General features: G+C 71.7%; 58 protein-coding genes (2 of these 58 only partly in view). 27 read left to right on the forward strand and 31 right to left on the reverse strand.

Features of this window, described 5'->3' with window-relative positions:
• Window position 1, reverse strand: a 1-nt sliver of a protein-coding gene (locus QRX60_RS40180; RefSeq protein WP_286003800.1) for a LacI family DNA-binding transcriptional regulator. 995 nt of this gene lie to the left of the window's left edge; only 1 of the gene's 996 nt is visible here; only part of the start codon is in view: it crosses the left edge, with 1 base visible at window position 1; its stop codon lies beyond the left edge, outside the window.
• Between the two features lie 251 nt (window positions 2–252).
• On the opposite strand from QRX60_RS40180, the gene QRX60_RS40185 reads away from it, so the two are divergent.
• From QRX60_RS40185 to QRX60_RS40210, 6 genes are all read left to right on the forward strand, one after another.
• The gene (locus QRX60_RS40185; RefSeq protein WP_285996691.1) at window positions 253–1,554 is read left to right on the forward strand and encodes an ABC transporter substrate-binding protein; all 1,302 of its coding nucleotides are present in this window, start codon (window positions 253–255) and stop codon (window positions 1,552–1,554) included.
• A gap of 4 nt (window positions 1,555–1,558) precedes the next feature.
• Window positions 1,559–2,551: a carbohydrate ABC transporter permease gene (locus QRX60_RS40190; protein WP_285996692.1), complete on the forward strand. Its 993-nt coding sequence runs from the start codon at window positions 1,559–1,561 to the stop codon at window positions 2,549–2,551.
• Window positions 2,548–3,405, forward strand: a complete 858-nt coding sequence (locus tag QRX60_RS40195) for a carbohydrate ABC transporter permease (protein ID WP_285996693.1) — start codon at window positions 2,548–2,550, stop codon at window positions 3,403–3,405. Before QRX60_RS40190 ends, QRX60_RS40195 begins: the two co-directional genes overlap by 4 nt.
• A 2-nt stretch (window positions 3,406–3,407) precedes the next feature.
• The gene (locus QRX60_RS40200) at window positions 3,408–4,829 is read left to right on the forward strand and encodes a GH1 family beta-glucosidase (protein ID WP_285996694.1); all 1,422 of its coding nucleotides are present in this window, start codon (window positions 3,408–3,410) and stop codon (window positions 4,827–4,829) included.
• 252 nt (window positions 4,830–5,081) lie between these two features.
• Window positions 5,082–6,848, forward strand: coding sequence for an IlvD/Edd family dehydratase (locus QRX60_RS40205; RefSeq protein ID WP_285996695.1), 1,767 nt, complete (start codon window positions 5,082–5,084; stop codon window positions 6,846–6,848).
• Window positions 6,849–6,921: 73 nt separating this feature from the next.
• Window positions 6,922–7,230: a DUF3040 domain-containing protein gene (locus QRX60_RS40210; RefSeq protein WP_285996696.1), complete on the forward strand. Its 309-nt coding sequence runs from the start codon at window positions 6,922–6,924 to the stop codon at window positions 7,228–7,230.
• Between the two features lie 41 nt (window positions 7,231–7,271).
• Here QRX60_RS40210 and QRX60_RS40215 read toward each other — a convergent pair whose 3' ends face one another.
• Window positions 7,272–8,399, reverse strand: a complete 1,128-nt coding sequence (locus QRX60_RS40215; protein WP_285996697.1) for an NAD(P)-dependent malic enzyme — start codon at window positions 8,397–8,399, stop codon at window positions 7,272–7,274.
• Between the two features lie 75 nt (window positions 8,400–8,474).
• Between QRX60_RS40215 and QRX60_RS40220 the strand changes: the two genes are divergently transcribed.
• The gene (locus QRX60_RS40220) at window positions 8,475–9,107 is read left to right on the forward strand and encodes a UdgX family uracil-DNA binding protein (protein ID WP_285996698.1); all 633 of its coding nucleotides are present in this window, start codon (window positions 8,475–8,477) and stop codon (window positions 9,105–9,107) included.
• Here the strand turns inward: QRX60_RS40220 and ligD (QRX60_RS40225) are convergent.
• The 4 genes from ligD (QRX60_RS40225) to QRX60_RS40240 form a co-directional block, all read right to left on the reverse strand.
• Window positions 9,100–9,969, reverse strand: coding sequence for a non-homologous end-joining DNA ligase (ligD, locus tag QRX60_RS40225; protein ID WP_285996699.1), 870 nt, complete (start codon window positions 9,967–9,969; stop codon window positions 9,100–9,102). The genes QRX60_RS40220 and ligD (QRX60_RS40225) overlap by 8 nt on opposite strands.
• A complete protein-coding gene (gene ligD / locus QRX60_RS40230) occupies window positions 9,966–10,910 on the reverse strand; it encodes a non-homologous end-joining DNA ligase (RefSeq protein WP_285996700.1) in 945 nt (314 codons plus the stop codon). The genes ligD (QRX60_RS40225) and ligD (QRX60_RS40230) overlap by 4 nt, the downstream gene beginning before the upstream one ends.
• Complete coding sequence (ku, locus tag QRX60_RS40235; protein WP_285996701.1) at window positions 10,907–11,833, reverse strand: non-homologous end joining protein Ku; 927 nt, start codon at window positions 11,831–11,833, stop codon at window positions 10,907–10,909. The genes ligD (QRX60_RS40230) and ku overlap by 4 nt, the downstream gene beginning before the upstream one ends.
• 144 nt (window positions 11,834–11,977) lie before the next feature.
• Window positions 11,978–12,175 carry a hypothetical protein gene (locus QRX60_RS40240; RefSeq protein WP_285996702.1) on the reverse strand — a complete coding sequence of 66 codons (198 nt, stop codon included), beginning with the start codon at window positions 12,173–12,175 and terminating at the stop codon, window positions 11,978–11,980.
• Window positions 12,176–12,364: 189 nt separating this feature from the next.
• On the opposite strand from QRX60_RS40240, the gene QRX60_RS40245 reads away from it, so the two are divergent.
• Complete coding sequence (locus QRX60_RS40245) at window positions 12,365–12,562, forward strand: hypothetical protein (protein ID WP_285996703.1); 198 nt, start codon at window positions 12,365–12,367, stop codon at window positions 12,560–12,562.
• A 50-nt stretch (window positions 12,563–12,612) separates the two neighbouring features.
• Here the strand turns inward: QRX60_RS40245 and QRX60_RS40250 are convergent, their stop codons facing one another.
• A complete protein-coding gene (locus tag QRX60_RS40250; protein WP_285996704.1) occupies window positions 12,613–13,344 on the reverse strand; it encodes an ANTAR domain-containing response regulator in 732 nt (243 codons plus the stop codon).
• A gap of 328 nt (window positions 13,345–13,672) precedes the next feature.
• On the opposite strand from QRX60_RS40250, the gene QRX60_RS40255 reads away from it, so the two are divergent.
• Window positions 13,673–14,008, forward strand: coding sequence for an STAS domain-containing protein (locus tag QRX60_RS40255; protein WP_285996705.1), 336 nt, complete (start codon window positions 13,673–13,675; stop codon window positions 14,006–14,008).
• 25 nt (window positions 14,009–14,033) lie between these two features.
• Here the strand turns inward: QRX60_RS40255 and ctaD are convergent, their stop codons facing one another.
• The gene (gene ctaD / locus QRX60_RS40260) at window positions 14,034–15,800 is read right to left on the reverse strand and encodes an aa3-type cytochrome oxidase subunit I (protein WP_285996706.1); all 1,767 of its coding nucleotides are present in this window, start codon (window positions 15,798–15,800) and stop codon (window positions 14,034–14,036) included.
• Between the two features lie 82 nt (window positions 15,801–15,882).
• On the reverse strand, window positions 15,883–16,845 hold the full coding sequence (locus QRX60_RS40265; protein WP_285996707.1) for a TIGR03557 family F420-dependent LLM class oxidoreductase: 963 nt from the start codon (window positions 16,843–16,845) through the stop codon (window positions 15,883–15,885).
• A 153-nt stretch (window positions 16,846–16,998) separates the two neighbouring features.
• Here QRX60_RS40265 and QRX60_RS40270 point away from each other — a divergent pair, with 153 nt between their 5' ends.
• The 3 genes from QRX60_RS40270 (at window position 16,999) to QRX60_RS40280 (ending at window position 18,628) form a co-directional block, all read left to right on the forward strand.
• The gene (locus tag QRX60_RS40270) at window positions 16,999–17,328 is read left to right on the forward strand and encodes a plasmid stabilization protein (RefSeq protein ID WP_285996708.1); all 330 of its coding nucleotides are present in this window, start codon (window positions 16,999–17,001) and stop codon (window positions 17,326–17,328) included.
• Between the two features lie 62 nt (window positions 17,329–17,390).
• A complete protein-coding gene (locus QRX60_RS40275; RefSeq protein WP_285996709.1) occupies window positions 17,391–17,840 on the forward strand; it encodes an ATP-binding protein in 450 nt (149 codons plus the stop codon).
• Window positions 17,837–18,628: a SigB/SigF/SigG family RNA polymerase sigma factor gene (locus tag QRX60_RS40280; protein ID WP_285996710.1), complete on the forward strand. Its 792-nt coding sequence runs from the start codon at window positions 17,837–17,839 to the stop codon at window positions 18,626–18,628. The genes QRX60_RS40275 and QRX60_RS40280 overlap by 4 nt, the downstream gene beginning before the upstream one ends.
• 98 nt (window positions 18,629–18,726) lie before the next feature.
• Here QRX60_RS40280 and QRX60_RS40285 read toward each other — a convergent pair whose 3' ends face one another.
• A complete protein-coding gene (locus tag QRX60_RS40285) occupies window positions 18,727–20,244 on the reverse strand; it encodes a CYTH and CHAD domain-containing protein (protein ID WP_285996711.1) in 1,518 nt (505 codons plus the stop codon).
• Between the two features lie 123 nt (window positions 20,245–20,367).
• Here QRX60_RS40285 and QRX60_RS40290 point away from each other — a divergent pair, with 123 nt between their 5' ends.
• Entirely contained in the window at window positions 20,368–20,913 is a 546-nt protein-coding gene (locus tag QRX60_RS40290; protein ID WP_285996712.1) for a hemerythrin domain-containing protein, read from the forward strand.
• Window positions 20,914–20,946: 33 nt separating this feature from the next.
• Window positions 20,947–21,747, forward strand: a complete 801-nt coding sequence (locus tag QRX60_RS40295; protein ID WP_285996713.1) for a GAF and ANTAR domain-containing protein — start codon at window positions 20,947–20,949, stop codon at window positions 21,745–21,747.
• A gap of 63 nt (window positions 21,748–21,810) precedes the next feature.
• Here QRX60_RS40295 and QRX60_RS40300 read toward each other — a convergent pair whose 3' ends face one another.
• The 3 genes from QRX60_RS40300 to QRX60_RS40310 all read right to left on the reverse strand — a co-directional run bounded on the left by QRX60_RS40300 (window position 21,811) and on the right by QRX60_RS40310 (window position 23,723).
• Window positions 21,811–22,278, reverse strand: coding sequence for a hypothetical protein (locus QRX60_RS40300; RefSeq protein ID WP_285996714.1), 468 nt, complete (start codon window positions 22,276–22,278; stop codon window positions 21,811–21,813).
• 69 nt (window positions 22,279–22,347) lie between these two features.
• Complete coding sequence (locus QRX60_RS40305) at window positions 22,348–23,181, reverse strand: aldo/keto reductase (RefSeq protein WP_285996715.1); 834 nt, start codon at window positions 23,179–23,181, stop codon at window positions 22,348–22,350.
• 80 nt (window positions 23,182–23,261) lie between these two features.
• Window positions 23,262–23,723: an SRPBCC family protein gene (locus tag QRX60_RS40310; RefSeq protein WP_285996716.1), complete on the reverse strand. Its 462-nt coding sequence runs from the start codon at window positions 23,721–23,723 to the stop codon at window positions 23,262–23,264.
• 117 nt (window positions 23,724–23,840) lie between these two features.
• On the opposite strand from QRX60_RS40310, the gene QRX60_RS40315 reads away from it, so the two are divergent.
• From QRX60_RS40315 to QRX60_RS40325, 3 genes are read left to right on the forward strand one after another with little or no spacing between them, the layout of a single operon-like run.
• Window positions 23,841–24,254, forward strand: coding sequence for a phage holin family protein (locus tag QRX60_RS40315; protein ID WP_285996717.1), 414 nt, complete (start codon window positions 23,841–23,843; stop codon window positions 24,252–24,254).
• Window positions 24,251–24,559, forward strand: coding sequence for a DUF3618 domain-containing protein (locus QRX60_RS40320; protein WP_285996718.1), 309 nt, complete (start codon window positions 24,251–24,253; stop codon window positions 24,557–24,559). Before QRX60_RS40315 ends, QRX60_RS40320 begins: the two co-directional genes overlap by 4 nt.
• Window positions 24,556–24,819 carry a DUF4235 domain-containing protein gene (locus QRX60_RS40325; protein ID WP_285996719.1) on the forward strand — a complete coding sequence of 88 codons (264 nt, stop codon included), beginning with the start codon at window positions 24,556–24,558 and terminating at the stop codon, window positions 24,817–24,819. Before QRX60_RS40320 ends, QRX60_RS40325 begins: the two co-directional genes overlap by 4 nt.
• Before the next feature lie 33 nt (window positions 24,820–24,852).
• Here the strand turns inward: QRX60_RS40325 and QRX60_RS40330 are convergent, their stop codons facing one another.
• Window positions 24,853–25,224, reverse strand: a complete 372-nt coding sequence (locus tag QRX60_RS40330; protein WP_285996720.1) for an STAS domain-containing protein — start codon at window positions 25,222–25,224, stop codon at window positions 24,853–24,855.
• A 169-nt stretch (window positions 25,225–25,393) separates the two neighbouring features.
• On the opposite strand from QRX60_RS40330, the gene QRX60_RS40335 reads away from it, so the two are divergent.
• Both QRX60_RS40335 and QRX60_RS40340 read left to right on the forward strand, forming a co-directional pair.
• The gene (locus tag QRX60_RS40335; RefSeq protein ID WP_285996721.1) at window positions 25,394–26,683 is read left to right on the forward strand and encodes an NAD(P)/FAD-dependent oxidoreductase; all 1,290 of its coding nucleotides are present in this window, start codon (window positions 25,394–25,396) and stop codon (window positions 26,681–26,683) included.
• Between the two features lie 12 nt (window positions 26,684–26,695).
• Window positions 26,696–27,250: a hypothetical protein gene (locus QRX60_RS40340; RefSeq protein ID WP_285996722.1), complete on the forward strand. Its 555-nt coding sequence runs from the start codon at window positions 26,696–26,698 to the stop codon at window positions 27,248–27,250.
• A gap of 39 nt (window positions 27,251–27,289) precedes the next feature.
• Here QRX60_RS40340 and QRX60_RS40345 read toward each other — a convergent pair whose 3' ends face one another.
• Complete coding sequence (locus QRX60_RS40345; protein ID WP_285996723.1) at window positions 27,290–27,481, reverse strand: DUF2630 family protein; 192 nt, start codon at window positions 27,479–27,481, stop codon at window positions 27,290–27,292.
• Window positions 27,482–27,537: 56 nt separating this feature from the next.
• Here QRX60_RS40345 and QRX60_RS40350 point away from each other — a divergent pair, with 56 nt between their 5' ends.
• Window positions 27,538–28,533 carry a serine hydrolase domain-containing protein gene (locus QRX60_RS40350; protein ID WP_285996724.1) on the forward strand — a complete coding sequence of 332 codons (996 nt, stop codon included), beginning with the start codon at window positions 27,538–27,540 and terminating at the stop codon, window positions 28,531–28,533.
• An 87-nt stretch (window positions 28,534–28,620) separates the two neighbouring features.
• Here QRX60_RS40350 and QRX60_RS40355 read toward each other — a convergent pair whose 3' ends face one another.
• Window positions 28,621–29,496, reverse strand: coding sequence for a LysR family transcriptional regulator (locus tag QRX60_RS40355; RefSeq protein WP_285996725.1), 876 nt, complete (start codon window positions 29,494–29,496; stop codon window positions 28,621–28,623).
• Between the two features lie 82 nt (window positions 29,497–29,578).
• Here QRX60_RS40355 and QRX60_RS40360 point away from each other — a divergent pair, with 82 nt between their 5' ends.
• From QRX60_RS40360 to QRX60_RS40370, 3 genes are all read left to right on the forward strand, one after another.
• On the forward strand, window positions 29,579–30,877 hold the full coding sequence (locus tag QRX60_RS40360) for a type III PLP-dependent enzyme domain-containing protein (RefSeq protein WP_285996726.1): 1,299 nt from the start codon (window positions 29,579–29,581) through the stop codon (window positions 30,875–30,877).
• Between the two features lie 124 nt (window positions 30,878–31,001).
• The gene (locus QRX60_RS40365; protein WP_285996727.1) at window positions 31,002–32,453 is read left to right on the forward strand and encodes an ArnT family glycosyltransferase; all 1,452 of its coding nucleotides are present in this window, start codon (window positions 31,002–31,004) and stop codon (window positions 32,451–32,453) included.
• A 49-nt stretch (window positions 32,454–32,502) separates the two neighbouring features.
• Window positions 32,503–33,687: a 4-hydroxybenzoate 3-monooxygenase gene (locus tag QRX60_RS40370; protein WP_285996728.1), complete on the forward strand. Its 1,185-nt coding sequence runs from the start codon at window positions 32,503–32,505 to the stop codon at window positions 33,685–33,687.
• 11 nt (window positions 33,688–33,698) lie between these two features.
• Here the strand turns inward: QRX60_RS40370 and QRX60_RS40375 are convergent, their stop codons facing one another.
• Window positions 33,699–36,050: an alpha-L-fucosidase gene (locus QRX60_RS40375; protein ID WP_285996729.1), complete on the reverse strand. Its 2,352-nt coding sequence runs from the start codon at window positions 36,048–36,050 to the stop codon at window positions 33,699–33,701.
• Between the two features lie 238 nt (window positions 36,051–36,288).
• Between QRX60_RS40375 and QRX60_RS40380 the strand changes: the two genes are divergently transcribed.
• Window positions 36,289–36,555, forward strand: coding sequence for a hypothetical protein (locus tag QRX60_RS40380; RefSeq protein ID WP_285996730.1), 267 nt, complete (start codon window positions 36,289–36,291; stop codon window positions 36,553–36,555).
• A 389-nt stretch (window positions 36,556–36,944) separates the two neighbouring features.
• Window positions 36,945–38,165, forward strand: a complete 1,221-nt coding sequence (locus tag QRX60_RS40385; RefSeq protein WP_285996731.1) for an SGNH/GDSL hydrolase family protein — start codon at window positions 36,945–36,947, stop codon at window positions 38,163–38,165.
• On the opposite strand, the gene QRX60_RS40390 is transcribed toward QRX60_RS40385, so the two are convergent.
• The 8 genes from QRX60_RS40390 to QRX60_RS40425 all read right to left on the reverse strand — a co-directional run bounded on the left by QRX60_RS40390 (window position 38,123) and on the right by QRX60_RS40425 (window position 44,376).
• Window positions 38,123–38,398 (reverse strand): hypothetical protein, encoded by a 276-nt coding sequence (locus QRX60_RS40390; RefSeq protein ID WP_408630172.1) that lies wholly within the window; start codon window positions 38,396–38,398, stop codon window positions 38,123–38,125. The two genes, QRX60_RS40385 and QRX60_RS40390, sit on opposite strands and share 43 nt — an antisense overlap.
• 47 nt (window positions 38,399–38,445) lie before the next feature.
• On the reverse strand, window positions 38,446–38,982 hold the full coding sequence (locus QRX60_RS40395; RefSeq protein WP_285996732.1) for a GNAT family N-acetyltransferase: 537 nt from the start codon (window positions 38,980–38,982) through the stop codon (window positions 38,446–38,448).
• A gap of 113 nt (window positions 38,983–39,095) precedes the next feature.
• Window positions 39,096–39,641: a YbaB/EbfC family nucleoid-associated protein gene (locus tag QRX60_RS40400; protein ID WP_285996733.1), complete on the reverse strand. Its 546-nt coding sequence runs from the start codon at window positions 39,639–39,641 to the stop codon at window positions 39,096–39,098.
• Entirely contained in the window at window positions 39,638–39,982 is a 345-nt protein-coding gene (locus tag QRX60_RS40405) for a type VII secretion target (RefSeq protein ID WP_285996734.1), read from the reverse strand. Before QRX60_RS40405 ends, QRX60_RS40400 begins: the two co-directional genes overlap by 4 nt.
• A gap of 4 nt (window positions 39,983–39,986) precedes the next feature.
• The gene (locus tag QRX60_RS40410; RefSeq protein ID WP_285996735.1) at window positions 39,987–41,963 is read right to left on the reverse strand and encodes a hypothetical protein; all 1,977 of its coding nucleotides are present in this window, start codon (window positions 41,961–41,963) and stop codon (window positions 39,987–39,989) included.
• Window positions 41,964–41,971: 8 nt separating this feature from the next.
• Window positions 41,972–42,439, reverse strand: coding sequence for a hypothetical protein (locus tag QRX60_RS40415; RefSeq protein ID WP_285996736.1), 468 nt, complete (start codon window positions 42,437–42,439; stop codon window positions 41,972–41,974).
• 20 nt (window positions 42,440–42,459) lie between these two features.
• Entirely contained in the window at window positions 42,460–43,302 is an 843-nt protein-coding gene (locus QRX60_RS40420; protein ID WP_285996737.1) for an ESX secretion-associated protein EspG, read from the reverse strand.
• A 150-nt stretch (window positions 43,303–43,452) separates the two neighbouring features.
• A complete protein-coding gene (locus tag QRX60_RS40425) occupies window positions 43,453–44,376 on the reverse strand; it encodes a ketopantoate reductase family protein (protein ID WP_285996738.1) in 924 nt (307 codons plus the stop codon).
• Window positions 44,377–44,506: 130 nt separating this feature from the next.
• Between QRX60_RS40425 and QRX60_RS40430 the strand changes: the two genes are divergently transcribed.
• Complete coding sequence (locus tag QRX60_RS40430; RefSeq protein ID WP_285996739.1) at window positions 44,507–45,433, forward strand: serine hydrolase; 927 nt, start codon at window positions 44,507–44,509, stop codon at window positions 45,431–45,433.
• 457 nt (window positions 45,434–45,890) lie between these two features.
• Here QRX60_RS40430 and QRX60_RS40435 read toward each other — a convergent pair whose 3' ends face one another.
• From QRX60_RS40435 to QRX60_RS40460, 6 genes are all read right to left on the reverse strand, one after another.
• Entirely contained in the window at window positions 45,891–47,120 is a 1,230-nt protein-coding gene (locus QRX60_RS40435) for an HNH endonuclease signature motif containing protein (protein WP_285996740.1), read from the reverse strand.
• 168 nt (window positions 47,121–47,288) lie between these two features.
• On the reverse strand, window positions 47,289–47,987 hold the full coding sequence (locus QRX60_RS40440) for a flavin reductase family protein (protein WP_285996741.1): 699 nt from the start codon (window positions 47,985–47,987) through the stop codon (window positions 47,289–47,291).
• A gap of 97 nt (window positions 47,988–48,084) precedes the next feature.
• Window positions 48,085–48,888, reverse strand: coding sequence for an FAD binding domain-containing protein (locus tag QRX60_RS40445; RefSeq protein WP_285996742.1), 804 nt, complete (start codon window positions 48,886–48,888; stop codon window positions 48,085–48,087).
• Window positions 48,885–49,355, reverse strand: a complete 471-nt coding sequence (locus QRX60_RS40450; protein WP_285996743.1) for a (2Fe-2S)-binding protein — start codon at window positions 49,353–49,355, stop codon at window positions 48,885–48,887. The genes QRX60_RS40445 and QRX60_RS40450 overlap by 4 nt, the downstream gene beginning before the upstream one ends.
• Window positions 49,352–51,616: a xanthine dehydrogenase family protein molybdopterin-binding subunit gene (locus QRX60_RS40455; RefSeq protein ID WP_285996744.1), complete on the reverse strand. Its 2,265-nt coding sequence runs from the start codon at window positions 51,614–51,616 to the stop codon at window positions 49,352–49,354. Before QRX60_RS40455 ends, QRX60_RS40450 begins: the two co-directional genes overlap by 4 nt.
• A gap of 43 nt (window positions 51,617–51,659) precedes the next feature.
• A complete protein-coding gene (locus QRX60_RS40460) occupies window positions 51,660–52,412 on the reverse strand; it encodes a sulfite exporter TauE/SafE family protein (RefSeq protein WP_285996745.1) in 753 nt (250 codons plus the stop codon).
• Between the two features lie 233 nt (window positions 52,413–52,645).
• Here QRX60_RS40460 and QRX60_RS40465 point away from each other — a divergent pair, with 233 nt between their 5' ends.
• Window positions 52,646–55,187, forward strand: partial view of a discoidin domain-containing protein gene (locus QRX60_RS40465; protein WP_285996746.1) — the 5' portion only. 509 nt of this gene lie beyond the right edge of the window; only the first 2,542 of its 3,051 coding nucleotides appear in the window; its start codon is at window positions 52,646–52,648; its stop codon lies beyond the right edge, outside the window.

The following is a 55,187-nucleotide window of genomic DNA, read 5'->3' on the forward strand; positions in this document are numbered from 1 at the left end:
GCGTCGGCCGCTCTTCATCCCCTGCTCGAGGCCCCACGGATACCGCCCTCGCTCACCACCAACACCCGGACGCGACCAGCTTAACGGTCACGCAGGGCGATGTCCGGGAGCGCTCCTCGCAGGAAACGCTCCGGTTACGACCTCTTGACACCGGTGAAGCCCCCAACCAGACTCTGCGACACCTGGGAGCGCTCCCAGTCCGGGCTCCCAGCAGTGAGAGCGCTCATTCCCGTCAACAAGGTGGTTGGACACGTGAGAACGATCCGGAACGGCCTGGTCCTGGCACTGGGCATCACGATGACGGCGCTCGGCGCCACGGCCTGCGGCGGAGGCGGTGACAACACCCCGCCCGCGGCGGGTCCCAACGAGCACGTGGACCTGACGCTGGCGACGTTCACCGAGTTCGGCTACGAGGCACTCATCCCGGAGTACGAGCGACTGCACCCCAACATCAAGATCACGCACCGCAAGACCGGTCAGGGCGGCCCCTACCACCAGGACCTCATCACGAAGCTGGCCGCGGGCTCGGGCCTCGCCGACGTCGCCGCGGTCGAGGAGGGTCACCTCTCCGACGTCCTCGACAAGGGCTCGAAGTTCAACGACCTCAGCAAGATCGGCCCCGCCGACGCCTCCCCCGACCGCTGGCTCGGCTGGAAGTACGACGCCGCCAAGACCAAGGACGGCAAGGTCATCGGCTACGGCACCGACATCGGGCCGCTCGCCATGTGCTACCGCAAGGACATGTTCCAGGCCGCGGGCCTGCCGACCGACCCCGAAGCCGTGAAGCCGCTGTTCGCCACCTGGGACAGCTACTTCGCCGCCGGCGCCGACTACGTGTCCAAGACCAAGGGCAAGGCCTGGTTCGACTCGGCCTCGCAGAACTTCAACGCCATGGTCAACCAGCTCCCGCAGGGCTACATCGGCAGCGACGACAAGCTCGCCGTCGAGAGCAACCAGGGCATCAAGGACGCCTGGACCAAGGTCACCGACGCCGTCGCCAAGGGCGAGTCGGCCAAGCTGACCGCGTTCAGCAACGAGTGGAACACCGGCTTCAAGCAGGGCGCGTTCGCGACGAAGGTGTGCCCGGCGTGGATGCTCGGCGTGATCAAGGAGCAGGCCGGCCCGGAGAACGCGGGCAAGTGGGCGGTCACCGCGGCCTTCCCCGGCGGCGGCGGCAACTGGGGCGGCTCGTACCTGACCGTGCCGACGCAGTCGAAGCACCCGAAGGAGGCCGCCGAGCTCGCGGCCTGGCTGACCGCGCCCGAGCAGCAGATCAAGGCGTTCCAGGCCAAGGGCACCTTCCCCAGCCAGGTCAAGGCGCTGTCGGACCCGGCGCTGCTGAGCCAGACCGACGCCTACTTCGGCGGCGCGAAGGTCGGCGAGCTGTTCGCCGAGCAGGCCAAGAAGGTCCAGAAGCCGCAGTACAAGGGCCCCGGCGACGGCCAGATCCAGGAGAACGCCGCCAGCCCGGCCCTGCAGGCGGTCGAGCAGGGCAAGTCGGCGGCGGACGGCTGGCAGCAACTGGTCGACTCGGCGAAGAAGATCACTCGCTGACCTCATGACCGTCATCGACAAGAAGATCGCGCCAGGAGGGAGTAAGGCCGGGGAGCGCACGTCTCCCCGGCCCACCTTCCGGCACAAGCTGAGCCGGTGGGACGTCAAGGTATCGCCGTACCTCTACGTCGCGCCGTTCTTCATCGTCTTCGGGGTCGTCGGGCTGTTCCCGCTGCTCTACACCGCGTACGTGTCGCTGTTCAAGTGGAAGGCGGGCAGCGACGACCCCGACTTCATCGGCTTCGACAACTACAAGGAACTGGTCGGCGACGGCCAGTTCTGGAACGCGCTGACCAACACCGTCAGCATCTTCCTGCTTTCCAGCGTGCCGCAGATCATCATGGCGATCATGCTGGCGGCGTTGCTCGGCAGCCGGCTGCGCGGCGCCACCGGCTGGCGCGTCGGCATCCTGCTGCCGTACGCGGCCAGCCTCGTCGCGATCGGGATCATCTTCGCCAACCTGTTCGGCCCCAAGTACGGGCTGATCAACGGCGTGCTGCAGACCATCGGGCTGGACCCGGTCGACTGGCAGGCCAGCCGGTTCGGCAGCCACGTCGCGATCGCGATCATGGTGAACTGGCGCTGGACCGGCTACAACGCCCTGATCGTGCTGGCGGCCATGCAGGCCATCCCGAAGGAGCTGCACGAGGCGGCGCTCATCGACGGCGCGGGCACGTGGCGCCGCTTCTGGAACGTCACGCTGCCGCTGCTGAAACCGACGCTGATCTTCGTCATCATCACCTCGACGATCGGCGGCCTGCAGATCTTCACCGAGCCCAAGCTGTTCGACGCCCTGCCGGGGTCGAACAACGGCGGCTCCACCAACCAGTTCCAGACCGTGACGCTGTACCTGTACCAGTCGGCGTTCGAGAACTACAACCTCGGCTACGCCTCGGCGATCGCCTGGGTGCTGTTCGTGATCATCGTGCTCATCGCGCTGGTGAACTTCTTCCTCACCAGCCGGCTCGCGCACACCCCGGCGGTGAAGAAGAAATGACGACACTCCAAGGTGGGCTCCGGAAGTCCGTCGCCACGCTCGGCAGGCCGCGCAAGGCGACGTACGTCGTGCTGGCGATCTTCGTGCTCGGCTCGATGTTCCCGTTCTACTGGTCGTTCCTGGTGGCCAGCCGGGACAACGGGATGCTCACCGAACGCATCCCGCCGTTCGTTCCCGGCGGCAACTTCTTCGCCAACGCCGCCCGGGTGTTCGACACCGTGCCGTTCTGGAAGGCGCTGGCCAACAGCGTCATCGTGTCCGGCACCGTCACGCTGACCACGGTGTTGTTCTCCTCGCTGGCCGGGTTCGCCTTCGCGAAACTCCGGTTCAAGGGGCGCAACGGACTGTTCGTGTTCATCGTCGTGACGCTCGCGGTGCCCACCCAGCTGGGCATCATCCCCTTGTTCATCGCGATGTCGGAGCTGGGCTGGGCCGGTCACCTCCAGGCGGTGATCGTGCCCAACCTGGTCACCGCGTTCGGCGTGTTCTGGATGCGCCAGTACACGGTGGACGCGGTGCCGTACGAGCTGATCGAGGCCGCGCGCGTCGACGGCTGCAGCATGATCCGCATCTTCTGGAACGTCTGCCTGCCCGCGGTCCGCCCGGCGGCGGCGATCCTGGCGATGTTCACGTTCATGATGTCCTGGAACGACTTCCTGTGGCCGCTGGTGGTCCTGGACGCGGGCAACCCGACCGTCCAGGTCGCGCTGGAGAAGCTCCAGAGCGGCTACTACGTCGACTATTCGCTGGTGCTGGCCGGCACGACCCTGGCCACCATCCCGATCCTCATCGTCTTCGTCCTCCTCGGCCGCCAGATCGTGGCCGGGATCATGCAAGGTGCCGTGAAAGGGTGAACATGTCCGTACATCCCGACAGCGTTCGGGCGGCAGAGATCGGGGAAAGCGCCGCGTTGCCGTTCCCGCCCGGCTTCGTCTGGGGCGCCGCCACCGCGGCGTTCCAGGTGGAAGGGGCCACCACGGCCGACGGGCGCACCGACTCGGTCTGGGACGTCTTCGCGCGCCGTCCGGGTGCGGTAGTGGGCGGCGACACCGGCGACCCGGCCGCCGACCACTACCGGCGGTACTCCGAGGACGTCGACCTGATGCGCACGCTCGGCCTCGGCGCCTACCGCTTCTCGCTGGCCTGGCCCCGGGTTCGACCGGACGGTGGCGCCCCCAACCCCGCCGGGCTCGCGTTCTACGACCGGCTGGTCGACTGCCTCCTGGAGGCCGGGATCCAGCCGTGGGCGACGCTCTACCACTGGGACCTGCCCCAGGCGCTGGAGGAGCGGGGCGGCTGGACGAACCGCGACACTGCGTACCGGTTCGCCGAGTACAGCGAGACCGTGCTGGCCCGGCTCGGCGACCGCGTCGCCAGCTGGTCGACGCTGAACGAGCCGTGGTGCGCGGCGATGCTCGGCTACGCGGGCGGCATCCACGCGCCCGGCCGCACCGACCACCGGGCCGCCGTCGCCGCCACGCACCACCTGCTGCTGGGCCACGGGCTGGCGATGGACGTCATCCGCCGGCACGCGCCGGACGTTCCGGCCGGGATCACGCTCAACCTCTACCCGGTCGCCCCGCACGACCCGGCCAACGTCACCGACGTCTCCGCGGCCCGGCGCATCGACGGCCTGCAGAACCGGCTGTTCCTCGACCCGGTGCTGCGCGGCGGCTACCCGGACGACCTCGTCACCGACCTCGAGCCGTTCGGGCTGGGCGACGTCGTCGAACCCGAGGACAGCGCGATCATCGCGGCCCACGTCGACTGGCTCGGCGTGAACTACTACCGCGACTACCGCGTCGCGGGCCGCCCGGTGCCCGGCAGCGAGCCGGCGGGCCCGGAGTGGGTCGGGGCGGGCGACGTCCACTTCGTCCCGGACCCGGCGGCGCCCCGCACGGACTCGGGCTGGGAGGTGCAGCCGGCCGGGCTGACCGAGTCGCTGCTGCAGGTCCACCGCGGCTACCGCCGGGTGCCGCTGTACATCACGGAGAACGGCGCGGCCTACCCGGACGTCGTCGCCGACGGCGGTGACATCGTCGACACCGACCGCGTGGCGTTCCTGGACTCCCACCTCCGGGCGGCGCACGACGCGCTGGCGGCCGGGGTCGACCTGCGCGGGTACTTCTACTGGTCGCTGCTGGACAACTTCGAGTGGGCCGAGGGGTACGCGAAGCGGTTCGGCCTGATCCACGTCGACTACGCGACGCAGCGTCGGACGCCGAAGCGGAGTGCCCACTGGTACGCCCGGGTGATCGGGCTGAACGGCCTGGGCTGAGGCCCGGCGGTTCCGTTCCGTGGAGGCCGCCGGCGCGGGTGGCCTGCACGGGGGTGAGGGGTGCGGCCGGGCCCGAGGGATCCGGGCCCGGCCGCGGCTCACCCGCCCCCGCGGCTGCAGTGAATGACTCATTCACGTCGTCTGACGACATGAATGAGTCATTCACGTCGTTCGGCCCGGCGGCAGGCCGAGCGGGGAACCGGCGCGAGGTGGGGCGTGCAATCGGCGGCCGGCGTTGCCAGACTGGCCGGTATGGGACTGCGCAGCGAAGCTTGGTTCAACAACCCCGCCGACCCCGGGATGACCGCGCTCTACCTCGAGCGGTACATGAACTGGGGCCTCACCCGGGAGGAACTGCAGTCCGGCCGGCCGATCATCGGCATCGCGCAGACCGGCTCCGACCTGTCCCCCTGCAACCGGCACCACCTGCAGCTCGCCGACCGCACCCGCGAGGGCATCCGCGAGGCCGGCGGGATCGCCATCGAGTTCCCGGTGCACCCCATCCAGGAGACGGGCAAGCGCCCGACCGCCGCGCTCGACCGCAACCTCGCCTACCTCGGCCTGGTCGAGACGCTCTACGGCTACCCGATCGACGGCGTCGTGCTCACCACCGGCTGCGACAAGACGACCCCCGCGTGCCTGATGGCCGCCGCCACCGTCGACATCCCGGCCATCGTGCTGTCCGGCGGCCCCATGCTCAACGGGTGGTACAACGGCGAGCGCACCGGATCCGGGACCATCGTCTGGAAGGCCCGCGAGCTGCTCGCCGCCGGGGAGATCGACGACGCCGGGTTCATGGAGCTCGTCGCGTCGTCCGCGCCGTCGCCGGGGCACTGCAACACCATGGGCACCGCCTCCACGATGAACGCGCTCGCCGAAGCGCTCGGGATGAGCCTGCCCGGCTGCGCGGCCATCCCGGCGCCGCACCGCGACCGGGCGCGGATGGCCTACCGCACCGGCCGGCGGATCGTCGAGATGGTGCGCGAGGACCTCAAGCCGTCGGACATCCTGACCCGCGAAGCGTTCGAGAACGCCATCGTGGTGAGCTCGGCGATCGGCGGCTCGACCAACGCGCCCATCCACATCGGCGCGATCGCCCGGCACGTCGGCGTCGACCTGCCCCTCGGTGACTGGCAGCGGCTCGGCCACCACGTCCCGCTGCTGGTCGACCTCCAGCCGGCCGGGAAGTACCTCGGCGAAGAGTTCCACCGCGCGGGCGGGGTCCCGGCCGTGGTGCACGAGCTGATGCGCCACGGGCTCGTCCACGAGGACGCGCCGACCGTCAACGGCCGCACGCTCGGCGACAACTGCCGCGACGCCGAGGCCGGCGACCGCGACGTCATCCGCACGTTCGACACCGCGCTGGTGGCCGACGCCGGCTTCCTGGTCCTCCACGGCAACCTCTTCGACGCGGCGATCATGAAGTCCAGTGTCATTTCGCCCGAGTTCCGGCGCCGGTACCTGGCCGGCGGCGTCTACGAGGGCACCGCGGTCGTGTTCGACGGCCCGGAGGACTACCACGCCCGCATCGACGACCCGGACCTCGGCGTCGACGAGCACTCGCTGCTCGTCATGCGCGGTACCGGGCCGCTCGGCTACCCGGGCGCGGCCGAGGTGGTGAACATGCGGCCGCCGGCGGAGCTGATCAAGCAGGGGATCCGTGAGCTGCCGTGCCTCGGCGACGGCCGCCAGTCCGGTACGTCCGGATCGCCGTCGATCCTCAACGCCTCCCCCGAGGCCGCGGCCGGCAGCGGGCTCGCCGTGCTGCGGACCGGCGACCGGGTGCGGATCGACCTCGCCGCCGGCACCGCGGACGTCCTGATCCCGGACGAGGAGCTCGCGCTGCGCCACAAGGAGCTGGCGGAGGCGGGCGGGTACCCGGTCCCGGACTCGCAGACGCCGTGGCAGGAGATCCAGCGGTCCATGGTCGACCAGCTCTGCGACGGCATGGTGCTGCGCCCAGCGGTGGCGTACCAGCGGATCGCGAAGACGAAGGGCGTCCCCCGCGACAACCACTGACTTCCCGAAAAGTGCCGCTTCGGACGGGGGCGGAACGGGTACCACTCCGGTAGCCGAGGCGAGGAGGCCCACCATGCTGCCGGATCGCGAACGCAACGCTCTGCGCGAAATCGAGCTGGAGCTGCAGGCGAGCGACCCCGCGTTCGCCGCCGCGTTCGCCGGCCGCACGCTGCGCGAGGCCAGGCGGTGGAACCTGCTGCTCGTGCTGTGCGACGTCACCGCGGTGGTCATGCTGGTCGTCGGCCTGTTCGCCCGCGATGCCGCGCTGGTGCTCTGGGGAACCGTCGCGGCGGGCGCGCTGGTGGCTTGGCACATCGCCCGCGCCGAGACGGCCCGCAAGTCCGCTCCGGACGGCACGACCGCCGCCACCGACTCGCTCTGAGCCCGGCGGCCGGTCCACCGGTCCACAGTGTCCTCTTCGGACTATTCGGCCGCCTTCGCCGCGCCGGTGACCGCCTCCGCCATCGCCGGCACCAGCGCCTCGTCGAACACGCTCGGCACGATGTGCCCCGCATCCAGGTCTTCCCCCACCACGTCCGCCAGCGCACGTGACGCAGCCAGCAGCATCTCGGGCGTCACGCGCGGCGCACCCGAGTCGAGCAGGCCGCGGAACATCCCCGGGAAGGCCAGCACGTTGTTGATCTGGTTGGGGAAGTCGCTGCGGCCGGTGGCGACGATCTCCGCGTGCTCGCGCGCGGCGTCCGGGTCGACCTCCGGGTCCGGATTGGCCAGGGCGAAGACGATCGCGCGGTCGGCCATCGCGGCGACGTCGCCGGAGTCGAGGAGGCCGCCCGCGCTGACGCCGACGAACACGTCCGCGTCGCGCACCGCGTCCCGCAGGCTTCCGGTGGCTCCGGCGGCGTTGGTGTTCTCCGCCAGCCAGTGCTTCTCCCCCATCAGGTCCCGGTCCGGGTGCAGCACGCCTTCGCTGTCGCAGACGACGATCCGCTCGGACCGGTAGCCCGCGCGCAGCAGCAGCCGCGCGATCGCGCTGCCCGCCGCGCCGGCTCCCGCGATGACGACCGACGTGGCGCCGGGCTCGCGGCCGGTCAGCTTCAGCGCGTTGTGCAGGGCGCCGAGCACGACGACCGCCGTGCCGTGCTGGTCGTCGTGGAACACCGGGATGTCCAGCTCGTCGTGCAGGCGCCGTTCGACCGTGAAGCACCGCGGCGCGGCGATGTCCTCGAGGTTGATCGCGCCGAACGACGTCGCGAGGTCCTTGACGGTGCGGACGAGGTCGTCGGGTTCACGGCTGACCGGGCAGATCGGCCAGGCGTCGACGTCGGCGAACCGCTTGAGCAGCGCGGCCTTGCCCTCCATCACCGGCAGCGCGGCGGCCGGCCCCTGGTCACCGAGCCCGAGCAGGGCGGACCCGTCGGAGACGATCGCGACGGAGTTGCCCTTGACCGTCTCGCGGGCGAGCACCGACGGATCGTCCGCGACCCGCTTCGCCTGCTCCGCGACGCCCGGGGTGTACTGCTCGGCCAGATCCTCGGGGGTGTCCAGGACGACGCGGGTCGCGACTTCGACTTTTCCTCGGCTCCGGGTCATGGCCGCGGGGTACCCGTGCCGCGCGAAGGAGAACCACGCGTTTACCCGGCCGTGGGACGGGGAACTTCCGCGCACATGCCGGACACCCGCGGTGCGGAGCCGCCGGACAGCACCGATCTCGGCGAGTTGCGGTCGGCGGCCGCCGGCTGTCACGGGTGCGCGCTCCACAAGGGCGCGACGCAGACCGTTTTCGGCGAAGGGGCGAAGAAAGCGAAGATCCTGGTCGTCGGCGAGCAGCCGGGCGACCAGGAGGACCTCGCGGGCGAGCCGTTCGTCGGGCCCGCCGGGAAGCTCCTGGACCGCGCCTTCGAAGAGGCCGGCTTCGACCGGAAGACGCTGTACGTCACCAACGCGGTCAAGCACTTCAAGTTCAAGCGCGCCGAACGCGGGAAGCGGCGCATCCACCAGAAGCCCGGTCGCACCGAGGTGGTCGCCTGCCGGCCGTGGCTGCTGGCCGAACTGCGGGCGGTGCGCCCGGAGCTGGTGCTGCTGCTGGGTGCGACGGCCGCGCAGTCGTTGCTGGGGCCGAAGTTCCGGCTGACCGCCCACCGCGGCGAGCTCGTCGAGGCGCCCGAGGACGTGGCCGACCAGGTGCCGTCGGCCGTCGCGACCGTGCACCCGTCGGCGGTCCTGCGCGCCCCGGACCGCGACGAGGCCTACGCGGCCTTCGTGGCGGACCTGAAGGCGGCCGGCCAGACGCTCAAGTGAGCTGCTTCAGTGCCGCTTCCGCCGAGGCCGCGTGCTCGTCCAGGTCCCGCCACGGGTCGCCCTTGCGCGCCAGACGCTGCTTCTCCCTGGCCAGGCTCCAGCCGTCCGGCTCGGCCTTGCCCAGCTCCCGCCAGTCCAGCGGGGTCGCGGCAGCCGCGCCCGGGCGGGCGCGCAGCGAGTACGGCGCGACGAACGTCTGCGCATAGCCGTTGCGGTTGGCGTCCAGGAAGATACGGTCGCCACGCTTCTCCTTGCGCTGGGCCGTGGTCAGGCGGTCCGGGTCGTCCGCGGCCACGGCGTCGGCCAGCGCGCGCGACAGCTCGAGCACGACGTCGGTGTCCGACTGCGCGTCCAGGGGCGCGAGCACGTGGAAGCCGCGGCCGCCGGTCGCCTGGACGAACGGTGTCAGCCCGGCCCGCTCGTAGTGGTCGCGGATCCGCCGCGCGACCGCGCGCAGCTCGGCGGCCGGGGTGCCGTCCGGCGGGTCGAGGTCCAGCACCAGCCGGTCCGGCCGCTCCGGCGCGTCGGCCGTGGACAGCCAGACGTGGAACTCCAGGGTGCCCTGCCGCGCGAGGTAGTCCAGCGTTCCGGCGTCGTCGCAGACCACGTAGTCGTCCGTGCCCCCGTCGCGCCGGGGGACGCTCTCGACGCGGACCGAGTCCGGGAAGTGCTCCCCCGGGTGCTTCTGGAACCAGCCCTGTCCTTCGATGCCGTCCGGGAACCGCCGCAGGGTCAGCGGGCGGCCGCGCAGGTGCGGCACCATGACGTCGGCGACCGCGCGGTAGTACTCGACGACGTCGCCCTTCGTCAGCCCGTCGCCGGGGTAGAACACCTTGTCCGCATGGGAAATCTCGTCGCTCACGCCCGCTCCCGTACGACGTCCGCCGCCTTCTTGTCCTCGCGCAGCCCGGCGAACCGCGGGTGCCGCAGCCGCCCGTCGCGCGTCCATTCGGAGAAGTCGATCTGCGCGACGAGGTCCGGCCGGACCCAGTGCGCGCCGCTCTCCTTGACCGGCCCGGCGAACGGCGAGCGCGAGGTCTCCCGCTTTCGCAGCTCGGCGTGCAGCGACGCCAGCAGCTTCTCGTCGAACCCGGTGCCGACCTTGCCGGCGTACTTCAGGCCGCCGTCCTCGTGGTAGCCGAGCAGGAGCGCGCCGAAGCCGTGCCGCGCGCCCTGCGGGTCGGTGAAGCCGCCGATCACCAGTTCCTGACCCTGCGCGCACTTGAACTTCAGCCAGTCGGGTGACCGCCCGTGGTGGTAGGGCGCGTCCGCCCGCTTCGCGATGATGCCTTCCCAGCCGCGCCGGCAGGCCTCCGCGTAGAACTTCTCCCCCTCGGTGTTGCGATGCGCCGACAGCCGGAGCGGGTCCTCGAAGTCGAACGCGTCGCGCAGCAACGCCTTCCGCTGCCGCAGCGGCAGCCCGGTCGTGTCGTGGTCGTCGTAGTACAGCAGGTCGAACAGGTAGTAGTAGACGCGCACGCCGGTCGCCCGCGCGCGATCCGGGTCGCTGACGTGGATCCGCGGCTGCAGGGCGGCGAAGCTGGTGTTGCCGCCGTCGAACGCCACGATCTCGCCGTCCGCCGCGAACCGCGGCCCGCCCTGGTCCGCGAGGGCTTCGACGAGCTCGGGGTAGGCGTTGTCCATCACCTTGTGGTTGCGCGAGTAGAGGGTCGGCGTCCCGGAATCGCGCACGCAGATCGCGCGGACGCCGTCCAGCTTGCGCTCGTAGATCCAGTTCTCGTCGGAGAACCGGCGGTCGGTGAGCGTGGCCAGGGTCGGTTCGCGCCAGGCCGGTCCGGTCACGACGCCTTCAGCGCCTTCTCCAGCTCGGCGCGCGTCATCTTCGACCGCCCCTTCACCCCTTGCTCGCGGGCGAGCTTGTCGAGGTCGGTCTTGGACAGGCCGGCGAGGTCGGGGCCCTTCTTCTTCGTCGTCTTCTTGCCGCCGCCCTTGCGGTTCTTCACGCTGCGCGAGAGCGCCTCGAACAGGTCGACGACGTCGGCCGACGGCTCCGGCTCCTCCTCGTGGGCGATCTCCTTGCCCTGCTTCTTGGCCTTGATCAGCTCCTCGACGCGCTCGGAGTACTCGTCGCGGTAGTCGCCGGGCTTCCACGGCGCCGTCATCTCGTCGACGAGCGCGAGCGCCATGTCGAGCTCCTTGGGCCGCGGCTTCGGCAGGCTGGGCAGGCCGCCCATGACGTCCTTCGGCTTCCGCAGGTCCGCGACGAAGTGCAGGGTGTTGAGCACCATGACGTCCTCGCCGGCCCGGATCGCACAGAGGTACTCCTTGCCGCGCAACACGAACTTCGCGACGCCGGCCTTCTCGCTGCGGTCCATCGCCTGCAGCAGCAGGCCGTACGCCTTGGCGAAGTCCTCCTTCGCCGGCTTGAGCCAGTACGTGCGGTCGTAGAACCACGGATCGATCTCGTCGAGCTCGACGAACTGCTCGATGTCGATCCGCCGGGACCGTTCGGGGGCGATCTCGTCCAGCTCGTCGGGCTCGACGAGCACGTGGTCACCCCCACCGAGGTCGTAGCCCTTGACGATCTCGTCCTGGGTCACCTCGTCGCCGGTCCGCTCGTTCACCCGGCGGTTGCGGATCCGGTCCGACGTCCCGCGCTCGAACTGGTGGAAGTGGATCGTGTGGTCCGCCACCGCCGGGTACAGCTCCACCGGCACGGTGACCAACCCCAGGCTCAGCGCGCCGCTCCACACCGGTCTGGCCATGTCTCGACCTCCTCACCGGCAGCGATACCCGCGTGGACGCCGCCCGAAACGCGGCGTCGTCGCGGTGCGTGACGAACGGTGGCCCGGGAACGCCGGAGCCCGCCGGGACCGGGTGGTCTCGGCGGGCTCCGGGTGCGTCGTGCGTCAGGCGACTTCGCTGCTGCGGCCGCCGGACCGGTGCAGGCCCAGCATGTCGAGCAGCTGCGCGCAGTCTTCGGGGTCCTTGGCGTTCGCCGCGACGGCCAGCGCGGCCTTGCGCCGGGTCGCGGCCTGTGCCGGCGTGTCCTCGCCCTCGAGGAGGAGGTCCGCCACCGGTCGCAGGTCGTTCCGCTTGTCTCGCATGTTCCGCTCCCCTCCGGCAATCTCCGGTCAACGTCCGCCGGCCGACTACCCGGTCTCATCCCACCCGACACAAGAGGCACCGAACGGGTTCCAGGAGACGGCCGACACTAGGCCGAACGAGTGAATTCACCGGGTTCCGGCCAGGAAACCGGCAAGGTGTGTGAGACCCACGTCACACCAGGAGGCCGGATGGGCACCCAGATCCGCATCAGCCGTGAGGACGGGTCGCTCCCCTGCGAAGTCTGCGGCTTCCCGACGATGCACGTGGCCCGGGTCGTGGCCGACGACGGGACCGTGCTCGGGCGGACCCTGGTCTGCACGACCTGCCAGCGCAGCAGGCACCGGCCCGACGCGATGGCCGAGTCCGACGTGCCCCCGGCGACCTGACGCGCCAGGACGCCTCGCGTACCCGGAGACACGGGTACCGGAGCCGCGGGTCACGCCGTCGTGGTCGCGACCGCCTCCACGAACTCCGCCGCCACCTCGTGCAGCTTCCGGTTGCCGTCCTGGGAGCGCTTCACCAGCCGCTGGAACGCCTCTTCCGCGGTGATCCGGTGCGCGGCCATGAGGATCCCCTTGGCCTGGTCGATCACCGCCCGCGTCTCGAGCGCCCGGTTCAGCTGGTCGATCAGCTCGCGGGCCGCGAAGTACCGGCGCGCGCTGCGCAGGCCGAAGACCACCGTCGCCGTGTACAGCTCGAGGATCTTCGTGCCCAGCTCGCTGAAACCGTGCTCGCCGAAGCCGAACAGGTTCACCGCGCCGGACATGTCTTCGTCCACGGTCAGCGGCGCGGCCAGGAAGCTGGCCACGCCCAGCTGTTCGGCCTTCGACACGAACTGCGGCCACACGTCACCCACCGCCCCGACGCCGACGCGCACCGGCTGCCCGGTCTCGGCCGCCCGCAGGCACGGACCGTCCCCGATCCGGTACTGCTCGCGGTCGAAGTTCACCGCCCGCTGGTCGGTGCTGGCCACCGTCTCCGGCAGGCCTTCGCGCACCAGGGTGATGCTCGCCATGTCGGCCCCCGGCACCACCTGCACCACGTGGTCGCACACCGCCTGCAGCATCTGGCCCAGGTCGAGCTCCGAGTCCAGCATCACGGTGAGGGATTCCATCGCGACGGTGACTTCGTCCAGCCGCGCGGTGAGCTGCTCATGGCCGCCCGTCATCCTGGTGACGCCCCTCTTCTTGTTCTCAGGGCGCTCTGGACCAGGGAGGACCCGGGCGCGCGCCACTAGTGGGCCGCTAGCGCTTTAACGGGTCCAGCGCGAGATTACTGCATCCCGGTCAGCGCGGGCACAAGCGGTCACCACGGCAGTGCGCCACCCGCCCGTTCGGAGCAACGACGGTTGCGGGCCGCTCGCACGGGGTTAGGCTCGGGCGATCGGTTCAGCACAGCAGCCGGCTCGGAACACCTCGAGCGCGGCGCCCCCGGCCCGCGCGGTACCAGGACGGCGGCGAACCGGCATGAAAGTCCCCCGACCACGAAATCCTCGCTTGCGGCTGCGCACGACGTGGCCGGCTCCGCACGCGGTGCTGATCACCGTCCGCGGAGCCCTCGACACCGGGACGGCCGGTGACCTGGCCGCCCTGGTTTCGGACCGCCTGTGGGCGACCCCGGAGCGGCTGGTCCTCGACCTGTCCGAAGTGGACTTCCTCGGTGTGGCGGGTGTCCGGGTGCTGCTGCACACGGCGTTGCAGGCCGAGCAGAACGGCACGGACCTGCTGGTGGCGACCGGGACGAACCCGATGGTCCGCCGGGCCCTGCGGGTGACCGAGGCCGACCGGCGGCTCGCGACCTCCGCCCAGCGCCCCGAGCCCGCACCGGCCTGAGCAGCCGCCGGACCGCGGCGGGCGGTCAGCGCGACGAACCCGCGGTGCCGGCGTGTCCCTCCCGCGACCGAGGCGGGCTCATGCCGCGGTCCATCGCCCTGGCCTGGGCGCGCTTCGACCGGACGTGCCGCTCCTCCTCCATCCGCTCGACCACTTCCGGGTGGTGCAGCTCGAACGCGGGCCGCTCCGACCGGATGCGCGGCAGGTCCAGGAAGTTGTGCCGCGGGGGCGGGCACGTCGTCGCCCATTCGAGGCTGTTGCCGTAGCCCCACGGGTCGTCGACCAGGACCTGCTCGCCGTAGCGGTAGCTCTTCACCACGTTCCAGATGAACGGCAGGGTCGATGCGCCCAGGAGGAACGCGCCGATCGTGGAGATCGTGTTCAGGGTGGTGAAGCCGTCGGTGGGCAGGTAGTCGGCGTACCGGCGCGGCATGCCCATGTCGCCCAGCCAGTGCTGGATCAGGAACGTGGTGTGGAAGCCGATGAACGTCGTCCAGAAGTGCCACTTGCCTAGTGCCTCGTCGAGCATCCGGCCGGTCATCTTCGGGAACCAGAAGTAGATCCCGGCGAACGTCGCGAACACGATCGTGCCGAACAGCACGTAGTGGAAGTGGGCGACGACGAAGTAGGAGTCGGTGACGTGGAAGTCCAGCGGCGGCGACGCCAGGATCACGCCGGTGAGGCCGCCGAAGAGGAACGTGACCATGAAGCCGACCGACCACAGCATCGGTGTCTCAAAGGTCAGGTGGCCCTTCCACATCGTGCCGATCCAGTTGAAGAACTTGATCCCGGTCGGGACGGCGATGAAGAACGTCATGATGGAGAAGAACGGCAGCAGCACCGCGCCGGTGGCGAACATGTGGTGCGCCCACACCGCCGCCGAGAGCGCGGTGATCGCGATCGTGGCGAACACCATCAGCCGGTAGCCGTAGAGCGGTTTGCGGCTGAACACCGGGACGATCTCGGTGACGATCCCGAAGTAGGGCAGCGCCACGATGTAGACCTCGGGGTGGCCGAAGAACCAGAACAGGTGCTGGAACATGATCGCCCCGCCGTTGCCGGGGTCGAACACGTGCGCTCCGAGCCGGCGGTCCGCTTCGAGCCCGAACAGCGCGGCGGTGAGGATCGGGAACGCCAGCAGGATGAGGATGGCGGTGAACAGGATGTTCCAGGTGAACAGCGGCATCCGCCACATCGTCATCCCGGGGCAGCGCAGGCAGACGATCGTGGTGATCATGTTGACCGCGCCGAGGATGGTGCCGAGCCCGGACACGATCAGGCCCATGATCCACAGGTCGCCGCCGACGCCTGGGGAGTGGATGGCGTTGGACAGCGGCGTGTAGGCCGTCCAGCCGAAGTCGGGCGCGCCGCCCGGGGTGAGGAACGAGCTGATCACGATCAGCCCGCCGAACAGGTAGAGCCAGTAGGCGAAGCCGTTGAGCCGCGGGAACGCGACGTCAGGTGCGCCGATCTGCAGCGGCAGGATGTAGTTGGCGAACCCGAAGAGGTTCGGGGTGGCGTAGAGCAGCAGCATGATCGTGCCGTGCATGGTGAACAGCTGGTTGTACTGCTCGGGCGAGAGGAACTGCAGCCCGGGGCGGGCCAGTTCGCCGCGCATCAGCAGTGCCATCGCGCCGCCCGCCATGAAGAAGGCGAACGACGTGGTCAGGTACAGCAGCCCGATCTGCTTCGGGTCGGTGGTGCGCAGCAGGCCCAGCAGCACGCTGCCCTTGGGGCCCCGCCGCGCCACCGCCAGGGGCACCGCCCGCAGCGTCGGCTTCACGTCGGTCATCCGCAACTCCCGTCGCCGGGCTGTCCGTACTGGGCGTATTACTCCTGCCGACGCCACTCCGCGCTCACCCGAACGGGTAGATCTACTCCCGCAATGCCGGGAGCAGCTCCTTCTCGGCGAAGTCGAGGAAGCCTTCCTGCTGGTCGCCGCCGATCTGGATCAGCGCGACGTCGGTGAAGCCCGCCTTCTCGAACTCGCGGACGCCCTCGACGATCGGCTCGACGTCCGGGCCGCACGCGATCGAACCGGCGACGTCGTCCTCGCGGACGAACTGCGTAGCCCCGGTGAAACCGGCCGGACCCGGCAGCTCGGCGTTGACCTTCCAGCCCCCGGCGAACCAGCGGAACTGCTCGTGCGCCCGCTTCACGGCGGCATCGCGGTCGGTACCCCACGACACCGGCAGCTGCGCGATCTTGCGGGTCGGCCGGCCCAGCTTCGTCGCGTCCCACTCGCTCGACAGCTCGGCCTTCGGCTCGACGGCGATCATCACGTCGGCCACCGGGGCGAACCGCTTGATCGACTGCGAACCGGACACCGCGACCCCGATCGGCGTCCGCTTCTCCGGCAGGTCCCACAGCTTCGCCGAGTCGACGCGGAAGTGCTTGCCCTCGTAGTCGAAGTAGCCGCCGTCTAACAGGCCGCCGATGATCTGCACGGCCTCGGCGAGCATGTCGTGCCGGACGTTCGCCGGCGGCCAGCCACGGCCCACGACGTGCTCGTTGAGGTTCTCGCCCGCCCCGAGCCCGAGGGTGAACCGGCCGCCCGAGAGCGCCTGCACGGTCGCCGCCTTCTGCGCGACCACCGCCGGGTGGTAGCGCATGGTCGGGCAGGTCACGAACGTCATCAGCTCGGCGCGATCGGTGACCTGCGTCACGGCGCCCAGCACGCTCCAGGCGTAGGGCGAGTGCCCCTGCTCGGCCAGCCAGGGCGAGTAGTGGTCGCTCATGACCTCGAAGTCGAAGCCGGCCTGTTCCGCACCGGCGGCGAACCGGACCAGTTCGTTCGGCCCGGTCTGCTCGGTCATCAGCGTGTAGCCGATCCGCATCGGCGCCTCCTTTCGGTCCTGCCCCGCGTACCCGCTCCCCGGCGTGGGTAACCGGCTCGTCGCCGGCGGGTCGATCCCGCTGCGCACCGCCCGGAAGTGACGTTTATCCGGTGATCGACCGGGTACTCGACGCGGGAGACGAAGGGAGCGGTCATGCCTCAGGCGTGGAGCAAGAAGCGCGAGCGCCAGTACGAGCACGTCAAGGACTCGGCCGAGGACCGGGGAGCCGGCCCGAAGCGGGCGAAGGAGATCGCGGCCCGGACGGTGAACAAGAACCGGGCGCAGTCGGGTGAGTCCCGCGAGGCCGGCAAGACGTCCCTCGAGGACAAGTCCCCGCAGCAGCGCGGCGGCGAACGGTCCGGCAACCGCAAGGGTCCCGGCGGCCCGACGAAGGACCAGCTGTACAACGAAGCCAAGAAGCGGAACATCAACGGCCGCTCGACGATGACCAAGAAGGAACTCGAACGGGCGCTCGGCCGGTGACCAAACCGGAAATCCCTGACCACGAAGTGTCGTCATTCGCCCAGATGGGTAGTACCTCACGCATGGAAGAAACACGAAGCGGTAGTTCGCGCAGCGGCAAGCCGACGCTGGACGAGCTGCTCGAGGAACTGGTGGAGCTGCGCCTGCCCGCGATGGCGGAGCAGATCCCCCTCGTCCGGATGCTCACGCACGGCGTGGTGTCGCGCGCGGACTTCGGACTGGACGCGATCGCCGACGCCAAGATGGCCGTCGACGAGGCGTGCGCCCAGCTCGTCCAGCTGGCCGAGCTCGGCACCCAGCTGCACTGCCGCTTCCGGCAGGGTCCCGACGGCCTGCACGTGACCATCTCGACGCGCTCGAGCGACCCGCGGCCCCCGAGCGACCGCACGTTCGGCTGGCACGTCCTCACCACGCTGAGCCGGTCGGTGACCGCGCACTGCGACGTCCTTCCCGGCGGAGGCGCGGGCATCGTCACGATCGAGCTGGTGCTCAACCCGGGAACGAGCGCGTGAGCACCGAGCGCAGAACCCTCCTCCACCGCCCGGACGAATACGCCCACTGCGAACCGCTGTTCGAAGAGCTGGGCGGGCTCGACCCCGACGACCCGCGGCGCGAGGCCGTCCGCAGCAAGCTGGTGACCGAGCTGCTGCCGCTCGCCGAGCACATCGCCACCCGCTTCTCGGGCCGCGGCGAGCCGCGCGAAGACCTGGTCCAGGTGGCGCGGATCGGCCTGATCAACGCGGTCGACCGGTTCGACCCCACCCGCGGCCACGACTTCCTGTCCTTCGCGGTGCCGACGATCATGGGCGAGGTGCGGCGGCACTTCCGGGACACCGGCTGGTCGGTGCGGGTCCCGCGGCGGCTCAAGGAGCTCCACCTGTCCCTGAGCCAGGGCTCGGCCGCGCTGTCCCAGCGCCTCGGCCGCGCGCCGACGCCGACCGAGCTGGCCGAGCACCTCAACCTGGACGTCGACGAGGTCCGCGAAGGGCTGCTGGCCGGCAACGCCTACCAGGCCCTGTCGGTCGACAAGCCGGTGCACGACGACGCCGAGGCGCTGTCGCTGGCGGACACCATGGGGGAACCCGACCACGAGATGGCCATGGTCGAGAACCACGAGGCCCTCCAGCCGCTGCTCCAGGAGCTGCCGAAGCGGGAGCGCGCGATCCTCGTGATGCGTTTCTTCGGCGGGCTGACCCAGACGCAGATCGCCGACCGCGTCGGCATCTCGCAGATGCACGTCTCCCGGCTGCTGTCGCAGACGCTGGAGCAGCTCCGCGGGAAGCTCACCGGCGAAGGCTGAGTCCCGCCGGTTCCCGTTCCTCCCCCGGCACGCGTCTTGAATGACTCGTTCAGGTCCTCGGACGAGGTGAATGAGTCATTCAAGACGTTTCAGGCCGGTCAGCGGAGCCAGCCCGGGCGCCCGCCCTTCCGGAGCCGCCGCCACTCCTCCGCGAACCGCGCGCGCAGCTTCTCCGCCGTCTCGCCGTCCCGGGCGTAGAGCATCCCGAACGTGAAGGTGTTCTGCCCTTCGCCGTGCCCGGCGATGGTGAGGTGGTGCAGGACCTCCCGGCCGACCGCGGTGTCCTGGTGCTCGCCCAGCGTGCTCTGGACGGCCTTGACGTTCTTGCGCCACTGCCGCAGCTTCTTGCCGTAGACCGGCTTCACGGTGTCGGCGGCGTAGCGGGCCCGCTTCGCCTTCTTGCGGACCTCGTGCAGGGCGGTCTCGAGCTCGTGCCCGGTCAGCTCGCGCGCCGCCGCTTCGGCGCGGCGCAGTTTCCGGGCGGCCTTGCGCACCGGCTTGCGCAACGCGGACTTCGCCGGCTTGCGCGCCCGGCCGGTCAGCGGCGGTTCCGCCACCACGGCGTCCAGCGCGCGCAGCAGGTGCAGGTACCGCTTGCCGGCCAGCGTCGCCATCGCCCGCGCCCGGCCTTCCTCCGCCTCGCGGGCGAAGTAGCGGGTGAGGTACTGGCGCAGCGGCCCGAACAGCAGCTCGGAGGGGATGTCGTCGAGCTGCTCGCGGAGCCGTTCCTCGCTGACCTCGGCGTCCCTGGCCGGCGCCAGCTGCTGCCCGAGCCACTTCAGCTCGGCCGCGAGCGGCGCGGTCTTCTCCTCGTCCACAATGGACCCGAAGGTCCGCAGGGCACTGCGCAGCTTCCGGGTCGCGACGCGCATCTGGTGCACGGAATCCTCGACGTCCAGCCGAACCCCGACGTCCGCCCGGCGCAGCCGGGCGTAGTGCTCGCGCAACGACGTCAGCACGACGTCGCCCGCCGTCGGCTTCTTGCGGTCCCGGGGCGGCGCGGGAACGCGGTCGCCGATCAGGCGCCGCAGCTTCGACGGCCAAGGTGAGGGCGAGGCGCCGGCTTCGGCCAGCGCCCGGTCGAACTCCTCGAGCCGGCCGGGATCGGTCTCGGGGTCGAGCTCCAGTTCCAGCTCACGCCACTCGTCGAGCCGCGCGCTCTCCCCGCCGGCCTCCCCCGTCACGTGGTCGTCGGTGAGGGTCGCGACGGTCCGGCCGTCGCCGTCGGCCAGCCGGTGGGCGAACCGGTCGGTGCGCAGGTGCGCGATCGGCACCAGCTTCTCCCCCAGCGTGTAGGCGCGCACGAGCCGGCGGAGCCGCCCGGGGACCTTGTTCGGGTCACCGCCCAGCGGCACCTGGATCTCCTGCCGCTCGTCGGCGGAGACGGGCAGCTTGAGGTGCCAGCCGGCGTCGTGGCCGCCGACGCGCCGCCGCAGCGTGATGCCGCTCGCGGCCAGCCGGAAGGTCCCGGTGTCGTAGTAGGAAGCGTCGAGGACGTGCTCGACCGGGTCGTCCTGGGTCTCGACGCCGGCGACGCCGACGAGCCGCGGCACCCCGCTGCCCGTGACGATCTCGTACTTGCGCTCGCGCTCGATCACCGACGACGGCGCTGCCATGGTCATCCTCCTCGGGGGCCGGTTCTCCTGGCGAATACCCGGCGCGTGCCGGCCCGACACGGGATTCGGCGGGCGGGCAGCGGGTATCCGCCCGGGAAACCCGAGTCCGGACCAGGAGCGTGCATGAACGGCAGCCAGCCCGCAACCGACCTGACCACCGTCCTCGCCGGCGACCACCGGCAGCTGGACCGGCTGTGCACCGAGATCGAGCTCGGCCAGGGCAGTCCCGAGAACCGCAAGGACCTCGCCGACCACCTGATCGCCGAGCTCGTCCGCCACGCCGTCGCCGAAGAGTCCTTCCTCGACGGCGAAGGCGATCTCACGGAGGCGGAGGGCCTGATGCGCGAGCTGGAGGGCGCGGGACCGCAGGAGACCCGGTTCGAGCGCCTGCTGGGCGGGCTGATCCGCGCCGTGCGCCGGCACGTCCGCGACGAGGGCCCGGCGGCGGTGCGCCGGGTCCGGCTCACCTGCTCGCCCGAGCGCCGGGCCGAGCTGGGCAAGGAGGTGCTGGCGATCCGGGACGCCGCGGCGACGCTGCCGCACCCGGACCTCTCCGACCGCATGCCGCAGGCCGACCAGCTGTGGCCGGGCCCGGGCTTCGTCGACCGGGCGCGGGCCGCGCTGCGCCAAGCGGCAGGCTCGCACGGCGAAGCACCGGCATCGGGTTGAATGGAGGCCCATCCCCGGAGACGACGGAGACGCATGAGCATCGGCGAGGACGAGTGGGCGCGGGAGCGGGCCGGGTTCGGGCAGGACGGTGAGCAGCCGGCCGGCCCGCTGGCCGGCCAGTTCGCCGAGCTCACGCGCACGCTGCTCGACGTGACGCCGACCGTCGGCGGCGTGCTCCGGCTCGTCGTCGGCGCCGCGAAGGCGATCCTGCCGGACGCCGACCTGGTCAGCGTCACCCTGCGGGAGCCGGACGGCAGGTACCACACGCCGGTCGAGACCGACTCGGTCGCGGTCCGGCTGGACCAGGTGCAGTACGACCACGGCGAGGGGCCGTGCGTCGAGTCGGCCCGCCCCGACGGGCCGGCCATCGCGTGGTCCCAGGACCTCGCGCGCGACCCGCGCTGGCCGGCGTTCGGCCCGGCCACGGCCGCCCACGGCTACCACTCGGTGCTCGCGACGGCCTTGCTCCCGGACGTCCGCCCGCCCCGGCGCTCGGGCGCGCTGAACATCTACTCGAGCCGGCCGGGCGCGTTCGACAACCGCGCGATCGACCAGGCGCTCCTGCTGGCGACGCACGCGTCCCTGGCGCTGGCGCACACGGAGGCCGTGGCGGCGGCCGAGCTGGAGAGCGAGAACCTGCGCCGCGCGGTCGAGAGCCGGGACGTGATCGGCCAGGCGAAGGGCATCCTGATGCAGCGCCGCGGCATCACGGCCGACGAAGCCTTCGACGTCCTGCGGCGCGCGTCCCAGGACCTGAACGTCAAGCTGGCCGACCTGGCCCGGACCCTCGCCACCCGGCACACCGAGGTGGACCTGCCGGTGGCGGAGCGCTGAACCCGGACCCGGGCGAGGGCGGTACTTCCCCGCGGGAAGTACCGCCCTCGAAACGAAATCCGCCTACGGAGCCGAGTACGGGGCCCGGTTCTCCAGCGACGGGCTGACGTCCGGGTACGTGCCCGGCTGACCCGGCACCGGCGTCACCGTCGTGCCCGCCTGCTCGGGCTCGACCCGCTGCTTCCGGCCGCCGCGCTGGACGACCGCCTCGACCTCCTGCTCACCGCGGATGCGGGAAAGCGCGGCGAGGGTGATCCCGTGGGCCAGGGCCAGGATCAGCAGCAGGACACCCACGCGGGTGACTACGCCGGTCAGGTCGCCGCCGATGTCGATGGTCGACACCAGCGCCAGGACGCCCAGGGTCGCGAGGTGGAACAGGACCGTGACCAGCCGGGTCATCGACGCGCCCGCCGCCGGGTCGCCGTAGGAGTTCTCAAGGTAGCGACGGCCGCTGCGGTAGATGATCTGCCCGTCGATCAGGACCAGCACCACCCCGATCACGAGAAACGAGAGATACGCGTTGGTGCTCATGCCGAACGCTCCTTCCAGGGGGACCTCTCCGGGTGAGTACCCGGCCGGTTGCGCAGGGAAACGCCGCGGTCACCCCGTGAAGGTGTCCGGGTCCGGCCCGGTGCGGCGGCCGTCGTCGAGCTTGCCGATCGCCGTCATGTCCTCCTCGTCGAGTTCGAAGCCGAACACGTCGATGTTCTCCTTGATCCGGTCCGGCGACGACGACTTCGGGAAGACGATGTTCCCGAGCTGGAGGTGCCAGCGCAGCACCACCTGCGCGGCCGTCCGGTCGTGCTTCCCGGCCAGCTCGGTCAGCACCGGGTCCGCCAGCACCTCCGCCTGGGCCAGGGGGCTCCACGCCTCGGTCGCGATGCCGTGCGCCTGGTGGTAGGCACGCAGCTCCGTCTGCTGCAGGGCGGGGTGCAGCTCGATCTGGTTGACCGCGGGCACGGTGCCGGCCTCCTCGGCGAGCCGGTCGAGGTGGGCGGGCTGGAAGTTCGAGACGCCGATGGCGCGGGCCTTGCCCGCCCGCAGGATGTCCCCGAAGGCCCGCCAGGTCCGGACGTAGTTGTCCTTGTGCGGCAACGGCCAGTGGATCAGGTACAGGTCGACGTAGTCGAAGCCGAGGCGCCGCAGGCTGCCTTCCAGCGCGTTGATCGCGTTGTCGTGGCCGTGCGCGTCGTTCGCCAGCTTCGTCGTGACGAACACGTCTTCGCGCGCGATCCCCGACTCCGCGACGCCGGCGCCGACGCCCCCCTCGTTCCGGTACATCTGCGCGGTGTCGATGTGGCGGTAGCCGGCCTCGAGCGCGGTCCGCACGGCCTGGGCGGTCTCCTCGGGCGGGATCTGGAACACGCCGAACCCGAACTGCGGGATCCGCACGCCGTTGTTCAGTTCCACGGCCGGGACGTCGGGGGGAGTCATGCCTGCGGCCTACCCGACGTCCCCGGACGCGAAACACGGCGGGACGGCACCCGCCCCGCCGTGTCACCCGATCGTGTTACCTACGTGCCCGGGCGGTCCACGTCACCGCGCCAGGCGCCGGTCTCCCCGCCACGCTTTTCGACGAACTCCTTGAACCGCTTCATGTCGCCCTTGACCCGGCGGTCGAGAATGCCGAGCTTGTCGGCGACGTTCTCGGCGAAGCCCTCCGGATCGATGTCCATCTGGGCGGTCACCCGGGTGTGCGCGTCGTCGAGCCGGTGGAACGTGATCACGCCGGCGTGATCCGGACCGGAGTCGGACGTCCAGGCGACCCGCTCGTCGGGGTGCTGCTCGGTGATCGTCGCGTCGAACTCGCGCGTCACGCCACCGAACCGGGTCACCCAGTGGGTGTGGGTGGCGTCGACCTGGCGGATCTCCTCGACGCCTTCCATGAACCGCGGGAACTCCTCGAACTGCGTCCACTGGTTGTACGCGGTCGAAACGGGGACTTCCACGTCCACGATTTCGGTGATCGTGCTCATGCACTCCTCCTCGTCGGTGGTGGAACACGACGGCTACCCCGCGCCGGACCGGTCAAACCCGGCGTGGTTGGCCACGGGCGGGGCCGGGTACACGGCCGCCAGGCAAGGAGGTGTTCCGTGATCGAAGAAATCAACAAGAAGCCGGCGGCCGACCGCTCGGTCGGAGAGCTGGTGACGGACCTGACCGGCGAAGTCAAGCGGCTCGTCCGGGACGAGATGCGGCTCGCGGTCTTCGAACTGCAGCGCAAGGGCAAGAAAATGGGCCTCGGCGCCGGGTTGTTCGGGGCGGCGGGCCTGTTCGCGCTGTTCGGCGCCGGCACCCTGGTCGCGGCCGCCGTGCTGGCGCTCGCGCTGGTCGTGCCCGGCTGGCTGGCCGCGGTGATCGTCGCGGTCGCGCTGTTCGTGATCGCCGGGATCGCCGCGCTGGTCGGCAAGAAGGAGGTCACGCAGGGCGTGCCACCGGTGCCCGAAGAAGCCATCAGCGGCGTCCGCCAGGACGTGGACACCGTGAAGCAGGGAGTGCACACATGAGCGGGGACTTCCCGAAGAACGCCGAAGAGGCACGCCTCGACCGGGACACCACCCGGGAGGAGCTGACCGAAACCCTGGAAGCGCTCGGGCAGAAGCTCGACGTGAGGACCCGGGTCAGGGAGAACGTCGACGAGAAGCTCGACCAGGCGACCGCGAAGGTGGCCGACGTCACGAACGAGCCGACCGCGGTCAAGTTCCGCCAGGGCGCCGACGTCGTCCGGAGCAACCCGGTGCCGATCTTCGCCGGCGTGCTGGGCCTGCTGATCGTCATCCGGCTGATCCTGCGACGGAGGAACGACTCGTGAACAAGGTCGTGTACAAGCCGCTGAGCTGGGCGGTGGGCGCGCTCGGCGGCCTGCTCGCCGGCCAGGTCTTCAAGCAGGTCTGGATGCGCGCGGCCGGCGAAGAGGACGCGCCCGACGCCACCGACCGCGACTACACCTGGCGTCAGGTGATCATCGCGGCGGCGGTGCAAGGCGCGATCTTCGGTGCCGTCAAGGCCGCGACCGAGCGGGCCGGTGCCGTCGGCTACCGCAAGGCCACCGGAGACTGGCCGGACGACTGACCACAGTGGACGGCGGGAGGCGGGACCGGGCGGTCACGCCTCCCGGCCGGGCTCGGGGACCGGGGTCAGGTTCGCGAGCGCGGCGCCGACCCGGGGGTGGATCTCCAGCAGCACGTCCGCGCCGGTGGCCTCCAGCGAGCGCGCGACGGCGTGGCCGCCGACGACGACGGCGAGCTGGGCGCGGGTGTTCGCCTCGAGCAGCGAACGGACGCCGGCGCAGCTGAGGAAGGCGACCCGGGTCAGGTCGACGACCAGCCGCTCGCCCGTGGCGAGGGCTTCGTCGAAAGTTTCGACCGTGGCCGCGTCGATGTCACCGACCAAGGTGACCACGCGAATCCCGCCCGGTCGCTCGGTGGTGGTGAAGGTCAAGCCGGACGGCTCGTCGATCGTGCGAAAGCAGTTCATGGCGCTCCCTATCGCAGCGTGCAGGGGCGCTGACCGGAGCACTTGATTCTGAACAACAGCCAACTCCTCTGACCGTACGCCCCTGGGCCCAGAGGTCAACCCCGCGGGTTTCCCCGCACCCACCTCGGGTAACCGCCGGAAAAGGGACAGCCGGCCCGGAAGGAGATCCATGCGAGTCGTGATCATCGGCGGTGGTTTCGCCGGGTACCACGCGGCCAAGAGCCTGCGGAAGACGGCCGGTGAGGACGTCGAAGTGGTCGTGCTCAACCCCACGGACTACTTCCTCTACCTGCCGCTGCTGCCCGAGGTGGCGGCCGGGGTCCTCGACCCGCGGCGCGTGACGGTCTCGATCCCCGGGACCCTGCCCGGCGTCCGCCTCGTGCTCGGCGCAGCGACCGGCGTCGACCTCGACGCCCGGCACGTCACCTACACGGACCCGGAGGACCAAGAGCACCGGATCGGGTACGACCGGCTGGTGCTCGCGGCGGGCAGCGTCAACAAGCTCCTGCCGATCCCCGGCGTCGCGGAATGCGCGCACGGGTTCCGCGGTGTGCCCGAAGCGCTGTACCTGCGCGACCACATCACGCGCCAGGTCGAACTGGCCGCCGCGGCCGACGACCCGGCCGAACGCGACGCCCGCTGCACGTTCGTCGTCGTCGGGGCCGGCTACACCGGGACCGAGGTCGCCGCGCAGGGGCCCGCGTTCACCGACGCCCTCGCCGCGCGCCACCCCGAGCTGGCCGGGCAGAAGATCCGCTGGCTGCTCCTCGACCTCGCCGAGCGCGTGCTGCCCGAACTCGGCAGGCACCTGGGCGAGACCGCGGACAAGGTGCTGCGCGCACGCGGAGTCGAGGTGCTGATGAAGACCTCGGTCGACCACGCGGACGCCAAGGGCGTCACGCTGACGAACGGTGAGCCGGTCCCCACCCGCACCCTCGTGTGGTGCGTCGGCGTGCGGCCGGACCCGCTGGCGGCGGCGCTGGGGCTCGAGATGGCGAAGGGCAGGCTCGTGGTCACCGAGCAGCTCGCCGTGCCCGGCCGCGACGACCTCTTCGCCTGCGGTGACGCGGCTGCGGTGCCCGACCTCACCCGGCCCGGCCAGTACACCGCGATGACCGCGCAGCACGCCGTGCGGCAGGGGAGGCTCGCCGGGCGCAACGTCGCGGCGTCGCTGGGGTACGGCCGCCCCGGCACCTACCGGCACCACGACCTCGGCTTCATCGTCGACCTCGGTGCCGGCGCCGCCGCGGCGAACCCGTTGCACATCCCGCTTTCCGGTCTCCCGGCGAAGGCACTGGCCCGCGGCTACCACCTCGTGTCGATGCCCGGGAACCGCGTGCGCACGGCCACCGACTGGGTCCTGGACCGGCTGACCGGCCGCCAGACCGTCCAGCTGGGACTCGTCCGCTCCGGTGCGGTGCCGCTCGACACCGACTCCCCCGAACTCCCCCGGCACTGAAGGGAACCAAGCATGTCCGCCGAACCGGCTCCCACCCGCTCCGAAGGCCCGTCCGTGGTCACCGCGGGCGACCCGTCCGGACCCAAGATCATCGTGCTCGACCCGGCCGGTGCCGCGCGGCACGACGAGCTGCCCGCGACCTGGCGACCCTTGGCGGAGCAGCGCGGGATCTTCTGGTGCCGGATCCCCGCCGGAGGTGCCCTCACCGAGGCCGACGACCTCGTGGGCGACCACGGGCCCGGCGACCCGGAGATCGCCGTCGTGACGAGCGGTCCCTTCGCGGCCGAGGCCCTCCAGCTCGTCGAACGCCACCCGGGCGCGGCCACGCACCTGCTGCTGGTCGACCCGGCGTCGGACGCCTTCCTCCCGTCCGGGGACGCCGCTCAGGCCAACGACGCCTGGTTGGCCGAGCACGACGACGTCGTCGCCAAGCTGCGCGAAGCGGGCACGGACGTGCGGGTGGTGGCGTCGAGCACCGAAGGTCCCGAGGACCGCGTGCCGCCACCGCTGCCGCTCGGCCACCCGGACGTGGTGGCGGCCGTCCGGTCGGCACTCGGCGACGTTTGACCCCGCGGCGCGGGGTCAAACGCGGCGGCGGTTCCGGGGTCAGTCGTCGAAGGCCGCCAGGGCCTGGCGGCGGTGCAGGAGGTCGACGGCCGCGTCGAGCTGGCGTTCCAGGTCCTTGAGCCGGCGGCGCTCGTCCGAGGTCAGCCCGCCGTGGTGGAGGGCACCCGTGCGCAGCCGGTGCTCCTCGTCGATCAGGTCGGCGATGCGATCGGTGATTTCGTGGCCTGCCATGGGAAATCCCCTCCTGTCCGCCCGCGAGCATACGCTGCGCGGGTACGCTCGCCCGGGTGGTGGACATCGCCGGACTGGTGCGCGCCCGCGGGGCGCGGGCGAGCCTGTGCGTGCTGCGCGAGGGCCGGCCGCTGCTCGACATCGGCGTCGGCGTCCCGCCGGACGCGCTGTTCTGGATCTTCTCGGCGAGCAAGCCGTTCGTGGCGCTGCTGGTGCACGAGCTGGCGGCGCGCGGGCACTGGGAGCTGGACGCACCCGTGGCCCGCTACTGGCCGGAGTTCGCCGGCGGCGGCAAGGGCGCGGTGACGATCCGGCAGGTGCTCTCGCACCGTTCCGGTTTCGCGACCGCTCGCGGCTTCGCCGGCGACGCTCTCACGATGGCCGACTGGCCGCGCACGATCCGGGCGATCGAGCGCGCGCAGCTGCGGTGGGAGCCCGGCTCGGTCGCGGCTTACCAGCCGATCGTGTACGGCCACATCCTCGGCGAGCTGGTCCGGCGGGTGTCCGGTGTCCCGGTGGACGCCCTGCTGCGTTCGGAAGTGCTGGACCCGCTGGGCCTTTCCGACACGTTCCTCGGGCTGCCGTCGTCGCTGTGGCCCCGCCACGTCCCGATCCGCGGCTTCGGCCTCGGCGGCTCGCTGACGGCCCGGATCGTGAACCGCCCCTCGGTCCGCCAGGCGGTGATCCCGGCAGTCGGCATCTCGACCACGGCCCGTGACCTGGCCCGGTTCTACCAGGCGCTGCTGGACGGGTTCGCCCCGGCCGCGGTGGCGGAGGCCAGGCGGCCGTCCGGAGACGCGGTGGTCGACCGGACGATCGGTACCCGCATCCGCTGGGCTCACGGGTTCCAGCTCGGCGGGGCTGGCCGCCCGATGGGGACGCTGAGCACCCCGGAGACGTTCGGGCACAACGGGAGCAATTGCTGCATCGCCTGGGCGGACCCGGGCAGGCGGTTGGTGTTCGCGTACCTGACGGACCGGTTGGTGGCGGGCCACAGCGCGGCGGCGCACCTGGGCGAGGTGGCGGACGCGGTCCTGACGAGCTGCGACTGACGGCGGTGCGGCGAGCGCCCCAAGGCGGCCTTCGGTGCGTCCAACGCACCCAAGGCCGCCTTCGGTGCGCAGCACCGAAGGCTCTGCCTACTCGCGAGCGCCGTCCACGAACGCCCGTACCACCGGCGCCACCGTCCCCGCCCGCCAGGCCAGCCCCAGATCGATCAGCGGCACCGGTTCCTCCAGCCGCCGCAGCACCACGCCACGACGCTTCAACCCGCGCGCCCGGTGCTCCGGGACCGCCGCGATACCCGCCCCCTCCGCGACCGCGCGCATCAGCTGCTCGTCCTCCGGTTCCTCCCGGACGATCCGCGGCACCCCGGCCGGCCAGACCTGCGCGCTGATCGCGTCGTACTGGCCGGGGCCGTTCTCCCGTGGCCAGAACACCACCGGCTCCGCCGCGATCCACGCCCGGCGCAGCCGCCCGCGCCGTCGGGCCAGCGCGTGCCCGGACGGCACCGCGATCAGCACCTCCTCCGAGCCCACCACCGCCACCTCGATGCCCGGCGCCACCACCGGCGGCCGCACGAACCCCACGTCGATCTCGCCCGCCGCCAGGCGGGCCAGGTTCAGGCTCGTCCAGCCCGTCTCCAACGCCAGCTCGACGTCCGGGTGCCGCGCGCGGTACGCCGCCACCAGGTCGCCGGCCAGCGGGCCGGGCGCCGAGCGCGTGTACGCGATCCGGAGCCGGCCCGCGTCGCCGCGGCCGGCGGCCGCGATCACGCCGCGCGCCCGGTCCAGGCGGTCCAGCAGCTCCCGGGCCTCCGCCGCCGCGACGCGCCCCGCCTCCGTCAGCGCGAAGCGCGGGCCCGAACGATCGAGCAGCGCCACGCCCAGCTCCGCCTCGAAGGCCCGGATCTGCTGGCTCAGCGACGGCTGCGACACGAACAGCCGCGCGGCCGCGCGCGTGAAGTGCATCTCCTCGGCGAGCACGGCGAAGTAGTGCCATCGGCGCAGGTCCACCCAGCAACTATAGGACGGGCCTATAGATCAAGAAGGATCAAGTCTTGGACCGCCCTCGCGAAGCGGACCAAGACTGGGGGACGTGAACCGCACCGACCGCAAGCACCACGCCCTCGCCGCCGCGGCGGAGAACGACCTCCTCGACCCGATGGCCGGCTTCGTCGACCTCGCCGGGATCCGCGAAGCCGTCGAAGACCTGACCAAGGCGTTCGCACCGCTCGGGCGCGTCCAGCACACCGTCGCCGCCAAGGCGTGCGGCCTGGCACCCGTCCTGCGGTACCTCGCCGACCTCGGGGTCGACGTCGAGGTCGCGAGCCCGGGCGAGACGGCCGTCGCCGAAGCCGCCGGCGTCCGCGGCCGGCGGCTCGTGCTCGACTCCCCCGCCAAGACCACGGCCGAGCTCGCGCACGCCGTGGCCGAGGGCACGGCGGTCAACGCCGACAACTTCCAGGAGCTCGCCCGCCTCGACGAACTCGTCGGGCAGCACCCGCGCTCGGTGCTCGGCCTGCGGATCAACCCCCAGGTCGGCGCAGGCCGGATCGGTGACACGAGCACCGCCACCGCGGCGTCGAAGTTCGGCATTCCCTTGCAGGACAACCGCGCCCTCATCACCGAAGCCTTCGCACGACGGCCGTGGCTCACCCGGCTGCACGTCCACGTCGGCTCGCAGGGCTGCCCGCCGGAGCTGATGGCCGACGGCGTCGCCGCGGTGCACGAGCTGGCCGAGGAGATCAACGCCGCGGCCGGGTACCAGCAGGTCACCAGCCTCGACCTCGGCGGCGGCCTGCCGGTGAACTTCGCCTCCGAGGACCCGGGCCCGACGCACGCCGACTACGTCGCGACGCTGCTCGCCCGCGTCCCGGCCCTCGCCGACGGGCGCTACGCCTTCGTCACCGAGTTCGGCCGGTCCCTGCTGGCGAAGAACGGCTTCCTCGTCAGCGCCGTCGAGTACACCAAGGTCGCGGGCGGCCGCCACATCGCCGTGACGCACGCGGGTGCGCAGGTCGCGGCCCGCACGGTGCTCGAGCCGGAGCACTGGCCGCTGCGGCTGACCGCGCTCGACGCCGCGGGCAAGCCGAAGACCGGGCCGGCGGTGCCCCAGGACGTCGCCGGGCCGCTCTGCTTCGCCGGCGACCTCCTCGCCCGCGAACGGCCGCTGCCGCTGCTGGAGCCGGGCGACCTCGTCGTCGCGCACGACACCGGCGCCTACTACTTCGGCGCGCACTACGCCTACAACACGCTGCCGCGCCCGGCCGTGCACGGGTTCACCGTCTCCGAGCGCGGCGACGTCCGGTTCACGCCGATCCGCCGGGCGCAGACCCTGGCCGAGCTCGTGGCGGACGCCGGCGGCGAACACGTCGGAGCGCTCCCGGAAGCATGATCACCGGCGTACGATCCGGGCACGCCGAGGGGAGACTGCCATGGGGGCCGGTCGAACGCGAGCTTTTCAGGGGTCCGGGCCAGAGGCCCGGTCGGCACCGCTGCCGCGGTTCGCCGCGACGGGCGTGGGCATCGTCGTCGCCGCACAGGCGGTGATCCTGACCGCGCTGTCCGGCCGCTACGGCTTCCACCGCGACGAGCTGTACTTCGTCGCGGCGGGCCGGCGGCCCGACTGGGGCTACGTCGACAACCCGCCGATCACGCCGTGGCTCGCGCGCGCGTCCACGGCCGTGTTCGGCGAAACGCCGACCGGCCTGCGCGTCGCCGCGACCCTGCTCGGCATGGCGACGGTGGTGGTCGTCGCGCTGATGGCCCGCGAGTTCGGCGGCGGCCGCGGCGCGCAGCTGTTCACCGCGCTCGCGACGGCGCTCTCGGCGTACGTCCTGGCCGTGTCGCACATGCTGGCCACCAACTCGGCGGACGTGCTGCTGTGGTCGCTGATCGCGTTGTTCGGCCTGAAGCTCCTGCGCACCGGTGACGGCCGGTGGTGGCTCGCCGTCGGTGCCGCCGCCGGGCTCGGCATGGCGAACAAGTGGCTCGTCCTGCTCCTGCTGTCCGGGCTCGGTGTCGGTGTGGCCATCGCCGGGCCGCGCCGGGTGCTGCGGACGTGGTGGCTCGCGGCCGGGATCGGGATCGCCGCCGTGCTCGCCGCGCCGGTCGTGGTCTGGCAGGCGTCGCACGGCTGGCCGATGCTCACCGTGGCCGGCGGGATCAGCGAGGACGACGGCGGCGAGAACCGCGTGCTGTTCGTGCCGATGCAGCTGGTGTTGCTCTCCCCCGTGCTGGTGCCCGTGTGGATCGCCGGGCTCGTGCGGCCGTGGCACGACCCGGCTCTCCGGTGGGCCCGCGCGCTGGCGATCGCCTACCCGGTGGTCTGCGTCGAGCTCCTGATCGTGGGCGGAAAGCCGTACTACTCCGTGCCGTTGCTGCTGCCGCTGGTGGCGCTCGGCGCGGAGCCGGCGCTGCGGTGGCTGGCCCGCGCCGGGACCACGCGGCGGGTGCTGACCGGCGTGGTGGCCGCGGTGTGCGTGGCCGTGTCCGTCCTCACCGGTCTCCCGGTGGTCCCGGCCTCGGCCCTCGACGGCCCGCTTCTGGCGGTCAACAAGGAACCCGGCGAGCAGGTCGGCTGGCCGGAGTTCGCCGACACGGTCGCCGGGGCGTGGGCGCGGATCCCGGCCACCGAGCGGGACACCGCGGTGATCGTCACCGGGAACTACGGCGAAGCCGGCGCGATCGAGCACTACGGACCCGCGCGCGGCCTGCCGCAGCCGTACTCGCCGCACATGTCCTACGCCGACTGGGGCCCGCCGCCGGACCGCCTGGTCGGCCCGGTGCTGCTGGTCGGCGGCATCGACCGCGGCTCGCCCGCCTCGCGGCTGATCACCGGGTGCCGCGTGGTGGCCAAGCACCACAACGCCGAAGGCGTCGACGACGACGAAGAAGGCGTCGCGCTCTCGCTGTGCACATTGACCGAGCCGTGGTCGACGGCGTGGCCGGTCCTGCGCCGGTTCTACTGACAGGAACAGCTACTGAGCGGTTTGCCCGGTTCGCGCTACCCTCGGGCGCATGGTGGCGAGGCGCACGGCGGTGGCCGTGGTGGGGGCGGGCCCGGCCGGACTCACGGTGGCGAACCTCCTGCAGCGTGCGGGGATCGGCTGTGTGCTGCTGGAGCAGGAAAGCCGGGCGTTCATCGAGCAGCGGCCGCGGGCCGGGTTCATCGAGGAATGGGCCGTCCACGGGCTCGACCAGCGCGGGCTCGGCGAGCAGCTCGTCGCGAAGGCGCCGCGGCACGAGAAGTTCGAGTTCCGGTTCGCCGGGCGGCGGCACGCCTTCCGCTACGGCGACGTCACCGGACAACGGCATTTCGTGTACCCGCAACAGCTCCTGGTCACCGACCTGGTCGCGCAGTACACCGGCGCGGGTGGCGAAGCGGTCTTCGAGGTCTCCGACGTCCGGCTGCACGGCCTGACGTCGGAGACGCCCGCCGTCACGTTCCGGACCGCCGACGGCGAGCACCGGGTCGACTGCGACTTCATCGCCGGCTGCGACGGCGCGCGCGGCGTCTCTCAGGGCTACCTGCCACCGGAATCCACCGTGAAGTCCCGCCACGACTACGGAATCGGCCGGCTGGCCCTGCTCGCGGAGGCACCGCCGTCCGCCGACGGGGTGCTGTTCGGCATCCACCCGCGCGGGTTCGGCGCGCACATGGCCCGCACGCCGACGGTGACGCGGTTCTACCTGCAGACCGCGGCGGGCGAAACCGAGGCGGACTGGCCCGACGAGCGCGTCTGGACGGAGCTGCAGGCCCGGCTGGCGGTGCCGGACGGCCCGATCATCGAGGGCAAGCTGATCGAGAAGCGGATCCTCGACATGCACAACTACGTCGTGGAGCCGATGTCCCACGGCCGGCTGCACCTGGCGGGCGAGTCGGCGCACCTCGTCGCGCCGATCGCGGCGAAGGGCATGAACCTCGCCCTGCACGACGCGTTCCTGCTCGCCGAGGCCTACCAAGCGCACTACGCGGGCGATCCCACGCGGCTGGCCGGGTACTCCGCCGCGTGCCTGCCGCTGGTGTGGCAGTACCAGGAGTTTTCGCTGTGGCTGTCGGACATCTTCCACAACACCGCGGCCGCGGGCGAGAACCCGTTCGCGGCGCGCATCGCGGAAGCCCGGATGCGCCGCCTGCTGGGTTCGCCCGCGGCCGCGGCGGCGTTCGCGGAGCTGTACATCGGCAAGAACGCCGATCTTTAAGAGGACACAGCTCAACTCCAGGCGATCTTGAACACCCAGGCGAAGCGGCCCGCCTGCCGGGCCGCGGCCGGGACGTCGACGACCAGCGAGCCGTTCTCCACCGTCCAGTGCAGGTTCCCGCGGTACCCGAGCAGGCTCACCCGGTCCCCGGCGCGGATCGGGACCGGCGCGTCGACCACCAGCCTGCTGCCCGGTGCCACCAGTGAGTGCACGTAGAAGGCCTCGTTCTGCTTGACCGTGAACCGCAGGTCGCCGAGCTGAGCCATCCGCGACCAGTACGTCGTGCCGTAGATCGCCTCGCCGTTGACCTTCAGCCACGCGCCCGCGTCGCGCAGGTGCTTCTGCATGACGTCCGGGATGGTGCCGTCGAAGTCCGGGCCGATGTCGAGCAGGAAGTTGCCGTTCTTCGACACGATGTCGACGAGCGTCCGGACGACCTCCTCCGCCGTCATGTACCGGTCGTCGGGGGTCGCGCGGTTGTAGCCGTAGGAGAACGGGTCGAGGCCGCGGCTCGCCTCCCACTTCGCCACCACGGTGTTCGGGTACGTCGTGTACTCCGGCGTCGTGAAGTCGTGGTCGGGGATGCCGCCGCGGTCGTTGTAGGTGACGTCCTTGGGCCGCTTGCGGTTCTTCGCGTGGTTGAAGTACTCGGTGAGCACGGTCCGGCTGTCGTTGACGCCGCCGATGTCGAACCACAGCACGTCCGGGTCGAACTCCGAGATCAGCTCGAGGACCTGCGGCGCCTGGTAGTCGCGGACGAAGTCCTTCCCGGCGGTGTACCCGGTGTAGGGCAGTGGCGCGCCGGTGTACGGGTTGCGCGGCGCGTGGCCCATCCACGGGTTGTCCGGGTTGAACCACTCCGGCAGCGAGAAGTACAGGCCGTTGCGCAGCTGCGGGGTGTACTTCCGGGACGCCGCGAACAGCTCGGCGATGATGTTGCGCTTCGGGCCGAGCTTCACGGAGTTGCGGTCGCTGACCTCGGTGTCCCACAACGCGAAGCCGTCGTGGTGCTTCGACGTCAGGACGTAGTACTCGGCGCCCGCGTCCGCGATGAGCTTCAGCCAGGTGCGCGGGTCGAACTTCGCCGCGGTGAACATCGGGATGAAGTCGTCGTAGGCGAAGTCCTCGCCGTACTTCTCCTTGTGGTAGGCGTAGGTCGCGCCGTTCGGGTCCTGCTGGTTCTGCCAGTACCACTCCGCGTACTGCTGCCCGACCGGCGCCCACGCGGGCACGGCGTACACGCCCCAGTGGATGAAGATGCCGAACTTGCTGTCGGTGAACCAATACGGCGCACGGTGCGTCGACAGCGAGGCGTCGGTCGGCCGGAAGTCCGGGACGCCGAGGGTGATCGGGACCTGCTGGGTGGCGAGGGTGCCCCGCCCGGCCGTGACGCGGACCTGGCCGTTCGTGGTGGTTCCGGGCGGCACGGACGCGTTCGGCGCGAGCCCGAGCCGGACCGTCGCCTGCTCCCCCGGCGCCAGCGCGCGGATGGTCGCCGGCACGGTCGTCCGGCCACCGGGGACGTCGACGGTGACGCTGACCTTGTCACCGGCCCCGAGCCACACCGTTCCCGCGTTCACGACGGTCGCCTCGGCCGCCTGCGGGCCGCCGTCGGTCAGCAGGTTGGCCGTCGAGCGGCCGTCGAGGATCAGCGCCGAACGGCCGGCGGCCACCGGCTGCAGGGTGAGCGCGAAGACGTGCAGGCTGGAGACGTTCGGCGCCGGCGTGGCCGTGGTGGGCAGGGTCAGCGCGACGGCGTCGCGGGCCGGGTCGACCCAGACCTGGCCGGTGGCCAGGGAAACGGGGTTGCTGTCGACGACACCGCCGGGCGCGTAGCGGAACGGCGAAACCAGGGCGCCGGTGCCGGTGTACCAGTCGGGACCGGAGAGGGAACCGGTGCTCGTGGTGCCGTCGGCGTAGTGCACGGTGGCGGCGCCGCCGGTGGCGCCGTAGCTGGCGGCGACCAGGAAGTAGGCGACGAAGTACCGCCCCTTCGGCAGGTCGATCGTCTGGCCGGTGGCGGCGATGTTGTTCTTGGCGCCGGCGGCCGCGGAGCCGAGCTTGAACGGGACGCCGCCGACGGTGGCGGTCTGCCCGGCGGGCAGGTGCTCGGCCGGGAAGGTGTAGCCGGAGCCGTCGAAGTCGCCGCCGGTGGCCGACGCGCTGTCGATGCCGTCGTTCGAGAACCAGGCGTCGAGCGCGACCGGGACGGGCGGCGGGGGCGGGACGATCGGGGTACCGGGGCCGTCCGGGGCGGCGTCCACGGGCCCGGCCGCACCGGCGGGTGTCCGGCCGGCCACGCTGAGCGCCACGGCGCCACCCAGGGCGATGCCGAGGGCTTGACGGCGAGGGAAGGTCGTCACTGAACCTCCAGGGATCGGATGACTACGGCGGAATGACGGCAGAGTTCGGCCCCAGTTGGGTCGAGCTGTCGTTGGCGGAGCTGATTCATCCGATGAATGACCCTGCTCGTTGTGCCTTCCGCTGTCAAGAGGCCAACCGGAGCGATCGAAGTGAACCGGGCTCGCGTCCGACCCGTTGTTCTGGGTAACGAGCTGCAGCAACTCGCCGCCACCACCAGCCGCGTCGAAAGGCCAGACGATGTCCACCTACCCGAACGCGCTGAGCCGTCGCGCGATCGCCATGCTCAAGGCGGTCGGCGAAGGACGCGCCGAGCTCCGCTGCAGCTGTGAACCCGACCTCCGCGTGGACGGGTTGCCGTGCTGCGACCAGAACACCGCCCACGACCTCGCCCGCGCCGGGCTGATCCGCGCGATCGGCACGCCGCTGCGTGACCACTGGGCCCCGGCTGAACTCACCGACGCCGGGCACCGCGCGCTCGGCGGCGGTTTCCCCGCCGCAGCCTGAGCCTCCCGCTCGAAAGCCGTGAATGGCACATCGAGGGACTTGAAGTCCCTCGATGTGCCATTCACGGCTTTCCGCGTTTCCCTCGCTGCGGCGGGGCGAGAAACCTCGTGAACGGGCTGAACCACCCCGGGCCGGGGACCGTGCTTTGGGTGAGGGCGTCTCGCACACGCCCTCCGGGGTCGCCACGATGCAACGATCCGGGCCAGCCTCCGCCCGATCGGGACCGGGCACTCCGGCGAGCGGCCGTCGCGGCAACGGCCACCTCGCGCGGGCCCGTCCGGCATCCCCAGAATCCCGGACGGGCCCGCTCCCCACTGTCCGGGATCTTGTCCGCTTCGGTCACCTGATCAGCGGTCCCTGGCCCGGAGCAGCCACGCCACTGTGAGTGCATGCGACGCTTTTTGGCTCTGAGCGCGGCACTTCTGGCGGGGTTCGGCATCCTCACGACGTCCGGCAGCGCGAACCCCGAAAGCGCTCTCCCGGCGGTCGCCGAGCACGCCGTCGGCGGCTGGGTCGGCACGTGGGCCACCTCGCCCGCGTCCGCCGTGGCCAACACCCCGGACGGCTACCCGGGCTACTCGATCCGCAACGTCGTGCACACCAGTGCCGGCGGCGGCCGGGCCCGCGTCCACCTGTCGAACGCCTTCGGCGCGTCTCCCCTGACCTTCGGGCACGTCACCGTCGCGGTGCAGAGCACCGGCCCGGACGCGGTGCCCGGCACGCTGCGGTCGCTGACCTTCGGCGGCGCGCCGAGCGTCGTCGTCCCGGCGGGCGCCGAAGCCCTGAGCGACCCGGTGGGCCTGCGGGTGCCGGCCGACGCCAACCTGCTCGTCACGACCTACGTGCCCACGAAGTCCGGGCCCGTCACCTACCACCCGGCCGCCTCGCAGACGTCGTACTTCACCCGCGCGGGCGACTTCGCCGGCAACGAGTCGGGCGCGCCCTACACCGAGCAGACGTCGGTGTGGCACTACGTCTCCGGCGTCGACGTCCAGGGCGGCGCCGAGGCATCGATCGTCACCCTCGGCGATTCGATCACCGACGGCGTCGGCTCGGTCGCCGGGGCCAACCACCGCTGGCCGGACTACCTCGCCGACCGGCTGCACGGCCGGTTCGGCGTGCTCAACGCGGGCATCAGCGCCAACCGGCTGCTGCTCGACGTGCCCGGGTCGGGCGCCGGCCAGAACGCGTTGTCCCGCTTCGACCGCGACGTGCTGAGCGTCGGCGGCGTGCGGACGCTGATCGTGCTGGAAGGCATCAACGACATCCAGCAGGACCCGCACCAGACCGACCCGAACGCGATCACCTCGGCCTACCGCCAGCTGGTGACGCAGGCGCACGCCCGCGGCATCCGCGTCCTCGGCGGCACGCTCACGCCGTTCAAGGGCTGGCGCGTCTACGACGAAACCCTGGAGGCGACCCGCACGGCGGTGAACACGTTCATCCGCACCAGCGGCGTCTTCGACGGCGTGATCGACTTCGACGCCGCCGTCCGCGACCCGGCCGACCCGCTCCGGATGCTCCCCGCGTACGACTCGGGCGACCACCTCCACCCGGGCGACGCGGGTTACGAGCGGATGGCCGCCGTGGTCCGGCTCGACCGGCTCTGATCCCGCGGGATGAACAGCACCGCTACCAGGCTCACCAGCGCCACGGCGACGAGGTAGAGCGAAACCGAAAGCGAAGTCCCCGTGGAGGTCTGCAACGCCGTCGCGATCAGCGGCGCGAACCCGCCGCCCAGCACCGCGCCGACGGCGTAGGAGAACGACGCGCCGCTGTAGCGGTACCGCGGCTCGAACAGCTCCGCGAACAACGCCGGCTGCGGCCCGATCGCGCTCGCCACGGCGACCCGCCGCAGCTGCCGGGCCGCTTCGCCCGTGGCCGACGCGCTCAGGAGCCGGCGAGCACCGGGACGAGGTCTTCGGCCAGCAGGTCCATCAGCAGCCCGTCGTGCCAGCTGCCGTCCGGACCGCGCTCGTAGGAGCGCATCGTGCCGACCGGCTGGAAGCCGAGTGACTGGTACAGCTGGATCGCGGACTTGTTGTCCGCGGCGGGATCGATCACCAGCCGGTGGTGGCCACGCACGGTGAACAGGTGCTCGGCCAGCGTCCGGATCGCGTCCGACCCGAGACCGCGGCCCTGCCAGTCCGGGTGGACCGCGATGTCGATGCCCGCGTGCCGGTACTGCGGGTCGGCCTCCTCGAAGGCCAGCTCGATGCCCACGACGACATCCTCGTGCTCGATGGCGTAGGTCGTGGTGTCCTCGTCGGGGTCCAGCAGGTAGGACACCTGGGCGGCCACCGGTTCCTCGGCGTCCGCCCACCACCGGGCGACGTCCGGGTGCGACAGGATCTCCTCGAACCGGGCGGCGTCCGCGGCTGCGGCGGGGCGCAGGCGGACACGGCTTCCGGTGATCAGGCCGGTCATCGGCTCAGTGTCGACCCCCGGGCGCCGTCTGTCGAGCGCCGTCGCCCGGCCGGGCCTCGGCCGCGACCAGCAGGGTGCTCAGCGTGCGGGCTGCCTGCCGGCCGCGGGCCGGGTCACCACGGGTTGTTGTCGTCCTCGTCCGGGTCCGTACGCCGCCGCGGCGGCGGCGAAGCCTGCGGGGCCGGCGGAACCGCGGCACCGCCTGCCGGGGACGGCGGAACCGGGCCCGGTTCCGCGGGCGGCGGCGCGTCGTCCGGCTCGTCCGGGTCGGGGAACCGGCCGCGCAGCGTGTCGAGCAGCGCCGTGCGGGTCTCGCGGTCCTCGTCGCCGAGCTGCTCGGTCATCACCCCGGCCACCCGCTCGGCGATGCCGGACTGGGCCCGGCGCATCGTCGTCAGGATCGTCCGGGACAGCTCGTCCAGGGGGAAGGACTTGACCTTGTTGCTGAACGTCAGGTCGGTGACCGTGCCGTCGGCGCCGACCGTGACGCTGACCGCGCCGTCCCCGCTGCTCGCGGTCAGCCGCAGCCGTTCGGTCTGCTCCTGCGCAGCCTGGTAGCGCTGCGCCTTCGCCGCGAACCCGGCCGCCCAGTCGTCCATCCGGCGGATCGCCTCGTCGGGGTCCCGGATCAGGTCCCCCAGGCCGTTCGGGCCCGTCATGCCCGGACCCCCGCTTCCGCCGTGCGCGGTGCGGCACTCAGCTGCCGTTCGAACGGCTGGGCGTTGCCCTCTTCACCGTCGCGGTAGGACTGGGCGGCGGTCTTGACGTTGTCGGCGAGCCCGCGCACCCCCTCGGTCGACGCGGTCAGCGCCTCCTTCGCCTGCTCACCCGTGGGCCGGATGATCGGCGGGAGGAACGCGCAAAGCAGCCCGTAGGCGTGGTCCGACATCGCCGTGTCCGCCGCGGAAGCCGCCGTGGTGAGCCGGTCCACCAGGCTCTCGACGTGACTCGCGTGCGCGACCAGGTCGTCCGGCTCGACCTCGAAGCCGCCGGCCGTCATGCGCTCACTTCCAATCCTGGTTCTTCCAGTCGCCGATCACCGGAGGCGCCACCGCTTCTTCGCCCGCGAAGAAGTTCGGGTCGTCGCTCTCGAGGTAGTCGGCCGCCTTGTGTTCCTTGTCGTCTTCCTTCTTGCCGCCGCGGGCGCCGGCACCCATGCCGCCCATGCCCGGGCTGCCCGCCGCGCCGGCCTTGCCGGCTCCGCCCGCGTTCCGCATCGCGGCCGCTTCCGCTTCCGCGGCCGCACCCGACGCGGCCCCGCCGCCCAGGCTGCCCGCGCCCGTACCGCGCACGCCGCCACCGACGCCGCCGGCACCCGAACCACCGCCGCCGATCCCGCCGAGGGACCCGCCCCCGGCGCCACCGCCGCCGATGCCGCCGAGCCGGCTCGCGATGCTTTCGCCGTTGATCCCGCCGCCGCGGCCGATCGTCGGCATCTTGCCGGTGCCGATGCCGCCGCCGGGGATGCCGCCCGGGCCGGTGCCGGTGGGCAGGCCGGTGATCGGGTCGATGCCAGGCGAGGTGAAGCCGGGGATGCCGCCGCCGCGGATACCGCCGCCACCGCCACCCGAGGTGTCCGGGATGCCCGGGATCGAGCCCGGGGTGAAGCCGCTGCCGCCGCCCGGGCCCCCGCCGCCGGGGATGCCGGACGGCGTGAAGCCCGAGGACGTCGTCGAGTCGCCGCCGACCGGCATCGACGAGCCGGGGATGCCGGCGCCGCTGAAGCTGCCGCCGCCAGGAATCTCCGGGATGCCTGCTCCCGAGAAGCCCGAGCCACCGGCGCCCGCGCCGCCTGCGCCACCGCCGCCCGACGCCGCCGGGATGCCCGCACCGGAGAACCCGGAACCGCCCGCGCCGGAACCGCCGCCGGGGATACCGCTGCCGGAGAACCCGGAGCCACCGGCGCCCGAGCCGTCGCCAGGGATGCCCGAACCCGGGATGCCGGAGCCGGGCGCCCCCGCGCCCGAACCGCCCGGACCGTTCACGCCGTCGAGACCGCTCGTGGTCCCTTCGGCCGGGATCCGCGCCGAAGCCTGGTCCATCGCCCTGCGCGCCATCAGCGGCTGCGCACCGTCGGCGCCGGCGCCGCCCGAAGCCGGGCTGGTCGCCGAACGCGCCGTCGCGGACGGCAGCTTCGGCGGAGCCGGGAACCTCGGCGTGGCGACCGCGCCGCCGATGGTGTCGTCGTACTGCGTCATGATCTGCGCCGCGTGGTCCCGGGCCGCCGTCTGCGCCCGGTAGGTCTGCATGGCCTCGCCGGCCGCCGCCGCGTACTGCACCGGGTCGGTCATCGACATCAAGCGCTGGTTGGTGCTCTGCAGGTCGAACTGCACCGGCGGGTTGGCCGCCATCTGCCGCTGGGTCTCGTTGAGCGCCTGCGAGTGGATCTCCTGCTGCCGCCCGGCCAGCGTCGCGCCCTGCGCGGTCGCGCCCAGCCACTTGCCGACACCGGCGAGGTGCTCGCGGACGGCGTCACCGGCGTCGCCCTGCCAGTTGCTGGTGCTCGCGTTGATCGCGTCGCCCAGGGTCTTCTGGTGGGTGCCCAGGTCGTTGCCGACCGCGACCCACTCCTCCGAGGTCTCCGCGACGGTCGCCGGGTTGGCGTCCTGCGTGATGGCGTCGTTCATCTGCTCGTGGCTCGCGTTGCTCCACAGCGTGCGCGGCGCCCCGCCGTTCTCACGCATGGTGAGGCCCTCGTCGAGGCCGTGCTTGGCGTCGTCGAGGTGCTGCTGGTAGAGCTCCTGGATCTTCTTGTCGCGCAGCACCGGGTCGACGGCCGGGCCGAGCCAGCCGGCCCGGATCTCGTCGTCGATCTGCTGGGTGGCCATCGCGCGGATCTCGTCACCCGAGGGGGTGTTGTCCGTCTTCAGCGGCCCGACGTAGTACTTGGACGACGAATCGGCGGTCACGTCGTAGAGCGGACTGCGCGGGTTGTAGTCCGGGGACGACGGGTCCGAGACGGACTCGGCGGTGGGTGCCACGGTCTCCCTCAGCTCTGGTCGGCGGTCGGGAGCGAGGTCAGCGTCGTACGCGTGGTCTCTTCCCGGGACTTGTAGTTCTGCTTCGCCAGCTTGATGGCTTCGATGTAGGTCGGGAACTCCTGCCGCGCGGCCTGCAGCTGGGTGACCAGGCCGTGCTCGTCGGCCGCGGTGCTGACCATGTGCGCGGAGACCCACTGGCCGGTCGCGGTCCGGCTCATCGCGGGCGCGTCGTGCAGCCGCTGGAGGTTCGCCCAGCGCTGCTCCAGGGTCTCGAGCACGCCCTCGAGGGCCTCGATCAGCTGGTTGCCAGTGGTGTCGTCGATGGCGAAACCGCCGGACTGGGCGAGCCGCTTCAGCTGGGCGCCGGCGAGGCCGACGCGGACGGCGGCCAGCGCCTTGGTCTCGGGCGTCGTGGCGGACTGCAGCTGCATCGTCGCCTGGAGAGCCTGGGCCGCCGCCTCGGTCTCTTCCGTCATCAGAAGCTGTTCCTTCCCGGTCAGTAGACGGCGGCGATCGCTTCGCGGATCGCGCGCGCGAGGTCGGCACGGCCGGCCGGTACGTACTGCGCCGTCAGCTCGCCGGCCTCGCCGGTCTTGGTGTGCACCAGGTAGCGGCCGTCGGCGGTGTCCAGCCAGCTCAGCGGTTCGCCCGCGAGCCGCTCGCCGCGGCGGCTCTGCGCGGTGACGGCGATGTGGCCGCCACCCAGCCGCGGTTCGGCCAGCACCCGCTCGAGCACCGCGACGTCCGACGGCTTCGGCGCCGGCGGCCGGCGGCCCGGCCGCACCACGGCCTTGACCTCGATCATGCCGAAGGCGTCGGTCTCTTCTTCGTCGAACTCGGCGTCCGCGATCCGCTTCGCCGTCATGGCCGAGACCTCGCGCCCGGCGGCGCGGTGCACGACGTGCTTGCCGGTGGTCGCGGCCGGGGCCGGCGGCAGCACGCCGGTGACGACCTCGACCAGGTCCTCGTCGGCGAACAGCGAGAACAGCAGCTCGTCGGTGTCGGGGGCCTGGGTGATGCCGAGTGCCTGGGCGCCGTCGGTGACCACCAGCACGGCGACGTCGGCGCCGAGGCCGTCGATCCCGCTCACGGCAACCGAAACCCGCGGCTCGGCCAGCAGCTCGAACGCCGTCCGCACCCCGGGGTGCAGCTCGCCCGAAACCGACAGCCGCCGCTCCTCGAGCGCGTCGTAGACCTGGCGCGCGACCCGCACGAACCGCACCGGGTCCGCCGGGAGGTTGCCCGCGCGCAACGGGTAGCGCCGGACGTCGCCACCGGTCGCCCTGCCGACGACGAGGGCTTCGACGACCTCAAGGACGAACTCGAACCTGTCCGCCATTTCCCCTCGCTGCATCGTTCGTCAAACCCTCAAGCAACTTTCCTGCCGAAGGTTAGCAGTGCCCGCGGACCCCGCGTCGGCACCGCCACGCGGGTGCCCGAAAGACCACGATCCCTGGACTGCGCGGGCAAAGCGCGCTCGGTGACCGGATCACCCGATGCGGTGCTGGTGCACGCGCAGCTGCAGGGTGACGAGATCGAGAACCGGCACGGCAACGCCCAGCTCACGGGCACGCGCGGTGAGATCGCCGAAGATCTGCTCCCCCTCGACCGGGTGACCGCCGAGCAGGTCGCGGTACAGGGAAGATCCACCCGTCCCGGGGTCGGTGACGGTCCTGCGGGTCGCCGCGAGGTCGGCGGCGGGAAGCGGGTACCCGGCGGCCTCGGCGACAGCGGCCGCCTCCGCGACGACGGCTTCGGCGAATTCCGGGCCGCCGGGCAGGGCGACGACGTCGCCGATCGTGGCGCGCATCAGGCTGTTCACCGCGCCGATCGCCGCGATGAACACCCATTTCGCCCACATCGACTCGGTGATCCGCTCGTCGAGGGCGGCGGTGAACCCGGCGTCGCGCAGGGCGGCGTCGACGTCGGCCAGCCGGTCCGGCGCGGGATCCGTGCGGGCACCGTAGGCCAGGCTCTGCAGCGGGCCGAGCCGCCGGACGGCGCCGTCGTCGTCGATCGTGGTCTGCACCTTGGCGACCCCGCCGAGGACCGCGTCCTTGCCGAACCGCGCGTCGAGGGCGTCGAGGTGCGCGAAGCCGTTGAGGAACGGGAGGATCAGGGTGCCGGGTCCGACGGCGGGGGCGAAATCGTCGATGGCCGAGGTGAGACCGGTCGCCTTGACGGCCAGCAGCACGAGGTCGTAGGTCCGGTCGAGGGCCCCGGTCTCGACGAGCGGCGGTTCGAGGACCGTGTCCTCGCCGAGGCCGGTGATCCGCAGCCCGCGGTCCCGCAGCAGCTTCGCCCGGCCCGGCCGGACGAGGAAGGTGACGTCCCGGCCCGCCTGCAGCAGCCGTCCGCCGAAGTACCCGCCGGTCGCGCCGGCACCCACCACCAGAATCTTCAAGTCGCTCACGACGTGACGCTACGCCTCGGCTGACGCTGTCCCAGTCTTCGGACCACAGCCCTGTCAGGACCACAGCATCCGCACAGCAAGACACAGCGAAACGACAGGTCGATCGGGCCGCACTGGGCGTTGGCCAGGCATGGGAAGACGGATCCGCTGGGCTTTGGCGGGCGCGGGGCTGGCGGCGGCCGCCCTGACGGCCGGAATGGTGGTCGCGGTCGACGGGCACCGCGGGAAACCGGTGGCGGCGACGGCCGGCCCGCCACCGGCCTCGGTTTCGCCGGAGGACACGGCGATCAGCCCGGTGGCATCGACGTCCGAGATCCCCCACCCCGACCTGTCGTCGGTGGCCCGCGAAGTCGGCGACGCGGTGACGGCGGCGTCTCCCGGCACGAGTGTCGGATTCGTCCTGTACGACCGGGAGTCCGGGAAGGAGCTGGCCTCCCTCGACGCGGACCGCCCGTACTGCACGGCATCGGTGGTCAAGCTGCTGATCGCGATCGACGAGGTCCACTCGACGGGGACGTGGGCCCTCCCGGACGCGGACGCGGTCGAGGACCTGACCGACATGCTGGAGGGCAGCAACGACGCGCTCGCATCGGCATTCTGGGAGCAGAACGGAGGCACGGCGATCGTGACCCGCACGGCCGCCCTGATCGGGCTGTCCCACACGACCCCGCCGACGGACCCGACCCAGTGGGGACTGGCGAAGACGAGCGCAAGCGACGTGCCGGCGGCGTACGAGTACCTGTCGGACGTGATCCCGGACGAGGTGGCGGCACCCTTGCTGGCAGCCCTGGGCAACGCCCGCAACCCGGCCGACGACGGCTGGGACCAGTACTTCGGCATCCCGGACGGGCTGCCGGGCCGTCCGTGGCAGATCAAGCAGGGGTGGATGATCCTGCGGAACGCCCTGGTGCTGAACACGACCGGGGTGGTGGCTGAGCGGTATGTCGTGGTGCTGATGACACAGCAACCGCTGATCAGTTCGGCGAAGGGAAGGGCGGCGGTGACGGCGGGGATCAAGACATTGGCACCACTGCTCAGCCGGCTCGACGCGACGTGAGCCGAGGGCCGGCAGCTGCCGGTTCGGGTGGCGGCAGCGAGGGCGGCCCGCGGCATGGGGCCGGCGGATGAGAGCAGGGTCGGGAACCATCGCCGGCGACTTCGAGCGCAGAGGTGGCCGACGAACGGCACTCAGGACGGCACCCGACGAGGACGACTGGACACCAAGGGATCGGGCTGACGAGGGCATCGCCGACAGCTTTGAGCACTTGAGACGTCAGGCTGATGCGGCCGGATGTGCGGCGGACTCGCGCGGTGCCCCGGAGGTACGACGAGCTCACGTGATGTTCGAGACGTGCTGGCTGTCCGGCGCTCCGGATCGGCAAGCTCGCGCGGGGCTGCGAGAGCGGCGGCGGTCGCGCATGCAGAGTTGGTTTGGGAACGTCCGGTCCGGTGATGTTCCGGGCGTGGGTGCAGGCCGGAGCCGGTGGCTGCGGGTCTTTCCCCTCTTCGGCTGGTCAGGCTGCGAACGGTAGTGGCTCGTGGAGGTTGTTGCGCCGGGGTTTTCGGCGCCTGTCCAAGAACACCGGCGGAAAGAACTCGGGTAGTCCATCGGCGGCGATGCGGACCTGCCAACCGGAACGGTGCAGCAACCGATGGTGGTGCCCGCACATCAGCACCAGGTTGCCCAGCTCGGTCGGCCCGCCATCAGCCCAATGCCGGATATGGTGCCCCTGGCAGAGCCGGGGCGGCCGATGACAACCGGGGAAAGCACACCCACGGTCGCGCAAGTACAACGCCCGGCGAAGTCCGGGTGAGACCAACCGCCGGAGACGACCGAGGTCGAGGGGCTCCCCCTTGCCACCCAGGACAGCGGGGATGATCTGGCAGTCGCAGGCATGGATCCGGGCCTCGGCCGCCGAGATGCGGCCGGTATCACCCAACGTCGCCTGACCGACACCAGACTTCAAGTCCTCCAACGAGACCGCGACCATCACGTGCGCCCGTTCACCCGCCTGCATCGGCAAGTCCGGGGAATTCAAGGCCAAGTCGATCGCGTCGGAGAAGGCATCGCCGTAACGTTCCTGCGGGGAACGGAAGTCGGGACCATCGTCGGCTCTGCGGCGCTCGGCCAGAGAGTCCAGCAGGGCACTGGCGCGGGCGCCGGTCTCGTCATCGAACCGGCCCTGAAGTTCCCACACCCCGGTTCTTTTGCGGCGCAACGACAGCTCGCGGCTGGGGGTGGCCGGTTCGGTGGTGTCGGGTTCGGTGCCGTCGGGGTCGAGGTGGGCGAGGATGCGGGCGCCCAGTGCGGCGACCTGCTTGTGTCCAGCTTCTTCGGCGAAGGACAGCAAGTCTCGTTCGGCGTTATCGCGGTACTCGGGCGGAACTTGCGTCATGACACCGACGATGGTGTCGATCATCGGAGTGCTCAACCGGCCGTCCAACGCGGCAGCGCCGGTGGCGGGAGCGACAGCCGGAATGGGAGTGCCGTCGAGATTACGGCTCGGCGTGAGGGCTCGGGCTCGCTCGACCACGTTCTCGGCGGCAGCCTTGGGAACATCAGCGAGATGCTCGAACAACCGCGCAACAGACCGGTAGCCGAACAGTTCCATAACCCCGCGCGACTCGATTTCCACGAGCAGAGAACCGATCTCAGCCTCAGCAGACCGAACAACAGTGAGCAGTGTCGAGATGCGGTCGGCCAGGGCCACCGCATCCGCTTTCCACACCGCTTCACTGTCCACACACCAAGATTACCGGCAGTCGCACGCATGTTCATCACACGAAAGGATGATCCAGACCAAGAGCGGCAGGGACACCGTTGCGTGGGGAATCGGCGCTCCCGCACCGAGCGGGAAGCAAGAACAGGAAGCGCCGATTTCCCACGCCCGGCGAAGCCGCATCTTGAAAACTCAACCACGAACCCCGGAAACAGCCCGAGCCCGATCAATATCCGGCCCCCGATAAAGCCGCTCAGGAATCCGAGCCAAAGTAGAAGGATGAACCTGCGACCCCAACCCGTAAAGCTTCTGAAAACTCATGATCAAAGGCCGCCACGCATCCGGATCGATGCGGTCGGGACTCCCCGGAACCCGGATGTCATCATGGACGAACACCCGCTGAACCCGCACCTCGATGGCGACGATCCCACCACGCTGCGCCGAATCCTCATCGGCAACCGGGTGCACGGCCTCGACCACGGCCTCCATCGCAACGGGACACTCGGCAACCCGAGGAGGAGCGACCGTCTCGGAAGGAACAGGAGTCAACCCGGCCCGCGAGAACTTTTCGGAAACGTGGAAATAACCGCGCTTCACCTTCCCCGGCGGAACCGGATCCGAACCCGTGGTCAACGCCAACCGGTCGACCGCCGCGGCCAGCGCGTCCGAAGGCAGGTTCAGCACGCACTCACGCGTGCGCAACAGGTTCTGGGTGGTCTTGGACCGGGCGCCGAGCCCGAGCATCGCGCGCCAGCCGAGCCAGAACGCCGACGACATCGGGGCCAGGTTGGCCGAGCCGTCCTCGTTCTCGCTGGAGATCAGGACGACCGGGGTGCCGAAGTACAGGATGCCGGGCTCGATGGCCGTGTGCGCAAGGGTTTCCGTCTTCACACCCTTGATCCTGCCGCCCCGGCACGCCGGGCCGCTGGCGGGAATCGGCCGTCGCGATCACCGGCGCCACGCGAGACGCCGGTGATCGCGAAGGCCGTCAGCGGGTCAGCGCACGGCGGGTCAGCACCCGCGCCAGGTGGCGGCGGTATTCGGCTGTCGCGTGGGGCTCGTCCGGAGGCGAAGTCCCCTCCGCCGCCAGCGCCGCCGCGTCGGCGACGGACGCCCCCGAGGCCAGTGCCTCTTCGGTCGCCGTGGCCCGCAGCGGGACCCCGCCCATGTTCACCAGCCCGACGCGGCCGCCGACGACGGCCACCCCCACCATCGCCCAGTCGATCGCGCGGCGGGTGAACTTCTCGAAGCCCCAGTCCTGCCCGGTCTGCGCCGGCAGGCGGATCTCCGTCAGCAGCTCGTCCGGGTCCAGCGGCGTCGTGAACGGGCCGAGGAAGAACTCCGACGCGGGAATCCGCCGCTCCCCCGCCGGGCCGCGCGCGACCAGCACCGCGTCCGAGGCCAGCACCGCCGCGGGCAGGTCCGCCGCGGAGTCCGCGTGCACCAGCGACCCGCCGATCGTGCCGCGGTGGCGGACCTGCCGGTCGCCGACCTCGCCGGACGCGTGGGCCAGCAGCGGCGCGTGCGCCAGCAGCACCGGGTCCCGCGCGAGGTCGCTGTAGCGGGACAAAGCGCCGATCACGACGTCGCCGCCGTCGAGACGGACGTACCGCAGCTCGTCGACCGGTCCGATGTCGACCAGGTACTCCGGCGCGGCCAGCCGCAGCTTCATCAGCGGCAGCAGGGAATGCCCGCCGGCCAGCACCTTCGCTTCGTCACCGAGGGAAGCCAGCCGGGCGAGCGCCTCGTCCACTGTGGACACGCGCTCGTAGCGGAACTCGGCGGGGATCACCGGTCCACCTCCTGTCCCGAAGCGTCGACCACGGCACTCACGATGTTGTGGTAACCCGTGCAGCGGCAGAGGTTCCCCTCGAGCCCGGCCCGCACCTCGTCGCGGGTGGGCTTCGGGTTGTCGGCCAGCAGCGACACCGACGCCATGATCATCCCCGGCGTGCAGAACCCGCACTGCAGCCCGTGCTGCTCGCGGAACGCACGCTGCATCGGGTGCAACGAACCGTCCGGTTCGGACAGTCCTTCGACGGTGGTGACGGCGTGGCCGTCGGCCTGCGCGGCCAGCACCGTGCAGGACTTGACCGACTCGCCGTCGAGCAGCACCGTGCAGGCGCCGCAGGACGTCGTGTCGCAGCCGATGTTCGTGCCGGTGAGCCCGGCGGTGTCGCGCAGGAAGTGCACCAGCAGTGTCCGGTCCGGCACCTCCTCGGCCACCGGCCGCCCGTTGACCTCGATCGAAACCTTCACCGCGCGTTTCCCTTCCCAGCTTCTTCGAGTGCGGCCCAGACCCGGATCGGGGTCGTGGGCATGTCCAGGTGCTTGACGCCGCGCTCGGCCAGCGCGTCCACCACGGCGTTGTGCACCGCGGGCGTCGAGCCGATCGTCGCGGCCTCGCCGATCCCCTTGACGCCCAGCAGGTTCCGGTCGGTCGGGGTGGCCATGTCGACCAGCTCGAAGTCCGGCAGCTCGACGGCCGTGATGAACGAGTAGTCCGCCAGGGTCGCGGTCGTCGGGTTGCCGTCTTCGTCGTAGGTGACGACCTCCATGAGCGCCTGCGCGGCGCCCTGTCCGAGCCCGCCGTGGCGCTGCCCGCGGAAGGTCAGCGGGTTGACGATCGGGCCGGCGTCGTCGACGGCGACGATGCGGCGCAGGTCGACCTTGCCGGTCTCGGTGTCGACCTCGACCACGGCGAGGTGCGCGCCGAACGGGAACGTCGGCTTGCCGCCGCCGAACCAGACGTCGGCGGTGAGCTTGCCGCCGGACGCCGTCTCGGCGACCTGCGCCCAGCTGAGCACGGTGCTCGACGGCGCGCCGCGGACCTGCCAGACGCCGCGCTCGGCGTCCAGCTCGAGGTCGTCCGGCGCGGCTTCGAGGAGCTCGGCGGCCAGTTCACGCGCCTGCGTGATCACCTCGTCGGCCGCCTGCCGGATCGCCGAGCCGCCCAGCTGCAGCGACCGGGAACCGAACGTGCCGACGGCCTTGGGCACCTCGTCGGTGTCGCCGTGGCGGACGGTGATCTTCTCCAGCGGCACGCCGAGCTGGTCGGACAGCAGCATCGCCAGCGACGTCCCGAGGCCCTGCCCGTGCGGCGAGCTGCCGGTCCAGGCCACGACCGAGCCGTCCGGGTGGATGTCGACGCGGCCGCTCTCCCCGCCCGAGTCACCGCCGGTGATCTCGACGTACGTGGCGATCCCGAGGCCGAGCTCGACCGGGTCGCCCGCCTCCCGCCGCCGCTTCTGCTCGGCGCGCAGGTCGGCGTAGCCGGCGGCTTCGAGCGCCTTGTCCAGCGCCGCCGCGTACTCGCCCGTGTCGTACGACGCGCCGGTCGGGGTCTGGTAGGGGAACTCCTCGGGCCGGATGAAGTTGACGCGGCGGACCTCCGCCGGGTCCTGCCCGATCGAGGTGGCGAACACGTCCATCGCCCGCTCGAGCGCGGCCGTCGCCTCCGGGCGGCCCGCGCCGCGGTAGGCCGCGATCGGCGTCGTGTTCGTGACGACGGCGCGGCTGCGCGTCTCCACCTTCGGGAACCGGTAGACGCCGACGGCCATCAGCTCGGTCAGCGTCGGCAGGAACAGCGTGCGGGGGTACGCACCGGCGTCCTGGATGACGTCGAGGCGGTACGCGAGGACGGTGCCGTCGCGCTTGCCGCCGATCGTCACGGTGTTCTGCTGCGCGCGGCCGTGCGTCATCGAGGTGAGGTTCTCGCTGCGGGATTCGACCCAGCGCACCGCGCGGCCGATCTCCTTGGCGGCCCAGCCGAGGACGGTCGCCTCGGGGTCGGCGCCGATCTTCGCGCCGAACCCGCCGCCGACGTCCGGCGCGATGACGCGCACCTTGTCTTCGCCGACGCCGAGGCTCATGGCCACCTGCGTGCGGGCGATCTGGGCGTTCTGCGTGGAAAGCCAGACCGTCAGCCGGCCGTCCTCGCCCCAGGCGCACGAGGCGCCGCGGACCTCCAGCGGCGCGGGCGCGACGCGCTGGTTGACGATGGTCTGCGACACGACCACGTCGCAGTCCTCGAAGATCCCGTCGTCGAACTTCTCCGCGCCGTTGACCTGCACGACGTTGCTGCCGGTCTCGGGGTACAGCAGCGTCTCGTCCGCGAGTGCCGCGTCGATGCTCGCGACGGCGTCGAGGGGGTCGTAGTCGATGTCGACCAGCTCGGCCGCGTCGGCCAGCTGGTAGCGCTCTTCGGTGAGGACCAGGGCGACGGGCTCGCCGACGTAGCGCACCACGCCGTCGGCCAGCCACGGTTCCTTCACCGGTCCCGCCGCGTGCGGGTCGAGGCCGAGGTCGGCGGCGGTGAACACGCCGAGCACCCCCGGCGCCGCCTTCGCCTCGCTGACATCGATGCTTTCGATCCGCGCGTGCGCGACGGGACTGCGCACGAACACCGCATGCGCGGCGCCGGAAAGCGCTTCCTCCCGCAGGTCGTCCACGTAGGTGCCGCCCGCGGTGATCAGATTTTGATCCTCTTGGCGGACCACCCTGGTCCCGACAATGCTCATCTGTTCTCCTGCTCGCCGATACCCCGCCGATCATGCCCTTTTTTCAGGAGAACGCCAGCACCGCCGCGAGGCCCAGGCCGGCGATCCCGATCCCGATCCGCAACGGCGTCGCGGGCAGGTGGCGGACCAGGGTCGAACCGAGCCACGCGCCGCCGAGGGAGCCGAGGCACACGGCGAGCGCTGCCGTCCAGACGACCTTGCCGGTGACGGCGAAGACGATCGCGGCGAGCAGGTTCGCCGAGCCCGTGACGAGGTTCTTCGCCGCGTTCGTCCGGGCGAGCGGCTGGCTCCACACGGACACGAGCAGGGCCAGCATGAGCACGCCCGCGGCAGCGCCGAAGTAGCCGCCGTAGATGCCGATGCAGAAGGCCGCGATGCCGGTGGCCGGACTGAGCCCGTGACGCTCGGCGCCTTCGGCCAGCCGGCGCAGCCGCGGTCCGGCCATCAGGACGATCGAGGCGCCGCCGATCAGCCACGGCACGATCGCGGTGAAGGCGTCGGACGGGGTCAGGAGGAGGACGAGCCCGCCGCAGGCGCCGCCGATGGTGGTGATGACGCAGAGCGGGACGAGCTTCTGCCGCTGGCCGGCGAGTTCGGGCCGCGCGCCGGCGGCGCCCCCGGCGGTGGTGCCGAGCATGGCGACGGTGTTCGTGACGTTGGCGGTCACGGGCGGCAAGCCGGCGGCGAGCAGCGCGGGGTAGGAGACGAGCGACGCGAGCCCGGCGATGGCCCCGGTCAGGCCGGCACCGACCCCGGCGAGGACGAGCAGGAGGAAGGTGCCGGAGTCCGTGATCACGTTGTCATCTCAACACGGCGGGTGCCGCGTGCCGCGGTGAGATTGCTCCCACCGGCAGGCGAGCGGCAGCCAGACACCGCGGAGCGGTGCACGAACGCCGGCGGTATAGGTCGTTATACGAATTATTCAGGTCTTGTCCGAAAGCGGACGGGATCCGGCGCCGGGCTTGCCCCGCCCCGGCGGGCCGTCACAGAATCCGCGCTGACAAGGTTGTCATCGAGCGGAGACGGACCATGGGTGAGGTGAACCGGCGGAAGGCCCTCCTGGGCGCGGGCGGCGTCGCGGCCCTGCTGGCCTCGGGACTGCTGCCGAGCGTGGCGGCGGCAGCGAGCGGCCGGGCATCCAGCGGGCCACCGGACCCGGTCGCCGCCACCTACCTGCGCGTCCTGCTCCGGCACACCCGCTGGGCCGAGCAGCAGTTCGACGCCGCGGCCGGGATCTACCCCGCGAAGGACTTCACCTTCGCCGTCGTCCTCGGCAACGCCCTCCTGCTCACCCGCGACGGCTACGACGAGACCACCGCCGGCGTCAGCCAAGCGACCCTCAAGGCCCACACCCTCGCCACCATCAAGCACTTCGCCGCGTCGAACCTGCTCACCGGCGGCACCGAGTGGGGCCGGAAGCTGTTCTTCGACACCACCTTCCAGTCGTACTTCCTGCTCGCCGCCCGTCTACTGTGGACGGACCTCGACGACGCCACCAGGGCGAACGTCGAACGCATCACCACCGAACAAGCCGCCTACACCGCCGCCCTCGGCGAGAAGGACGACCCGGCCTCCGGGGGTTGGACACCCCACGGCCGGAAAGGCGGTTTCGTCGGCGACACCAAGCTCGAAGAGATGGGCGTCTACGCGCAGTCGCTCGCCCCCGCGCTCGCGTGGGCGCCGAACGACGCCAGAGCCGGGGCCTGGCGCGAAGCCTTCGGCACCTGGAGCCGCAACGAAGGCGGGCTGCCGGCCGCCGACCTGGCCAACCCGCGGCTCGTCGACGGTGTTCCCATCGAGGCGAACACCGCCACCAACCTCTACGACACCTTCCTCGTCGAGAACCACGGCTCCTTCGGCCCGCACTACCAGGAAGAACTCTGGCGCACCTCCGGCCGCAACGCGATGCACTTCCTCGCGGCCGGCACCCCGTTGCCCGAAGTCCTCACCGCGCAGCCGAACGGCGAACTCCTCTGGCGCACCATGCTGCTGATGACCAGCGACGCCGGCGAGCCGCTGATGCCGATGGTCGCCGACCGCGAGCACCTCTACGGCCGGGACGTCATCCCGCTCGCGTTCCGCGCCCAGGTGCTCGGCGACCGCCACGCCGCCCGCGCCGAGGCCGATCTCGCCGCGCGTCTCGAGCCCTACCAGGCCTACGCGCCCGCCGACCGGATCACGAAGTTCTCCGGCGAGCCGAAGTACGAGCCGGAAGCGCGCGCCGAACTCGCCATCAGCTACCTGCTCCACGAGTGGCGCGCCCGGCACGGCGGCCCGGTGACACCCGCGAGCACCACGGAGTTCGATGCCCACGCCGCCGGGGTCGCCGACTTCGGCGCGGCGCCCGGCCTGCTGGCCCACCGCTCCCCCGCCGCCTGGGCCGCCACGGTGACCAAGCCCGGCTTCGTCAAGTTCGCCTGGCAACCGCACCACGACGACTGGCTGTTCGTGCTCGGCGGCGCGAACCCGATGCTGCTCCCGGCCACGACCGTCGCGGTGAAGGAACGTCACGCCACGACCTACGAAAAGGTCCGCGACGGCTTCGACGGCACGGTCGGCGTCCTGCGCTTCGACGCCGGGTACGCCGCGCTCGCGACCCTCCCCACCGGGGCCGCCGTCTACGCCAGCACCGGCGTGGCCGAGAGTGAAGGCGTCCTGAACGTCTACAACCTCGCCATGCCGGGCGTCCCCGGTCTCGACGGCGACCGCACCTACACCGCCGCCGAAGGCAAGGTCACGCTCAACGCCCAGGCAGTGCCCACCGGGGCCCGGACCGACGACCTGACGTTCGCCCCGGTCACCGCCCGCCACGTCCGCATGCTCGGCGTCCGGCCGGACCCGGCGTACGGCTATTCGCTCTGGGCGTTCGAGGTCCGCGACGGCGACGGCCCCGACCTCGCACGGGCCGGCACCGCGTCGGCGTCGTCGGCGAGCCCGGGCAAGGAGGCCAAGTACGCGAACGACGGCGACGCGGCCACCCGCTGGGCAGTGTCCACATCGGACCGGCCGCGGGCGGACAGCTGGCTCGCGATCGACCTCGGCACACCCCGGACCCTCGACCGCGTCCGGCTGAGCTGGGAAGCCGCCGCCGGGCGCAAGTACCGCGTCGAAACGTCGGCGGACGGCGTGGCCTGGACGCCGGTGGCGACCTACCCGGTGCCCGCCCTGCGCAGCACGAAGGGCTGGCTGGACGTCGACGGCCGGGCCGGGATCGTGGTCGACGGCCCGAACCCGGTCACGGTCACCGGTGACCGCGTCACGCTCTCCGACGGCCCGGCCGCTCCCCTGCTCGCCGAGCTGTACCCGGACCCGTCGAACGCTTCGAAACTCGCCCGCCGCCCCCGCGCCACCACCGGCGCACCGGCGGTCCGCGCGAGCGTCACCGACGGCTTCCTCGTGCTGGTCAACCTTTCCGGCGCCGCGGCGGGCGGCACGGCGACCCTCCCCCAGGACGGCGGCGCGTACCGGCTGTACCGCGGTGAGCAGAGCATCACGAGGACCGGCACCGAAGTCTCCTACGCGCTGGCCGCGGCGGAAGGCCGCATCGAACCCCCGCGCTTCACCGTGCGGG

It is taken from the genome of Amycolatopsis mongoliensis, from assembly GCF_030285665.1.
Lineage (GTDB): Bacteria > Actinomycetota > Actinomycetes > Mycobacteriales > Pseudonocardiaceae > Amycolatopsis > Amycolatopsis mongoliensis.

Excerpts from the sequence above, each read along its gene's own strand:
- QRX60_RS40190 (WP_285996692.1), top strand. The coding sequence starts at position 1,559 with ATGACCGTCATCGACAAGAAGATCGCGCCAGGAGGGAGTAAGGCCGGG.
- QRX60_RS40195 (WP_285996693.1), top strand. The coding sequence starts at position 2,548 with ATGACGACACTCCAAGGTGGGCTCCGGAAGTCCGTCGCCACGCTCGGC.
- QRX60_RS40200 (WP_285996694.1), top strand. The coding sequence starts at position 3,408 with ATGTCCGTACATCCCGACAGCGTTCGGGCGGCAGAGATCGGGGAAAGC.
- QRX60_RS40205 (WP_285996695.1), top strand. The coding sequence starts at position 5,082 with ATGGGACTGCGCAGCGAAGCTTGGTTCAACAACCCCGCCGACCCCGGG.
- QRX60_RS40210 (WP_285996696.1), top strand. The coding sequence starts at position 6,922 with ATGCTGCCGGATCGCGAACGCAACGCTCTGCGCGAAATCGAGCTGGAG.
- QRX60_RS40215 (WP_285996697.1), bottom strand. The coding sequence starts at position 8,399 with ATGACCCGGAGCCGAGGAAAAGTCGAAGTCGCGACCCGCGTCGTCCTG.
- QRX60_RS40220 (WP_285996698.1), top strand. The coding sequence starts at position 8,475 with ATGCCGGACACCCGCGGTGCGGAGCCGCCGGACAGCACCGATCTCGGC.
- ku (WP_285996701.1), bottom strand. The coding sequence starts at position 11,833 with ATGGCCAGACCGGTGTGGAGCGGCGCGCTGAGCCTGGGGTTGGTCACC.
- QRX60_RS40240 (WP_285996702.1), bottom strand. The coding sequence starts at position 12,175 with ATGCGAGACAAGCGGAACGACCTGCGACCGGTGGCGGACCTCCTCCTC.
- QRX60_RS40245 (WP_285996703.1), top strand. The coding sequence starts at position 12,365 with ATGGGCACCCAGATCCGCATCAGCCGTGAGGACGGGTCGCTCCCCTGC.
- QRX60_RS40250 (WP_285996704.1), bottom strand. The coding sequence starts at position 13,344 with ATGACGGGCGGCCATGAGCAGCTCACCGCGCGGCTGGACGAAGTCACC.
- ctaD (WP_285996706.1), bottom strand. The coding sequence starts at position 15,800 with ATGACCGACGTGAAGCCGACGCTGCGGGCGGTGCCCCTGGCGGTGGCG.
- QRX60_RS40265 (WP_285996707.1), bottom strand. The coding sequence starts at position 16,845 with ATGCGGATCGGCTACACGCTGATGACCGAGCAGACCGGGCCGAACGAA.
- QRX60_RS40270 (WP_285996708.1), top strand. The coding sequence starts at position 16,999 with ATGCCTCAGGCGTGGAGCAAGAAGCGCGAGCGCCAGTACGAGCACGTC.
- QRX60_RS40275 (WP_285996709.1), top strand. The coding sequence starts at position 17,391 with ATGGAAGAAACACGAAGCGGTAGTTCGCGCAGCGGCAAGCCGACGCTG.
- QRX60_RS40285 (WP_285996711.1), bottom strand. The coding sequence starts at position 20,244 with ATGGCAGCGCCGTCGTCGGTGATCGAGCGCGAGCGCAAGTACGAGATC.
- QRX60_RS40290 (WP_285996712.1), top strand. The coding sequence starts at position 20,368 with ATGAACGGCAGCCAGCCCGCAACCGACCTGACCACCGTCCTCGCCGGC.
- QRX60_RS40295 (WP_285996713.1), top strand. The coding sequence starts at position 20,947 with ATGAGCATCGGCGAGGACGAGTGGGCGCGGGAGCGGGCCGGGTTCGGG.
- QRX60_RS40300 (WP_285996714.1), bottom strand. The coding sequence starts at position 22,278 with ATGAGCACCAACGCGTATCTCTCGTTTCTCGTGATCGGGGTGGTGCTG.
- QRX60_RS40305 (WP_285996715.1), bottom strand. The coding sequence starts at position 23,181 with ATGACTCCCCCCGACGTCCCGGCCGTGGAACTGAACAACGGCGTGCGG.
- QRX60_RS40310 (WP_285996716.1), bottom strand. The coding sequence starts at position 23,723 with ATGAGCACGATCACCGAAATCGTGGACGTGGAAGTCCCCGTTTCGACC.
- QRX60_RS40320 (WP_285996718.1), top strand. The coding sequence starts at position 24,251 with ATGAGCGGGGACTTCCCGAAGAACGCCGAAGAGGCACGCCTCGACCGG.
- QRX60_RS40330 (WP_285996720.1), bottom strand. The coding sequence starts at position 25,224 with ATGAACTGCTTTCGCACGATCGACGAGCCGTCCGGCTTGACCTTCACC.
- QRX60_RS40335 (WP_285996721.1), top strand. The coding sequence starts at position 25,394 with ATGCGAGTCGTGATCATCGGCGGTGGTTTCGCCGGGTACCACGCGGCC.
- QRX60_RS40340 (WP_285996722.1), top strand. The coding sequence starts at position 26,696 with ATGTCCGCCGAACCGGCTCCCACCCGCTCCGAAGGCCCGTCCGTGGTC.
- QRX60_RS40345 (WP_285996723.1), bottom strand. The coding sequence starts at position 27,481 with ATGGCAGGCCACGAAATCACCGATCGCATCGCCGACCTGATCGACGAG.
- QRX60_RS40370 (WP_285996728.1), top strand. The coding sequence starts at position 32,503 with ATGGTGGCGAGGCGCACGGCGGTGGCCGTGGTGGGGGCGGGCCCGGCC.
- QRX60_RS40380 (WP_285996730.1), top strand. The coding sequence starts at position 36,289 with ATGTCCACCTACCCGAACGCGCTGAGCCGTCGCGCGATCGCCATGCTC.
- QRX60_RS40385 (WP_285996731.1), top strand. The coding sequence starts at position 36,945 with ATGCGACGCTTTTTGGCTCTGAGCGCGGCACTTCTGGCGGGGTTCGGC.
- QRX60_RS40395 (WP_285996732.1), bottom strand. The coding sequence starts at position 38,982 with ATGACCGGCCTGATCACCGGAAGCCGTGTCCGCCTGCGCCCCGCCGCA.
- QRX60_RS40400 (WP_285996733.1), bottom strand. The coding sequence starts at position 39,641 with ATGACGGGCCCGAACGGCCTGGGGGACCTGATCCGGGACCCCGACGAG.
- QRX60_RS40405 (WP_285996734.1), bottom strand. The coding sequence starts at position 39,982 with ATGACGGCCGGCGGCTTCGAGGTCGAGCCGGACGACCTGGTCGCGCAC.
- QRX60_RS40415 (WP_285996736.1), bottom strand. The coding sequence starts at position 42,439 with ATGACGGAAGAGACCGAGGCGGCGGCCCAGGCTCTCCAGGCGACGATG.
- QRX60_RS40420 (WP_285996737.1), bottom strand. The coding sequence starts at position 43,302 with ATGGCGGACAGGTTCGAGTTCGTCCTTGAGGTCGTCGAAGCCCTCGTC.
- QRX60_RS40430 (WP_285996739.1), top strand. The coding sequence starts at position 44,507 with ATGGGAAGACGGATCCGCTGGGCTTTGGCGGGCGCGGGGCTGGCGGCG.
- QRX60_RS40455 (WP_285996744.1), bottom strand. The coding sequence starts at position 51,616 with ATGAGCATTGTCGGGACCAGGGTGGTCCGCCAAGAGGATCAAAATCTG.